This window comes from Clostridium sp. (genome assembly GCF_050717515.1).
Lineage (GTDB): Bacteria > Bacillota > Clostridia > Clostridiales > Clostridiaceae > Clostridium_AD.
The window spans coordinates 1-57,671 of record NZ_JBOITL010000042.1 but is presented as its reverse complement, the minus strand read 5'-3'; the positions used below and the strand labels follow the sequence as shown (position 1 = coordinate 57,671).

Sequence of the window (57,671 nt, the reverse complement as noted above, 5' to 3'; positions counted from 1 at the left end):
TAAGTTTAATAGCATATAAACCTGAAGCTACCTAATCTTCTCCATCCATTAATTGTTTAAAATTTATACTTTTTAATTCTGAACTTAAACCCTTTTGTACTTTTGTCATGGCTCTATGTATAATACACACACTACTTCTATTTAACTTGCAAAAACTTGGTTCAATTACACACCTATTAACAGCAATGGGTCCATCTATTGCTTCTATAACATCTTTTAAATTTATGTGTTCCGGTAATTTATTTACAGTATATCCTCCATTAACTCCTCTATAAGATTTTACAATTTCTGCTTGTACAAGCTTTCTTAAAAGTTTTAAAAGAAATCTTAAGGGTATACCCTCTTTTTCTGAAATTATCTTTGCTTCTACTTTTTTACCATATCCTAATATACATAAGTGGAGCACTACTCTAAGCCCATAATCTGCTTCTCGTGTTATTTTCATGTTATATCCCTCCTCAAAGTATACCATTTTAGTGTACTTTGAGTTTAAGCATTTTATTCTATCTTGTCAATAGATAAATTATCTTTCTATCATAATAAAAAGCGCTCAGCCCATTCTGCGCAAACTCAATAGATCCATTCTTACCTAAATGCACAGCCTTGAATTTATAATAAAACATCACCATAATTTTACTTGTTTCCCTATTTTTCTACATGAATCTTCTGTTACGCTTATTTTTCATGGCTTTATTTAATATAAAGCCAGTTTTAATGTAAAGTTTTTCGATTTTATGTCGAATAACTAACTGAACAACACAAAATAAATTATATATAGGAGTTGATTGTATGGGAATACTACTTGAATTTGGTGACGTTTATTTTAAAAATATAAGTGATGAACAGTCAAACAAATTCTTAAAAAAAGGTGCACAGTTTCTTCTAGAGTGCAAATTAGATCAAAATTTTTTATTTTTTCAAGCTGATTGTTATCTAATAGGCGCATTTTATTCATCTCATGTTGAAACAGGTATGGTGGAACTTGATTGGATAGATGACGTTTTAAATAATAGCATACATACATATCCATTTAAGACTTCACTAAATTATCGTCTATTTGATCCTGTAGAATTAGAGCAGTTTGCATTATATTTTAGTAGTAATTTATGGGACTCAGCTTATAAACGAGGCCATTTAGCTAGTTTAAGTTACAAAGACATATTATCAACAAAATTTCAACATTTTCGTTCATTATCTGATTTATATAATGGTATTTATTAATATTATTAAAAATCTTTAATACACTTATTAATAGAATTTATGGTATAAAGCACATCTTCTTTACTATTACTATGATTAAAACTAAACCTCACTGTACCACCTGGAAATGTTCCCAAAGTTTTGTGAGCAGAAGGTTGCACAGTGAAGTCCACTTCTTGTCATAATTCCATAATCTTTGTTTAGACAGTGCGAAATTATTCCATTGTCTAAATCTTTTGGGGTGAAATCAAGTGAAACTACAGGCATTATATTGTAGCTTCAAACAAGATTAATTGATGAACCATTAATGATTATTCCTAATAATATAACAATACTACTAGATACTATAAAGTACGTTTATTTGACATTTTTTTTATATTGTTATATATTATACAAGTTGCTATAATTTATACCATATATTATTAGTATTATTATTATTATACAATAAATAGTGTTCAAGTTAGCAAATAAACGCACAAATCTCAGGGGGGTTCTAAAATGTATAAAAAAATAACTGCTTGTCTTCTAACATTATTACTAGCATTTTCATTTGCTGGATGCAGTAAAACATCTACTAAAGAGGTAGCTAAAGATGTACCTAAATCGGTAACTAAGGAAGTAGCTAAAGAAGTAGCTAACGATAAAATACTCACTTTAGGTAAAAATGAAGGTAGTGTTTATACGAACGATTTTTTTAAGATGAGCATTAACATGCCTGCTAAATGGTTAATAGCAACTGATGAAGAAAAAATTGCTGTACTTAAACTAGGTAAAGAAGTAATTTCTAAAGATGATAAAAATAAAGCTAAACAACTAGATTTGAGCGAATTAAGAACAGTATATCTTTTAATGACTTCGGAAAAAGGTATGAAAGCTCAATCTACTTCCAATCCAAATTTAATGGTTGTTGCCGAAAAGCTTTCTTTTTTCCAAGGTGTAAGTAATGGCGCTGATTACTTAGCTGAAGTAAAAAAACAGTTAAAAACTCTTGCCAGCACTATGCCTTATAAATTTGATAAAGAAATTTATACTCAAGAAGTGGGTGGAAAAAACTTCAGTGTGTTAGAATCAACTATTGAAACTGGCACTATAAAGATGACTCAAAAGTATTATGCTTGTGTCTTAAATGGATATGCTTTAAGCTTCATTAGCACATACACTGACGATTTAGGTGCAAAGAGTTTAGATGGGGTAATTAAGTCAGTTACTTTCAAATAACTCTTATTAATAAATACTTAAAAAAACTCGGTTTATACGAGTTTTTTTTCATATCTTCTTCTAATAGTACAGTTACTTAGCTATTGCAGAACTCCTCTATTTCCTTTTTCACAATATTCATAGAACCTCTCCAGAAGTCCTTATCATGTATGTCTATATCAACTGACTTTGCAACATCATATATAGTAGCTTTACCTGTAATACACAATAATTCATTATACTTTTTCACAAATGAAGAACCTTCATCTAGATACATATTGTAAAGTCCTTTTGAAAATAACAATCCAAAAGCGTACGGAAAATTATAAAAGTTTGCATCTGGATAGTAGTAATGATTTTTATGAATCCACGCAAATGGGTCTAGTGTCTCCTCAGAAATAGCATCTCCATAAGCTTGTTTTTGGGCCCATATCATTAAATCTTTTACTTCTTCTAATGATAATTCCCCTTCACTTCTTTTTTCAAATACAGCTTTTTCAAAAATATATCTTGCATAAATATCTACAATTACAGAACTGCAATTTACAAGATCTGTACCTAAAATTGATAGAGCTTCATCCTTGTCCGCTGTTTTTAGTGCTGCATTTCTTACTAAGGTTTCACTAAAAATTGATGCAGTTTCTGCAAGTGGCATTGGATATGATGAATTTAAAACGCTTTCCTTTTGAAGCATCATACCATGATAAGCATGTCCAAGTTCATGTGCTAAGGTACATACATTTTTAAAGTTATTATTATAGCTACATAAAATTCTACTTTCCTTTATACAATGTAAATTGCTGCAGAAAGCTCCCCCTCTTTTCCCCTCGCGTACTCCCCAATCTATCCATCTATTATCAAATGCATTTACTGCCAGTTCCCCCATTTCATCTGAAAAAGAACTAAAATGCTTAACTATAAATTCTCTTGCATTTTCAAATGTAAATTCCATATTTTTATTGCCTACTGGGGCCATAATATCATAATATGGCAATTTGCCTTTGTGTCCTAGTAACTCCGCTTTCTTTAAAAAATATCTTTGGAATTCTTGTAAATTTTCCTCCATAACCTCAATCATAGCATTTAAAGTTTCTTCATCCATTCTAGAATCTTCCAAGGTTCTGTGAAGAGGTGATTTATACTTTTTAATTTCACTTAAAGTAATTACTTCGCCTTTTATAGCATTTAACGCTGCAAGTACTCCCTCAGCAATTTTATCATTGCTCTTTCTTTCCGCAAAATATGCTTTCTTTCTAAGTTCTCCATCCTTCGAAAACTGCATATTTTTAACTTCATTTATACCTATACTTTGAATTTCACCATCTAACTCCATTTCTACCTTATGGCTGGCAGTTAAGTGATTTCTATACTTTGACCAAGTACTTGAACCTGTTAAACACATTTTCGCTATTAGCATTTCTTCCTGCTGACTTAACATATGAGCGCTTTTAGTCTTAATTTCCTTAAAATAAAACTCATACTCTTTTAGCTTATCAGAAGAATTTATAACGCTGTCTAAATCTTCCATATTACTTACCCATTTTGTAATGCTAACTTCAACTTCTGTAAGACTCGTTTCCATTTTATCTACCATGCTTAAATATTTTTTTGCACTAGAGTCACTTGCGTTTGCTGAAATACTTAAACTGCAAAAGGCACTTATTCTGCTATTTATCCTACAAAACTCCTCCATTTTATCTACATAGCACTCTAACTTATAAACAATATCCTCATAGTCATTTAAGTTGTTTTTGTTCCAATTTATTAAGTTGTTAATAAGTTCTTCAAATAATTTAATATCCTTTTTAAAATCTTCTCCCTCAAAAGAAGAATAAAGCTCTTTTAAACTCCATTTACCCATCTCATTAATCATTTTAATTACTCCTTTTCTACAAATATAGTTTATTATAAATTATTCTTTGCAAATCTCAATTGACTTAATTAATACATTATACCATAAATTTTCCATAAAATAAAAATAACATAATGTATAAGTACCACTCACTTATACATCATGTTGTTTTTCCAAATAATTTTTGAATTTCCACTTCTGTAAGGAATCGATGCTGACCTTTTTCCAATGATTCATCTAGCATTAATCCTCCAATGGAAATCCTCTTTAAATATACCACATAACATCCTACTGCCTTTAACATACGCTTAACTTGATGCTTACGTCCCTCTGAAATAGTAAGGTATCCCGAGACAACTGATTGGTTATAATGATTTGAATCTATATTGCATAATTTATCAATAGGCATTTCATGTTTAAATTCCTTATACATTCCACATTTTTGCACTTCTATTTTTGCAGGCTTTGTTATCATCTCATCTTTCCCCATGTATATTCCTTGCCCTAATTGCTCCCTGTCTTGCTCATCTAAAGAACCCAACGCCCAAAAAAAATAAGTTTTTTCCACATGCTTTTGTGGGTACATTAATTGATGTTCAAATTCACCATCATTGGTAAGGAGCAATAACCCTTCTGTATCTTTGTCTAACCTTCCAACATGAAATACTCCATTCATGTTAACATCATCAAAAAAATCAAATACCGTTTTATTAACTGTATCAACTCTTGCAGTAATGTAGCCCCTAGGTTTATTAAACATATAATATACTTTTCCAGTATAGGCAACTGCTTCACCAAGATACTCAACAACATCAAAACTTTCGTTAATTTCTATGGCAGGTTCTGTTATCACGTCTCCATTTACCTTCACCATACCTTCTTTGATATAAGTCCTAATCTTTTTTCTCCTTCCAATGTCTGACTGCGCTAAAAATTTATCTAATCTCATACCTCACCACTTCTCTTCCTTTGAAAAATCATTTTATGCCCATCTTACTAAGTAAAATATGAAATTCAATTTATGATTTCAAGAGCTATCTCTTAACATTATATCAGTCATCTTAACTCTTAGTCTAATTGAATATTGAATAACAGACATTCCAGTAGACTTGGTAAATTTATTTTGATGACCATCACGTCCCCATTACAGAAATTGGTGACGTAGTGAACAAGTCTCTCTAAAGGCCCTATGCTTCAAATATTTTTAGCTTATTCGGAAAAAATATCATCATTGTAGTTCCAGAATCTGCTGAAAATTGGACTGTTATATTAAGTCCTAATTTTTCGCAGAGTATTTTACATAGATAAAGCCCCATTCCTGTGGATTTCATATATGCTCTGCCATGTTGTCCTGTAAAACCCCTATCAAAGACGCGAGATATATCCTCCTGAGGGATTCCTATACCGTTATCATGAACATAGAGACTGGTGCCTGATACTAATTGCTTAGTATCAAATGAAATTCTTAGATTATCACTTCGATACTTGATTGCATTATCAATGAGTTGTTTTAAAATAAATATAATCCATTTAGGATCAGTTGTTACGTCTAATTCCAAATCTTTCATTTGAATTGTGCCATGGAAACCTATAATACTCATTGAGCAGCTTTTTATTGCGCTATTTACTATAGATGAAAGACTAATCGTCTCTATTCGGTAATCTTTATAAAGTGTATTACTTCTGGCATAGTAAAGTGTTTGCTCAACATAACCTTCAATTCGATTAATTTCAGATTGTATTTGATGCGATATAGGTGATTTATTATTTGCCATAATCAAATTGATTGCCGTGATAGGTGTCTTGATTTCATGTACCCACAATTCAATATAATCATGATAGTTTCGTTGTGCTATTTTAAAGTTTGCGATATTATCATTCATAACTTTTGTTGCATCTTTCAAAACCTTATAAAAAACTTGACCACTAAAAAAATGCGGTTCTTTAACAACATCAGTAATATAGGTCTTTTCATCAAGTTCTTTAAAAATCAAAAGCAGTTCACTGTAAAAATGATTCATTCGATAATAGTCAAAGCATAATCCAGAAATGTAACAAAAAAGAAGTATGCCCCAAATAAGAACAATAATAGCATTTTTAACATTAAACAGGTGTAGTATCCCAGTACTAATAACATAGGATAAAAGTATAAGAATAATTTGAATCGATTTTTCTTTAAGATAATTTATGATACTCATATCTGATACCCTTGACCACGCTTTGTAATTAAATATTCCGTTAAGCCGAAAGACTTAAGTTTTCGTCTAAGCCTTGCAATATTGACATTCAAGGTGTTTTCATCAATATAATCCCCATTTTGCCATAGCTCATTCATAATATCATCCCTTGGAATGATATTGCCCTTATTGAGCATGAGCAATCGAATGATGCCTAACTCATTTTTTGATAAGTCTACCTCTGTGCTCTCATAGCTCATTTTGCTTTTTAGAACATCAACAGTTAAGTGCTTATGGCAAAGCAAGATGCTCTCAGGATTATCCGTGGTTCTTTTTAACACAGACTGAATATGAGCTAGTAATATTTGAAGATTATAAGGTTTCGTAATAAAATCATCAGCCCCAATGTTTAAGCTTAGCAATTCATCCATTGGTGTGTTTCTGCTGGTAACAACGATAATAGGAACAGGCGATTGTTTGCGTATTTCACGGCATACTTGGAATCCGTCCTGATAAGGTAAATTTAAATCTAAAAGTATTAAATTGGATTTTGATTGCAATACAATTTCAATAATATTTTCAAAATCCTTACTATCAAAACATTCATAACCATATTTAGAGAGGAAACTCTTAAGTTCCTTAGAAATTGTTGGATCATCTTCAATAATAAATATCTTCATTTGCATTCGCCTCTTTCGATATTATAGCAAACAATACCGCAAATATTATATTGCAGTATTTTGCACCTACTATAATTAGAATAAATCATATGGTATATTGTACATAAAATTCGTTATAATGGCAAGGACTAGCTATTAGGAGAAGTACAGAATATGATAGGCGCCAATGCAATTATTCATTTTCTAAAACGGAATAATTATTATGATGTTACAAAAATGTAAGCTGAAAGAGCAAATTGTAAGCCAAAGCAATGGTGGTATATTTTGCTCTTTTGTATACTAGGAGTGTAAAACATATTCAAAATAATTAATATTAATGACATTTTGAAAAATTTTATGGAGCAAAATTTGAAGCTATAGTAAACAAAGGGAGTTGTTATTATGAAAACAAAAAAAGTATTTGTACTTTTATTCACGGTTTTGTTTTGTACACTGGTAATAGGGTATTTTTCAAAAGATATAATAACTAAAAAAGTAATGACTTATCCAATTAAAGATAAAATTGTTTGCAAGGTCAATACTAAAAATGCTACTCAAATCAGTTATAAAGAAGTAACCTATCAAATTTCAAACATTTCATTGGATAGGTCTAAAATCGGGGGATGGAATGGAATTATTAACCAAGTGGCAACTATTGATAAAAAAGATTGTATAATTGAACAAAAAGAAATTGATTCATCTGCCCAATTAGCTGTAAATGATATGAGAGCTAATCTTCCTAAAGATGCAAGAATTGTTGTATCTTTTCAAAATGTTTGTTCAATAAAAGGTATGGATACTAAAAAAGCCATCGCCGTTCAAATTAATAACTATTTTTACAAAGCGATTCCGGTAGAAAGTGCGCCTACAGATAAAACAGCCAATAAATCATCTTCTGCGAAGCTGCAATATCAACAGCTTCTTGAGAGAGATTTATAGTCCCACTAAATTTTTCAATTTAATGATATATAAAAATGCTTGCTACTATATTTAGTAGCAAGCATTTTTATATATGCAATCTATTCCCTTTTATCACCACAGGTGTTGTAAACCTTACAAAATGGTAATGCTACGGTAAGGTAAATCGATAGTTTGAAAAATAGAAGGATGGTAAAGTAGTGTAAGAGATAAGCAAGGAGTGATAACAATGAATACGATATTAAAAGTTAAAGATATTGAAAAAGTATATGGAAATAAAGGAAAAGTTACACATGCATTAAATGGTATTTCTTTTGAAGTTAATAAAGGCGAATTTTTGGGAATCATGGGTTCTAGTGGAAGTGGAAAAAGTACATTACTTAACTGTATCTCTACCATTGATACTGTTACATCAGGACATGTATATGTAGATGAAGAAGATATCACTCTTTTAAGTGGAAGTAAGCTTTCAAAGTTTCGACGCGAAAAATTAGGGTTTATGTTTCAAGATTATAATTTATTGGACACATTAACAGCATATGAGAATATATCATTAGCATTATCCATTAATCATTGCCCAGTAAGTAAAATGAAGCAAGAAATAGATAATGTAGCTTTGGCGTTAAATATAGAAGAAGTACTTCATAAGTATCCTTATGAAATGTCTGGAGGACAGCAACAAAGAGTATCTGCGGCTCGTGCTATTGTATCTCATCCATCTTTGCTTTTAGCAGATGAACCAACAGGAGCACTTGATAGCAAATCAGCAAAAATGCTACTAAAAAGCTTAGAAGATTTAAATAGTAATCAAGAGGCAACAATTTTGATGGTAACTCATGATGCGTATAATGCAAGCTTTTGTAAAAGAATTATTTTTATTAAGGATGGGGAAATATTCAATGAGTTATACAAAGGCAGTCACGACCGAAAAACATTCTTTAACAGCATCATGGAAGTTGTTTCTGTTTTAGGAGGTGAGGCTGATAATGTTTTTTAAACTTATTTTTAAAAATGTACGTAGGAGTATTAAAGACTATGTGGTCTACTTTTTGACATTGGCACTGGCTGTTAGTTTGTTTTATGCATTTAATTCAATATCTTCTCAGCCGGGATTAAGCAAATTATCTTCTACAATGAAAATGATGACTGTTACTATGACTCAATATATAGGAATTCTATCGAAGTTTATTGCTGTGATTCTTGCTTTTGTTGTAGTATACGCAAATCAGTTTATTATGAAAAGAAGAAAGAAAGAAATGGGAATGTATATGACTCTCGGTATGGCCAAGTGGCGCATTTCATCTATTTTTGTAGGAGAAATTGTTTTGGTTGGTATTTTTTCCTTAATAGTTGGATTAGGTATAGGTTTGCTTTTATCTCAAGGGCTTTCGCTAATAGCATTAAGTTTGTTTGCAACAGATGTATCTTCATTCCAGTTGGTTATATCTATTAATGCTATAAAAGAAACAATTGTTAATTTTGCTATTATTTTTATGGTTGTTATGATAGTTAACACACGTTCAATCTTCAAGTTAAAGTTAATTGATTTATTAACAGCAGACAGAAAGAATCAAGAATTAAGAGCTCATAATAAATGGATTTCATTTTTATTATTTGCTACATCAGCACTTTGCATGATTTTAGGTATATACATACTTTTTAGTACTGGACTTAGCAAAACGACGCTACCAAAAGTTATGGTAATTATGGGGGTTAGTATTTTATTGTTTTATTATACCGCGTCTAGTGTAATGATCTTATTTGTTCAAAAAAATAAACGTATGTATTTTCATGGATTAAATACATTCTTATTTAGACAAATTGGTAGCAAGCTTCAGACAAATTATCTTGTTATAACAATTATTAGCGGATTGCTTTTATGCTCGCTTGTAGTACTTAGTACAGGATTTAGTATTAGTGGTCAAATCAACACTTTGATGAAGAAATCTATTCCATATGATATATCCCTTATATTACCCATGAGTAAGAGTAAAGTAACTCCACTAGAAAAATCCAAAATGGATGGTGTTTCTTTGCAAGAGAATTTGAAGGATTATTCTGAGAGTATTCTATATGCTGCGGATTATACCTATGGAGATATATTTGCAGGGCAAGTCGTGAAATTAGCTACTATTGATAAGGCTTTGCCAAAATCTAAAGTTTCCTTTATGTCAGAGACGGACTTTAATAAACAAATGGTTCTTCAAAAGGAGAAGCCAATTAGCTTATCTAAAAATCAATATCTTATAAATGCAAATTATAAGAACACATTGACTTATGTAAAGCACTTTTTAAAAAACAATGGGAAGATTACAGTTTCTGGTCAAGCATTAATACCACAAAGGGCAGAACCCCTTAACAAGACAATTATAGCATTTACTCCTATAGGCGCAAATGATAAAGGAACAATTATTGTACCTGATGAAATTGTTTCAAAGTTAATACCAGATGCATATTTATTAAACGGTCTTTATAAAGCAAATACGAATAGAAATTTATTGTACGGACAAATGAATAAAGCATGGATTGAGGAATCTATTCATGAAGGCATCGCCTATTTAACAAAAGATGCGCTGCAGGATTTCTATTTTGGAACATTTGGGGTTGTTGCATTTATATGTAGTTATTTTGGACTTGTGCTTATTATAATTTGTTTGGCAGTACTGGCACTTCAACAATTAACTGAGACTCAAGATAACAAAGAACGATATCACACCTTAGCTAATATGGGTGCTGATGGAAAAATGATTCGCAGAACATTGTTTTTACAGATTGGATTTTACTTTATTTTGCCACTCATTATGGCAATGGCCTTATCTATGGTTGTTACTAGATCCGTACTAGATGAAGTGGAGTCATTCTTTCAAATGTCTATTGGGCTAAATATGGGGGTAAGTTTTGCAATTATTATCGCCTTGTATATAGTGTACTTCGTTGCAACTTATGAAAGTGCAAAACAAATTATTGTTGAACAAAATATAAAATAAAGGAGAAAACAATATGGAAAAATTTTTATCGAATTTAGGAGTATCTGAAGGAATTATTCAAACTATTAAATGGTGGTCCCCACTCCTTGGTGGAATTGCACTGATCGTTGCTATAATTATTGTTGTAATGATTATTAAGCATAGGAAAAACAAATATTTTTATCAATTGATATATCACAAATTAAATCCTCTCCTACGGAGATGATTTAATTTAGCAATTATTCAAATAACCATTCCCCTATAAATTATTATATTGTTTTACAAGAACACTTACTATTGCTGAACTAGCTATAAATAATAACCCAGTCTGCGGTGCAATCATTGTAAAATCAACCAAACCATGCCCAATTATTACGGCTTGAATTCCAGCTAATAATGGAGCCAACCTACATTTTTTTGCATGAAGTATCTTTAAATTTCCGAATAAATTAATCTTCATATATGCATATATGATAAGCCCAACAGCTCCAAGTGAGGTCATAATAGTAATGTAGATATTATGTCCATGGAATAAGGTTGCATAATAGTAACCCTTCATAAAATATGCTCCATGGTCTGTAATTCCCATAAGCCCCCAACCTGCAATAGGTTTAAGCTTTATCATTTTTAAACATCCCTTCCATATTTCAAAACGACTAGTAAATGAACTAGCAAAATTATGGCCAATTACATTTTCTAAAATCTGTGAGGGCATAAATGTAACTACAGCTGTAAGTATAAATATTGTTATAAACAGCCATCTATCTTTTTTATTACCTTTAAGAAAGCAGAAAATAAACAGCCCAAATAACAGTCCCATAAAAGCACCACGTGACCCTGTTAAATATAATGCAATAATAAAAAAAAGTGTTGATATTCTATAGAATAATTTTGTGGTTTTAGCTGTAGTGTTGCAGAAATAAATCCCTAAAAGAATCATTATGGCAAACCAGTTACCCGCTACATTGGGGTTTCCAAAAGTACTATATATTCTGTCATTAATTACTGGCTGAGAGGTAATTTCAAGAAATCTTGCCCAAATATTATAATTAAAACACACATATATAATTTTCTCAATAATTCCGAAAATCGCCGATAGCAATGAAAAACACACCAAATACCTACCTATCTTTTCTATCTTATTTTCATTTTGACAATAATCTTGTAAAAAAACACTAATACATAGATACATAAGGAGAACAAAAGATGCAACAATTGATGTAAAACTATAATTTATAACACCTACTATAAAAGACCAGGTAAATAGTAAACAAAGTCCTATATTCCAGTGATTTTTATATATGCTTACTTTTCTAAACAAAACCATATATGTCATATATATGGCCGGTATTATGCTTATATAAGGGGAAATGACTATTAGTAAAACTAAAATGCCTATAATAAAACCCACTTTCTTTTATAGTAATATACACTTTTTGTGATTTGCACAATAAATGTTCTCTTGTATTCTATCCTTAATATTATTCCACTGAATATATCTATAAACATTCCCCTATTTTATATTATATAATCCTAATATTGAAAACAGATTAAAAAAGCCTTAGATTTAGCTTAAAAATTATTCGCCAAAAATAACATGATGTATAAGTCTCTCCACTTATACATCATGTTATTTTTCCCCACTATTTTAAATTAAATTTAGCAAAAGCCTCTGCCATAGCAGAATTACCAGAATTGACAGGTTCATCTTTCTTATTCTGCTGATTAAGGAATCTACTAACATCCTTTTTATCTAAAGCACCTTTTTCTTTATCCCGACGCTTAGTAAAGGCTGAAAGTTTTTCTCTATAGCCACAACCACAAGCGAAAATCTTATTGTCTCCATCGCCTCTAATCTCCATTTTCTTGTGACAAGTAGGGCAACGTGCATTTGAAACCTGTGATACTCCCTTACGGTATCCGCAATCTCTATCTGGACATACTAGCATTTTCCCTCTCTTGCCATTAACCTCAAGAAGATACTTGCTACATTCAGGACATTTCATTCTTGTAGCATTATCATGTTTGTATACTTCGCCAGAAGCTGAAACGTTCTTCACAAGTTTTGAAGCATAATCTCTCATTTCTTTTACAAAATTCATAGAATTTGCTTTTCCTTTACTTACAAGTTGGAGCTGTTTTTCCCACTTAGCAGTAAGCTCTGGGGATTTCAATTCTTCTGGGACTAAGCCTATTAGCTGTATTCCCTTTGAGGTTGGGAAAATATCTTTACCGCGTCTCTCCATATAAAAGATGTTAAATAGTTTTTCAATTATATCTGCGCGTGTAGCGGGAGTTCCCAGGCCTGAGGTGTTATCCAAGGCTTCCCTTAGGCTCTCATCTTGTATATCTTTTCCGGGATGCTCCATAGCCGTAAGCAGCGTTGCTTCATTATACCTAGCTGGTGGCTTTGTCTTTTCATTTACAGAGCGAGCTAAGGTAAGTTTCACTGCTTCCCCTTTATTTATAGGTGGAAGAGACTGATCTTTATCTTCCCCATCATTTGAGCTGCTTATTTCTCTCCAGCCCTTTGATTTAACTATTTTTCCTTTTGCAGAAAAACTTTCACCCTTTACATCTATCTTTACAGTAGTTTGCTCATACTCGAAAGCTGGGCTTAGAACTTCTAAAAATCTTTTTACAACTAAGTCATAAATACTTCTTTCTTCTTTGTTTAGGCTTGATAAATCCACATGTTGCTCTGTAGGAATTATAGCATGATGATCTGATACCTTGCTATTATCCACAAGCCTATTTGTAGTATGTATTCTACCTTTTATTATATTTCTAGCAGCCTTCTCATATGGTCCTATTGCTATACTTTTTAATCTATCAAGTAGTGTAGCTACTATATCTGTAGTAAGATGCCTTGAATCTGTTCTTGGATAAGATAATAGCTTATGATTTTCATATAATCTCTGCATCAAATTAAGCGTTTGCTTTGCAGAATAACCAAATTTTCTATTTGCATCCCTTTGAAGCTCTGTTAAATCATATGCCAGTGGAGGAAGCTCTTTTTTAGAGGCTTTATTTACTTCTACCACGGTGCCCATTTGATTATTTACCTTAGCAACTACATCTTCTGCCTTTTGCTTGTCAAAGGTACGTGATTCTCCATTTTTACTCGACCAATTCACTGTAAAATTATTTACCTTACCATTTACAGTCCAGTAGTCCTTTCCAATGAATTTCTTTATTTCATTTTCTCTATCAACAATAAGTGCTAAGGTCGGTGTTTGAACTCTTCCTGCTGATAATTGAGCATTATATTTACAAGTTAGGGCCCTAGTTACGTTGAGGCCTATAAGCCAATCCGCTTCTGCTCTTGATTGTGCTGCCCAAAATAGGTTTTCATAATCTCTTCCAGGTTTGAGATTGGCAAATCCATCTTTTATAGCTTTTTCAGTTTGGGAGGAAATCCATAACCTCTTTATAGGCTTTTTAAATCCTGCTTTTTGAATGATCCAACGGGCAACCAGTTCTCCTTCACGCCCTGCATCTGTTGCTATAACAAGCTCATCTACATCTGCTCTTTTAAGAAGCTCGTTCACAACCTTATATTGCTTTGAAGTTTCTTTAATAACTACCAATTTTAAATCCTTTGGTAGCATAGGTAGATCTTCCATTTTCCAACTTTTATATTTTTGATCATAATCCTCTGGACCAGCTAGTGTAACAAGATGTCCTAGTGCCCAAGTTACAATATACTTTTGTCCCATTAAATACCCATTTCCACCTTGACTGCAATTTAAGACTTTTGCAAGTTCTTTTCCAACAGAGGGTTTTTCTGCTAAAACTAATATTTTTCCCATATATAAAACTTCCTCTCATGTATATCTCGTGCATACTATTGTACACGGGTTTATTTTACTGATTTTGCGCATAAACTACATATTTTCTATGTGGCCTATAATTTAATATTATTTGTATTAATAACTATTTTTTCTTATTGGAATATGAAGTAGTTTTCTTTTCTGCCATGAAAACATAATAGCCATCTATTTCGCTTATTTTCACACCACCAAAAATTGAAACCAACTTATTCTTATACCAATCTTTTCTTTTAGTAACCATATACATTTTTCCACCAATGGCTAATCTATTAAATCCTTTTTCAATAAATTCCTTTGGAACAGAAAAATCCACATGATATGGAGGATTAGAAAGAATTAAAGTAAAGTCCTTCTCATTAATATTTTTAAACCCATCACTTTGATATAAGCTAACTCCTTGAACATCATTTAAGGCAATGTTTTCACTTGCAAGCTTTACTGCTGCAACATCTATATCAGTCATAACTACATTTACTGCTCCTACTATTTTTGCAGATAGTATTCCAACTATACCGTAACCACAACCTAGGTCTAACACTTTATCATCATCTTTAAACACAATTGCTGATAACATTGCTAACGTACCTTTATCAACATTTTGAGGTGAAAAGACCTCATTTGATGTATTAAATTTCATATTAATATCTTTTATATTTACATCTAACATAACTATACCTCCAAAGTTCTTCTGAACTGTCGTTAAATTAAAAGTTATTACAACATGTCGCCCATATATATTTAAATACTTCTTATACTTATAACCACTATCTAATTAGCTACAATATATATATTATAAACTACTTTATACAGATTGTTCAATTTTTTGTTAAATCATCACCTGAGGTGCTGAAATATCGCTAAACTATAAGAACAGTGTAAGTGTTTTTTATGCACATAAATGATATACTATATACTGGATGTTAAAAAAATAAACAAGGTTAGAGGTAATTTAATGAATTATATAGTGTTTGATTTAGAATTTAATCAAGGTTTTAATTTTGCAAAAGAAACTAAAAGCATAACAAACCCTAAATGCCCTTTTGAAATAATTCAGATAGGTGCAGTAAAACTAAATGAAAATTTTGAAACAATTGGGGCTCTAGATGTATTAGTAAAACCCGAAATATATACTACCCTTAATCCTTTTGTAAAAGAACTTACTGGGCTAACAATGGAGATACTGGATAGTGGCAAATCCTTCAAAGAAATGTATAGTGAATTCACGGAATTTATCAAAACCGATTCCAGTGTATTATGTGTATGGGGAGTAGCAGATATAAAAGAGCTATTTCGTAATATAGAGTATCATGAATTAGATGCAACCATAGTACCCACCGATTACATAAACATCCAATCTTACGCTTCTAGAAAACTTAATTGCAAAAAAGGAATTAATATTGGACTAGGTAATGCAGCGCAGCTACTCGGCGTGCCTATTGAAAGTGAGTTCCATGCTGCTTATAATGATGCATTTTATACAGCCGAAGTTTTCAAGAAAATTTATAGCAGTGAAATTAAAACTAGGATATATAATCCTCATAAAAATACAAGGGTAACTAGACCTGATACTGAAAATTACAAACTTGATACTTGTAATTTATTTAAACAATTCGAAAAAATGTTTAAAAGAGAACTGACTCAGGAGGAAAAATCTATAATTAATCTAGCTTATATTATGGGCAAAACAAATCAATTTCAAATCAAAATTCCTCAGAGCCCGAATAAATAAAAGCAGTATAGAACTATCTTCTACACTGCTTTTATAATGCTTATTAGTTTTCTGTTTCAGCTTCTGTTTCTTCGCCTGGTTTAACAAATTCTAAATCTGCTCTTTTATTTTCTAAATTAGCTTTTCTATTGTCTAATGTATTAAGATTTATAGGATGAGTAACCATATCTTCAGCTGTACCCATTATATATCTATTCAAGAATATTTTGCCTTCAGGAGTATTTGCTATAGCATAAGGCTCTGTATCTTTCTTAAATAAAACCCATGTATATCCATTATTTACTACTCTATTTAGATCTTCTTTATCAATGAAAGTCCTTGATCTTTCTTTACCATATCTATCTCTTAATATTACTGCAACAGTTTCTTCATCTAATGCTTCATAATCATTAATTGTATTTTGATTATATACTTCTAAATTAGATTTTCTGTTATCTAAAGAATCTCCATTAATATGTCTAACAGGTGCTTTTGGATGAACATCTAATATAAAAGATTGAAGACTTTGCTTTCTTCTATATTTTTTTTCTTCAATATAATAAGTACCTAAATTTTGTGCTAAGTAATTATTAAGATCTTTATTCCATTCAGCAAACCAAAGACCTTTTTCTAATACCTTTTTTAAATCCTGCGTATCTATTTTACCATCAATAGTTGTTCCATCTTTTTTAACTAATTTTAAAATTGTAACTTCTTCCAGGGTTTGATGTTTGTTAGATTTAATCTCAACTTTAGTTTCTTCTTTTTTATTTTCCTTATTTATAATAGGACACCTCTTTCTTCTATTTAAGAATCTTCAAAAAAACAACTAGTCAGTTACATTTTTGACATGTTATTTCTTTTAGATTTCTATAAGGGCTTTAAAGTTGCGTATAACTTTAATATTTCCCTAATTTTTGTTTAATATTTAAGTTTTTCTCTATAATACGCATGTTTACTTTTACTGCATTATTTTAATTATACCACATTGGTTAGTTTAAAAACACTTAATTTAAAATGAATTTAAATTATATTTATTTATTTTATTATCCAAGCACTAGGAAGAGGCCTTTCTCCATACTTACTACTTGGACTATTTATAAGTTTACCTTGGTGGTACATAACTGAAGATGAACCACCATCTAAATTAGCAGCATTAACGCAATTTTCTGCTATCATTATATCTTGCACCTCTTTTATTGTTGCACCTATAGAGTTTAATTGCCTTCCATCTATTACAACAAAAACAATGGTGCCATCTTGCTTTTGACCAATTGCAGTTCTAGGATTAATGCCCCAGCCTCCATCCCCATATATTGATGCCGGTTTATTATTTACTATGAGAAATGGACCAAAGGCTACTCCATCTTGTATATTTAAATCTTTCATTTGTTTTATAGTATAATTACCTAAAGTTAATATTCCATTTTTATCAAATCCTATAAGACTATAGGTTTTAAAACCCTTCTCATAATATAATACTTCTCCATCTTTTATAATTATACCTGTAGGGACTCCACCATTGCCCTTTCCAGCAACATCTACAAATCCTGAAGCATTAACTCCTGCTATACCATTTTCCTGCTTAACTAAATCATTTAAGTTTGTTCTGCATTCCCCTAGACTTTTTGAAACAGCTAGTTTTATTTTTTTAGGATTACTGACAGTAAGTATATACCCCTTAAACTTATTACTATTTATATTAGCTATACTTACATCTTGTTTTTCCTTCTCTTTAACTAAATGCGGTAACTCCTCTGGCTCCTCATCAATTATTGTTATATTGTCTTTATCAGTAACTTCACTAATGGTTGCCACTGTATTCTCATCCATTATTTTATTAACAGTAGCATCACTAGCCACAATATTTGCTATATATTGATGTCTCATAGTAACCATGGCAGTTGTAACTAAATAACTCTGTAATCTTGGAAATAATCCAAACCTAATTGAGCTTATACCTATTGTTGCGTTTATAATTATAATTAATGCAAGGCTTAAGAAAAAAATCAAACTCTTCTTTATGAACTTCATAAAACAACCACCTTTTACAAAATCACACCCCCGGTGCGAAATCCGTATAAATTACTAATTATTTAATATGTTTTATCAAATCGCCACTACTAATCCCATAATATGTTTTTCTATATACTATAGTACGTATTGCAAATATATAAAGTTGCTAACTTATTTTAAAATTATGAAAAAAATTAATCTTATACAGTAAAAAAGTAGCATAGGAGTGTTTTCCCATGCTACTTTTTCACTATAAACTAAATATATCCTTTAGAACCTCGTACCGCACGTGGGTAAGAAGCGCATCTTTATCTGTATTTTTTAGTTTTATCACATAAGTCCATCTACCATAAGGATAAATCTTATAAATCATAGAAAGATTTATAATATATGATTTGTGACTTCGAAAAAATTGATTTTTATCTAGTCTTTCTTCTAATTCACTTAATGCTTCAGAGGTAATATAACTATTATCTACAGTGTAAATAACCGTATTTCTATCTTCTCTCTGAATAATAACTATATCTTTTGTATCTACAAAACTTATACCTTCTTTATTTTTAATTAATATTTTATTTAGACCATTTTCATGGCGAATTATTTTGTGCATTACCGCCTTATTTTCCTCACCATTTAATGTTTTAATACGGTTTAAAGTTTGATAAACCCTATCTAATTTAAAAGGTTTTACAAGATAATCAAAAGCATAAAGTTGAAAAGCATCTGTCATATAGGTAGCATGTGCAGTAGCAAAAACTATTATGGTTTTAGGATTTACATCTATTATTCGTTTTGCGCATTCTATTCCATTAAGTTTGGGCATTTCCACATCTAGAAATACAACTTGCGGCCTTGCTTCTTCGACAAATGTGAGGACAGCCTCACCATCAGCTGCCTCTCCTATTAATTTAAATCCTTCTACTTTTTCGATGGCTTTTCTAAGAATCATTCTCATGCCCTGTTCGTCGTCTCCTATTAACACTTTAAATTCCAACAGTAATCACCGTTTCCTTCTCTTTGACTTTGGTTTACCAAATATTTCGGAATACACCATTGCTTGCATAATGTTTTCTTCTTTGAAGTCTAAATCTAAATATGATAATTCTTCTTCTTTCTCAACTTCCATTTGCTGAGGTTCAGGACTTCCATTCTTAATTGTAGTTAAGTCAATATAACCCTCGCATTCCATTGATTCTTTATTTTCAGACTCTTCTATGTCCATTTCTATTAGCTCTCCATTGATTATAGATTTAAACATAACTTCTACCCCTCAATATTCTTAGCTGCAGTATTCATATTTTCTTTCTTTTTACTCTTTCCGCCCTTAGAAATGGCTTCTCTCATATTCGTATCTGATATTACATTTTGCATATCATAATAATCCAAAACTCCCAGCTTGCCTTCTCTTAATGCTGCTGCTAGTGCTCTTGGGATTTCTGCTTCTGCTTCCACTACTGCTGCTCTCATTTCCTGCTCTTTTGCCACTGCCATGGCTCTTCTTTCTTCTGCTTTTGCCTGGGCAATATTTTTATCTGCTTCAGCTTGAAGTGTTTGAAGTTGGGCACCAATATTTCTTCCAACATCTATGTCTGCAATATCAATGGATAATATTTCATAAGCAGTACCTGCATCTAGTCCTTTTGCAAGAACTGTTTTAGATATAGCATCGGGATTTTCTAAAACCTCTTTATGCGAATTCGCAGTACCTACTGTAGCTACTATGCCTTCCGCAACCCTAGCAAGCACTGTTGCCTCTCCCGCTCCCCCTATTAATCTATTTAAATTGGCTCTTACTGTTACTCTTGCCTTTGCTAAAAGTTCAATTCCGTCCTTTGCAACTCCAGAAACATTTGGTGTTTCAATAACTCTTGGTGTTACACTCATTTTTACTGCTTCAAGTACATCTCTACCAGCAAGATCGATAGCTGCTGCCCTTTCAAAAGACAAATTCATACTTGATCTTTGAGATGCAATTAACGCATTTACTACTGCTTGAACATTCCCTCCAGCTAAATAGTGGGCTTCTAATTGATTTACGCTTACTTCTACTCCACCCTTTGTTGCTTTTATTAGTGGTAGCACAATCTTCTTAGGTGAAACCCTTCTGAGTCTCATACCTATCATAGTTGAAAAACTAACCTTTACATTTGCAGCTACAGCTGAAATCCATAATCCCACTGGTATAAAACTGAAAAACAAAGCTATAAAACACGCTATAACTCCTATAATAATAACTATAGCAATATTACTTTCCATAATGTTACCCCCTTATATCTCTTTATAATAATATTAATCAATATATACTTTATTACTCTCAATGATTACTTTTAGTTTCAGTAAGTACTCTTACAACAATCCTTGGTCCTTCTACTTTAATGATTTTAACCTTGGTATTCTCAGTAATAAATGCCCCTTCTGACACTACATCCATCTTTATTCCATTTATCTCTGCAATACCTGATGGTCTTAAAATTGTTATTGTAACACCTTCTTGCCCTACAAAGTATTCCAAATCCTCTGTGCCAATGTATCCATCTTCCTTTTTTTGAGTTTCATGCAAAATAAGAATTTTTGAAAGACGTCCTTTTGTTACAGATTTCAAAACAAAATTAAGCATTACTCCGAGTATTGCAATTATAATGCCTAGAAGTACCAATACCTCCATAACGCTATTAGAAGCAAGTACTACCCCTACAACAAGAAGTATTGCACCTATAATTCCTGGTATACCAAACCCCGGGTGAAACATCTCTATAATCACAAATATGAACCCAAATGCAAAGCACATAATAGCAATCCCACTTATATTGGACAAAAAACTTATTAATTCCATACCACCACCCCCTTAAAAATCTATATGTTTCCCTTATGACAATACAATACACCCTATCTATTTTTTAAAAAATAGATAATTGCTAAAGAATACATATGCTTGTTTAAAATGTCATATTTACAGTATTGTATTTTTTATCGTGGTACCCACCCTTCAAAAATAGTAGCCTCATTATCACTAAATATTTCAATATCCCCCTCATATTTTTGAAGGATTTCTTTTACAATAGATAATCCCATTCCTTCGCCTTTATCTCCCTTTGTAGTAGCTCCAGTGTCAAAGACTCTATTAATCCATTCTTCGCAAATCTTAGGACCATTGTTTTTAATCCTAAATCTATAGGTCTTTAAATCCTCAAATAGCTCAATTTTAATAATCTTATTTTCATCCCTCTCTTGAAGTGCGTAAATAGCATTATCAATAATATTACCAAGCACTCTGCAAAACTCCCAGGCTGGCACTCTTAAATCTTCTAGTGCAGAGGTTACTACAATCTCTGTTTTAATTCCTCTTTTTTCTCCATAGAGTATTTTTGCTTGAAGCAATGCATTTACTGCAGGATTTGAGGTTTTTAATACCTTGTTTATCCTTTGAATATCTGTAAACACCTTTTCAATATATCCTGTGGCTTCAGTGTATTCTTCCATTTCCATTAAACTATATACCACCTGTAAATGATTCATAAAATCATGCCTTTGACCTCTAAGGGTTTTATTTAAGTCTTCTAACTGTCCCAAAGTATCCTTTAACATACTGTACTCAATTTTATGTTCATTTAAAGACCTAATATCTTTAACAACGAAAAAACTGTTAATAACGCCAAGAATTATCAATACATATATAATCAATTCTCCATTATTAAATTTTTCTTGAAAATTCATAAGATTTTCATTGAAATAATTGTATAACACCACTCCTAAAATGGTTATAATTTGAATTATATTTAAAATAATTACTGTTATTATAGTCTTATTAATGTTTAATTTCTTCTGCATATATTTCTAGTGCCTCCTGTATTTTACACTTTATAGTTTACCAAATAATATATCATAAGGGAATGTTTATTATTTAGGAACTTTATACTTCACTGAAGTTTTCTCTTTATTGTAAATATTTTATTTTATTTATGGTTAAACTTCTTAATAGATATATTAATAAATCTAAAAAAATAGACTATCATACTAGTTAGTCTATTTTTGAAGGTGCCTAAGGAGGGATACTATGTCAAAAATCAACTGTAGTGTTTCAAATTGCTCACATAATAATGAAAATACCTGTTTTGCTAACATAATAAATGTTGGTGGTAAAAGTGCTAAAAAAGATTGTGACACTTGTTGTGCTTCTTTTTTAGACTCCAAAATCTATAGCGATCTTACAAATAATATTAATGAAAGTGGTAACCAGTGTAGCGCAATTACCTGTAATGTAGGTACCTGCACCTATAACTCTAACCATCTCTGCAATGCTAAGTCTATAGATGTCAGCGGCGATAATGTTAATCTGTATTTAGAAACTAACTGCTTAACTTTTAAAACGGAATAAGAAAATAATTTTTATAAAAGATAAAGGATTCCTTAGTATGGCTACAATTCGTAGCACTAAGGAATCCTTTATCTTTATTTATCGAAATATCTTTCTAAAAGCCCTTTAAAAGCTCTTCCATGCCTTGCTTCATCTTTACACATTTCATGTACTGTATCATGAATAGCATCCAGATTTTTTTCTTTTGCAAAAGCTGCAAGCTTTTTCTTTCCAGCACAGGCTCCATATTCAGCCTCAACTCGCGCCTTTAAATTTTCTTTAGTATTCGCCTTTACAACTTCCCCTAACATCTCTGCAAACTTAGATGCATGCTCTGCTTCTTCAAAAGCAATTCTCTTATACGCCTCACCAATTTCTGGAAATCCTTCTCTGTCTGCCTGCCTTGACATGGCAAGATACATACCTACTTCTGTGCATTCAGCTATAAAGTTGGCTCTTAGATCACTTATAATTTCACTATCAACATCTGCTGCCACACCAATTCTATGTTCATCTGCCCAGGTTAAGTCATCTTTTACCTCATTAAATTTACTGGAATCAGCCTTACAAATTGGACATATGGCTGGCGGTTCATTTCCTTCATGGATATATCCACATACAGTGCAAACAAATCTTTTCATTTATACTCCTCCTAAACTATATAATTATTCAATATAGTATTTTTCTTTTTTATATATTTTAGTCAAGTATTATAAAGATTGCATTTAACAAATGCATAATAACTTATTACTTTTATCCATTTTTTAATTCTATTACCTCTTTGTCTGTTAGGTAACGCCAATTGCCATTGTCTATTCCCTCAATTTTTATATGCATAATTCGAATTCTCTCTAGTTTCACAACTTTGTATCCGAAAGCACTGCTCATTTTGCGGATTTGCTTATTTAGTCCCTGGGTTAAAATAATACGAAAAGTATCAGCGCTTACTCTATCAACTTTGCAAGCCCTTGTTATAACACTACAAATTTCCACGCCTTCAGACATTCCTTTAATAAAAAGGTCATCAAACGGCTTATTAACAGTTACTATATATTCTTTCTCATGTTCATTTTCCGATTCTAAAATTTTATTTGCAAGGTCTCCATCATTTGTCATTAATATTAACCCTTGAGATGCTTTATCCAGTCTACCCACAGGGAAAATATATTCTGGATAATTCATAAAATCGATTATATTGCTTTCCACACTCTTTTCAGCAGTACAGGTAATTCCCACTGGTTTATTTAGTGCAATATAAATTTTATCTTTCACCGGGATAGGCTCATTATCAATAAGAATAATATCCTCTTCTTCCACCCACTGACCAGGCGTTGCAAGCTTCCCATTTACTATTATTCTATTTTCCGCGATAAGTCTATTGGCCTCTGTTCTGGAACAAATACCATGATTGCTAAGAAGTTTATTTATTCTCATTTCTATATCTTTATCCTTTCGATATAATAGCTTATTTAAAATTACATCTTGTCAGGTGTTTCAATTCCTAGTAAATCAAGACCTGTTTCAATAATTCCCTTTGTTAGGTTAATTAAATTTAACCACGACATACGCTTCTCTAAATTTTCTTCTTTTAATATCCTGTTTTCATGATAAAATCTATTGAATATATTTGAGGTTTCAAAGAGATATTCACAGATTTTATGTGGAGCTCTTTCTATAAAGCTGCTTTCAATCATTTCATTAAATTTAGAAAGTTTAAGCATAAGATCTCTTTCAACATCACTAGCTGGTCCTAAAATTACATTTGATAACTCCACATTTTCAATTTTTGCACTATTTAAAATAGATTTAATTCTTACAGCAGTGTACTGAATATATGGACCTGTATTTCCTTCAAAAGAGGTAAATCTATCTAAATCAAATACGTAATTCTTTGCAGCTTGATTTGATAAATCACCATATTTAAGTGCAGATACCCCAACTTTTTTAGCAATCTCATCCATATTTTCAACGGATATATCAGCATTATTTCCTTGTGACTTTTCTTTTACCTTATCCTGAATTGTTTGGATTAAGTCCTCTAGCCTCATTACTCCGCCATCTCTTGTTTGGAAAGGCTTTCCGTCTTTGCCATTCATGGTTCCAAATCCGATAAATTCAAGGCTTATATCTTCCTTAACTATTTTTGATTTTCTTGCACATCTAAATATCTGTTCAAAATGAAGTCCTTGCCTTTTATCAACTACATATATTATAACATCCGGGTCATAATCATCTACTCTTTCCCAAATAGTTGCAAGGTCTGTTGTGCTGTATAAGCTTGCTCCATCAGACTTAAGAACCATAAATGGTGGCACAGTGCATGTGTCATCTTCTTTTGCAACATCAACCACAAGAGCACCTTCACTTACATAAGCATAGTTGTTTTCTTTTAAATAATTAACTAGCTTTGGAATATACTTTTGGCAGTCACTTTCGCCCTTCCATAAATCAAACTCAACATTTAAGTTTCCATAGTTTTTCTTTAAATCTGCAACAGATATATTAATTATATGTCTCCATAATGCCATGTAACCTTCTCTTCCATTTTGAAGTTCGAATGTAGCATTTCTTGCTTCTTCCATAGCTTTTTCATCTTCTTTAGCACGTTTACTTCCTGCAGGATAAATATCTTCTAATTCATTAATAGTAAATGGAGCCTCAGATGGATATTCTCCTTTAAAATTCTCATCAAAATAAGGTAATTTGCTCTGACGTCTTTTAAGTTCTGTAATTACCTTACCTATTGGCAACCCCCAATCTCCTAAATGAACATCTCCTATTACATTATGTCCGAGGAATCTTGATATACGTTTTATACTTTCACCAATTATTGCAGGGCGTAGATGTCCTACATGGAGTGGTTTTGCAACATTTGCTCCACCGTAATCCACTATAATAGTCATAGGTTTTTCAGCCTTTTCGCAGCCATATTTTTCACCCTTGTAAATGTCATTAATATAGCTTGTTAGGAAACTATCTTTAACACTAATATTAATAAATCCAGGCCCTGCTATAAATACTTTTTCAAAAGCAGCTTCATTTTGTAATTCTTCCATTACCTCCCTTGCAATCATTATAGGAGCTTTCTTATATTTTTTTGCTGCAGCTAGTGCTCCGTTACATTGGAATTGGCTTAAATCAGCACGATTAGACACCGCAACTGCACCATACTTTTTATCGTAGCCAAGCTTTTCAAATTTTTCTTTTACAATATTATTTAGAATGTGTATAAGTTTTTGCATATTATACCTCCCTTTTTTAGTGCCACCCACGTGGCAAGTGGCAAAAGTGACAAGCTCTAGTGTATAGATGTTATCCATGATCATTTGCGCAAGCGGTTTCTTATATAAGAACAAAAAAACCGCCTCTTAAATATAAGAGACGGATTATATCCGTGGTACCACTCAAATTGACTATATATCACAAGCCTTAAATTGTTACTAATAATACTTGATAAATATAATAGTCCGCTTAAAACTTTAACGCAGTTAACGACTTACCTTACTTGATTTTCAGGCAGCTTCTCCGAGGCTCTCTTCTTTTTTTATATTCTATGGGCCTTACACCATCACCCACTCGCTTTAGACATCTAAAAAAGTACTCTTCTCTTCATAGAATCTATATTGATTTATACAATAGTATAATATTGTAAAATTGTTTTGTCAATATAAATCATTAGCTCCGTCTGCCACTGCTTTTAGCGGTTTAATTTCCAATTTTAAATTCTGCTTTAACTTTTCGTTAGAAAAATCTAGCGAAAATCCGAAATTTTAATACTACATTTAGTAGCATATAAGTTATAATAACTACAAATTAACTATAAGCAATTATATCAAAATTTCAACATTAATTTCATATAATTACATATTATCAAAATAAGCATTACCATTACTAGTGAGTAACCACTTTAAAATTATATTGATGTTATAAAAAATTACCAAATATTTTGGGAGATTTTCTATTAACTTTCGTATATATGAATGTAAAACAAATAAAACATAAGGAGGCATGGGAATACATGATTAATGAAAAAAATTTTATTAATGAACTTAAAGCTAAAAATCAACTTGCATTGGAATATATGATTAACAATTATTCATCTTATGCATTTAGTATATGTAGTGCAATCATAGGTAATCATGGAACACTTGAGGATATAGAAGAATGTGTTAGCGACATTTTTGCTTTAGTTTGGGAAAACTCTTACAAATACTATGAAGAAAAAGCAAGTTTTAAAACTTGGCTCACTACCGTTACTAAATATAAAGCAATAGATTTCAATCGAAGATTAGTTAAAAATCTAAATTATGTTGCTACTGATAATATTGACAACATATATTGTGAAAGTGTTGAAAATGAACTGATTTCAAAAGAAGCTTCTAAAGAACTTCTATTATGTATTAAAAATCTAAAAGGAATTGATAAAGAAATATTTATCAAAAGGTATTTTTTTAATGAATCTATTGAAGATATGGCTAAAAGCTATAATATTTCTAGACAAGCAATAGACAATAGATTGTATAGAGCAAGAAAGATTTTAAAGAATATGTTGATTTCTAAAAATGAGGAGGTTTTAATATGAACTCTAAACAAGATGACTTTTTAGATATTATAAGCGAATTAGATGATACTGAGTTAAACTCCTTAATGGATAATATGAAAACAAATAAAACACTAAATGAAGCATCAAAAGCAAGTCTAGATAAAATAAAAACAATAACCTACAATAAAATAAACAAAGATACTAATAAGAAGATTTTACAAATAAATAGTAAAAAGAAAAGATTTTTTTCACCAAAAAAAATCGTGGCAACAGCTGCGGTGCTGATATTGCTTATACTGCCTTTTTCAAGTAATGTAATTGCTGATATAAAAGGTCTCTTTAAATATATACCTGGCAATAACCAAGTTACTGAGATTAAAAGTAATGGAGAGGTTTTTATATTAAAGAAGCCAGTAAAAGTAACCACTAAAAATGGGTATCTTGAAGTAACCTCTTTAGTTATAGATAATGACAAAAATCTTGTTAGCATAGCAGCACGTGGAGAAGAAAATGAATTTAAAACCTATCTCCCTAAAATTAAAGCAAATATTAAACTAAAAAACCAACAAATAATTGAATTAAATTATGGTTCATATGGTGGTGGAAGTGATCCTGATAAGTGGCATTGGGATATGGATTTTTCCTCTATTGATAAATTAAAAGAGCCTTTGGATTATGAAGAAGGAGATCTTGTAGAGATAGTTCTTGAATTTGAAGATAAATCAAATATAACAGTTCCAATAAAACTTGAAAAAGCTAAAAGCTATGAAGCTTATAAGGAAATTGGACCTACCTGTGTTAAAAATGATTTAAGCATAACCGCTGTTCCATTGTGGTATGATGATAAGCTTAATATAAATCTGTTGCCTTCATGTACAAATCAAAATATTTTTGCAAATTATAACCCAGAGTATAGCTACTTTGGTAGTATAAATGAACCTATTACATTAATAGATAAAGACAATAATAAGCATCAAAAAATTGCTAATGATCATACCGAACCCTTTGAATTAAATTTTAATGTTAAAGAAAAAGAAAATAATTCATATAAATTAAATATACCATATGTAAAAACTACTTATAATCATAAAGCAACTCACAAAATTGTACTTCCTAAAGTAGGTGAAAAAATCAATTTTAATAATGAAGCAATAAATTTAGGCGAATTTAAGTTAAAGTTTTTATCAGCAGAAAGAAAAGTTGAGAATGAAGTTATAATAGATATTGATACAGGGTATGATGATAATAAAATAGAGTCTTTATGGAGCGTTGACCTCTTTAGCCATAATGGTTCTATATTTAGGAAAAATGATTATGATGGATACCAAACCTATTATTTTGATAATTCTAATAAAAGGCCTCTTCCCCCTTTAAAGCAGTGGGTTATAAAGTTAAATCATCCTAATTCATCTGACTTAACTCTTACTATAGGATCATTTAGTACTATAAAAAAAGGGCCCTGGATAATTGATATACCAGGAGAAGCTATCAAAAGGTAGGATTATGTTTAATCTATCATTTTATAAATCCTTTTAACCAAAAATCTAAAAGAAATAACTCATAGGCAATGTGCCCATGAGTTATTTTTTTGTAAACATTAAATCATCACCTTGCTGCTTTAATATTAATTATTTAATTTTTCCATTTTATCAATAACAGCTTCCGCAAACTCCTGTGTTCCAGTGTTCCCACCTAAATCACAAGTTAAATATTTTCCCTCTTTTAAAACAGCTTCCACAGCTTTCTCTATTTTATTCGCGGCTTTTACTTCCCCTATATATCTTAGCATCATAACACCAGATAAAATGCAGGCAGTAGGATTAGCTATGTTTAAACCCGCTATATCTGGTGCAGATCCGTGAGCTGGCTCAAAAACCGCACCCTCTTCTCCAATATTCGCACCTGGAACTAGTCCAAGCCCTCCAATTAGGCCTGCTGCCATATCTGATAGAATATCTCCGTATAAATTAGGCATTACAAGCACATCGTATTTTTCTGGATTCATTACAAGCTTCATGCTCATAGCATCAACTATAACATCTCCAAAGGCTATATCTTTGTGATTTTCTGCTATATTTCTTGCGCATTTCAAGAATAATCCATCAGATAGCTTCATAATATTTGCTTTGTGAACAGCTATTACTCCTTTTCTATTCTGCTCTTTTGCCAATTTAAAAGCATATTCTACTATTCTATCACTAGCTTTCTTGCTTATTATCTTTATGCTCTCTGCAATATCTTCTGTAATCATATGCTCTATTCCTGCATATAAATCTTCACTATTTTCTCTTACTATTATTAAATCTACATCTTCAAATCTTGATGGAACCCCTGCAAATGTTTTTATAGGTCTTATATTAGCATAAAGATTTAATTCCTGTCTTAATGTAACATTAACACTTTTAAATCCCTTACCAATTGGTGTAGTTACAGGACCTTTAAGCGCAATTTTATTTTTTTTAATACTTTCTAAAACGTAGGCAGGTATAGGAGTATTAAACTCCTCTATAACCGAGGCGCCCATACGTACTATTTCCCAATTAATTTGGACTCCACTATTTTCTATTACTTTAACTGCAGCCGAGGTTACTTCTGGTCCAATTCCATCTCCAGGTATAAGTGTAATATTATGTTCCATGCTTCTACTCGCCATCCTTTTTCTTGTTTTTCATAAGATTTATTAAGCCACCGTATATCAGCATCTCTTTTTCTCTTTGTGTTACTTCAGGTAGAGTTTTATACTTAACTCCTTTTGTTATATTACGTACAATAACAATATCTCTTTTAATCTGCTCCGCGGCATCTTCAATAATTAATTCATCCATAATATCTATATCTTCATAATCATGAGTATTCTCAAATACTAAGGGGATTATAGCATTATTAATTAAATTAGCCTTATGAATTCTTGCGAAAGATTTTGCTATAACAGCCTTAATACCTAAATAAAGAGGTGCAAGGGCTGCATGTTCGCGGCTGGAGCCTTGACCATAATTTGTACCTGCAATTATAATTCCACCGCCGTTTTCTTTAGCCACAGCTGGGAAATTCTCATCGCAGGGCGTTAAACAAAATTCTGCCAGGTACGGAATATTAGACCTAAAGGGCAGTAGTTTAGCATTTGATGGCATTATATCATCCGTTGTAATGTTATCCTGTAATTTAGTTAAAACTTTCCCACCCACATTTTCTTTTAATTTTTCTGCCTTAGGAAATGGTTTTATATTAGGCCCTCTTTTTATTTCTATATCGGTGCCATCTTCTGCTGGACTTATTATTAAATTATCATTAATTGTGAATTTTTCTGGCATATCCACTTTAATGGATGTTCCAAGCTCCCTTGGATCCGTTATATACCCTGTAAGTGCCGATGCAACAGCCACTTCTGGGCTCACAATATAAACCTTAGCTGACACAGTTCCAGATCTACCTTTAAAGTTTCTATTAAAGGTTCTTAGTGATACTGCATCTGTTGAAGGTGCTTGACCCATTCCTATACATGGACCACAGGCACTTTCTAAAATTCTTGCACCAGCATCTATCATATCAGAAAGTCCACCATTTTTAGAAAGCATACTTAAAACCTGTTTTGAACCTGGTGCAATAGAAAGTGATACTTCTTCAGGTATATTTTTTCCCTTAAGTATTTTTGACACTTTCATCATATCAACATAGGATGAATTAGTGCAACTTCCTATTAACACTTGCTCTACCTTTATGTGTTTTAGTGATGATACAGGAACTACCTTATCAGGACTATGAGGACAAGCAGCAAGAGGTTCAATCAAGGACAAATCTATTTGGATTGTCTCATCATATACTGCACCCTCATCTGCCTTAAGCTCTACATAATCACTTTCTCTATTTTGTGCACTTAAAAATTCATAGGTTATCTCATCACTAGGGAAGATTGAAGTAGTGGCTCCAAGTTCTGCTCCCATGTTTGTAATAGTTGCTCTTTCTGGTACGCTTAGAGTTTTAATACCTTCTCCAGCATATTCAAATATTCTATTAACCCCACCCTTAACTGTTAATCGTCTTAATAATTCTAATATAATATCTTTAGCTGAAACCCAAGGACTAAGTTTTCCTAGTAACTCTACCTTTACAATTTTAGGCATTGTTATATAGTATTCTCCACCGCCCATAGCAACGGCTACGTCCAGTCCTCCTGCCCCTATAGCAATCATACCTATGCCTCCACCTGTAGGAGTATGACTATCAGAACCAAGCAGTGTTCCACCCGGAACTCCGAATCTTTCTAAGTGAACTTGATGACAAATACCATTTCCCGGTTTAGAAAAATATATGCCATGTTTTTTAGCGACAGTTTGTATATACAAATGATCATCTGCATTTTCTGGGCCAGTTTGTAAAATATTATGGTCTATATAGGCAACAGATTTTTTAGTTTGGACTTTATGGATTCCCATAGCTTCAAATTGAAGATAGGCCATTGTACCTGTAGAATCCTGAGTTAACGTTTGATCTATTTTGATTGCAATCTCAAGACCCGTTATCATCTCACCTTTAACTAAATGAGCCTTAATTATCTTTTGTGCAACAGTATATGCCATGATATCCCTCCATTTATTCTTATATATTTCAAGTTTAAAATATCTAACAAGCCTTAGTATTTTGTTTTTTTATATTTAACTCTGGAATGATATCTTTTACAATTGATTCTAGCTCCTCATTTTTCATTACAGTGTTTCTACCAGTCTCATATTGTTTATCTACCCATTCTTTTATAATATTAATTCTTTCATCTTTTTTACCTATCTTGCCTTTTCCCTTTAATCTAAAATAAGTATTAACCCAAGCCGCTATACCTGCATGTCCTGAATGTTCATTAATAGCAACTACAATTGGTCTACCTAATATTTTATCAGTATCAAAAATATTATATATTTCTTCATCCTTTAATATTCCATCCGCATGTATACCAGCTCTGGTAACATTGAATTCACTACCTACAAATGGTGTTCTAGGTGGAATACTATATTTAAACTCACCTTCAAAATACTTACCAATTTCAGTTATAAGCTTTAAATTCATATTTTTTACATTTCCTTTTATTTGACCATATTCTATAATCATAGCTTCCAGTGGGCAGTTACCAGTTCTTTCACCAATACCAAAAAGCGAAGTATTTATAGCTGAGCATCCATGAAGCCATGCTGTAGTAGCATTTGATACTACATTATGAAAATCATTATGTCCATGCCACTCCAGATACTCAGCCGGAACACCCGCATAAACTCTTAATCCATGTATAATATGTTGAACACTTCTTGGTAGCTGCGTTCCTGAATAAGGTAATCCAAGTCCTAATGTATCACAGGCCCTAATTTTTATCTTAATACCAGATTTCTTAGAAAGCTCCATAAGTTTTTGTGCAAAGGGCACTACAAATCCAAAGAAATCAGCTCTAGTTATATCTTCAAGATGACATCTTGGAACTATTCCATTTGATAAGGCTTCTTCCACAAGTGAAAGATACAAATCCATTGCTTGTGGTCTTGTCATATTTAATTTTTTGAATATGTGATAATCAGAACAAGACATAAGCATTCCCGTTTCCTTAAGTCCCATATCTTTTACTAACTTAAAGTCTTCCTTATTAGCTCTTATCCAGGAGGTTACCTCTGGAAATTTATATCCTCGCTCCAAACATTTCCTAGCAGCATTCCTATCCTTTTCAGTATATAAGAAAAATTCTGTTTGTCTAATTATTCCAGAATTATTATCAAGTTTGTGTAAATAGTCAAATATTGTAATAATTTGTTCCTCAGTGTAGGTGTCCATAGCCTGCTGTCCATCTCTAAATGTAGTATCTGTAATCCAAATATCTTCAGGTATAAACATTGGAATCTGCTCACTTCCAAAAACTACCTTTGGAATTTCTGAGTATGGGAATATATCTTTGAATAACATAGGCTGCTGTTCATGCTTTGCCTGTAAATTGATCATTCCCATCCTACGCGTATCATTATAATTTGTTATTTTCAGCTTATTCATTTGTTATCCTCCTTGATCCTTTTTCTTTTTTAACTATTATATATAATTATTTTTATGAATTGTATGAGTATTAAAATTTCAATTTAATGATTATTATATAGTCAAAAGACAGTTTTGTAAAGGTATTATGCAATATCATATGATTAATCCGTCATTTTTTCAAATAATAACTCTCTTAAAAACTAAATCTACAAGTAATTTTCCATCCATAACAATATATTCCTTTACTCTAAAATTATAATTATGTGTATTTAAAAACAATAATTATGATAATCTAAACCAAGCATTCAATATAAAATACCAATAAAATAAATAGAGTCTTGCATTATAAAGATAATTATCTTTATAATGCAGGACTCTATTTATAACTTAATATTATATTTCTATAAATTCTTTGTATATGTCTAACACATCTCCTGGTTTATTTCGCCTATACCATCCATAGGCAGCAATTAAAATCGAAATTCCCACAATAAAAGCTGCACCACGTATTAATATAGCATACTTACCTACTATTAGTTGGAAGCCTCCTGAAATTGTGATTCCCACAGAATTATTTATAAAGTGTGCAAATATACATAAATAAATGGACTCTGTATTTAAGTATATAGCGCCAATTATCAAGCCTAGCAAAAAGGCATTTATCCCCTGTGGAATATTCAAATGGACCAACGCGAAAAATAAGGCCGATACTATAAGTGCTAATTTGGGGTTTATTTTACTCGACATGCCCTTTAGCAAGATTCCTCTAAAAACAATCTCCTCATATATAGGTGCTATAACAGCAATACTAAGTACCAAAACAACAGGTGAAATAGCCAAATCCTCAAAGCTTTTATTTATAAAATCGGGCATAGGTATCTTGTTTACCAAGTAAATTAAGCTATTATCATATGCTAAACGAAAGCCTATAATAATCAAAGCAACATAAATAAATTTCTTTATATTTAAATTCCTTTTACGCAGTTTTTCACATGAATCTTTACTATACCAATTTAATAAAATAATAATAACAAAATATTTAACTAGTACCCCTGCAACAAAGTTTATATATGGTGCTATATTTGAAGATTGTCTAAAAAATAAATTCATTATTACTATAGGTATTTGTCCTAAGAGTTCCAATAAAACCGATAGAAGCATTACAAGAAAAGCTTTAATTATAGTCATTTGTTTAATACTTATAGCTTGATTTTCTATATTTCTTAAAAATTTCATAATACCACACTCTCTAACTTATTGTATTTTTTAATCAACTTGAAATTTAAGCTATTTTAAGTATACTATATATTTGTTAAAATGTCGTTAATTTACTCCACAGCAACTGCTGAAAGTCGCGCATTATATTTGCAAATTAAAAGATTAGAAAAATGAAATTTTACTAGCAGCTTATACAATAAAAAGGGTATACTAGATTTATTCCTAGTATACCCCTTCTTATATGTGGTTAATTTATCATCTTCCATGCCGAAATGTGGTTAAACTATTTACACTTTTCACCTTGCATATGTCTATCTAATCCATCTTGCTTGTCAGCACCAGGACCTACTTTATCAGCTTGAGCCTGAGTTATAATTCCACTATCTACAAGAGCTTTTAATGGATTAATATGATTATCCTTGTTTGCATCCATATATGCTTTGCATTCTTCCTTTGTCATAGCTTTAGTCTTTTCAAAATCTGCTTTCTTTGCAGCTTGTTCTTTAACCATAGCAGCTTTAATTTTATCTGATTGATCTTGAGTTATAGTCTTATCCGTTACAAGCTTTGCTAAATTTGTTTCTAAATCTGACTGTCTTTTAGCATCCCTTTGAATTTGCTCACTAGATTTTAGAGCATTCGCCTTTTCCTGTGTCAATATCTTGCTAGTAACCAATTCTTTATAAAAATCTGGTTTTTCCGTTTTATTCACTTCTTTGTTATCCTTAGTTTTAATTTTGCCACTTTGATATGCTAAAATTTTATCGCTTTCTGCCTGTGTAATTATGTTTGAGCTAACCGCCACTTTAAGTGTAGCTTCTAGTTGGACTTTAGGTTGTCTAAATTCCTTTCCAAAAGCTGCCTTCCCCTTTGATTTTCCAGGACCACCAAAGCCTATTTTTTCAGCTTGAGCCCGAGTTATAATTCCACTATCTACAAGAGCTTTTAGTGGATTAACATGATTTTCTTTGTTTTCATCCATATATGCCATGCGTTCTTCGGGGGTCATTGCTTTAGTCTTTTCAAAATCTACTTTTATCGCAGCTTGTTCTTTAATCATAGCAGCTTTAATTTTATCTGATTGATCTTGTGTTATAGTCTTATCAGTTACAAGCTTTGCCAAATTTGTTTCTAAGTCTAATTTCATTTTAGCCTCTCTTTGAATTTGCTCACTTGATTTTAGAGCATCCGCCTTTGCCTGTGTCAATACTCCATTACTCACTAGTTCTTTATAAAAATCAGGTTTTTCGCCTTTATTCACTTTTTTATTATCTTTCGTTTTAATTTTGCTACTTTCGTATGCTAAAATTTTATCGCTTTCTGCCTGTGTAATTATATTTGAACTAACACCTAATTTAAGTGTAGCTTCCAGTTTACCTTTTTGTTGTTTAAACTCATTTTTAAAAGGCGCCTTTCCATTAGTACTTACTGGTTTAGTAGTTGTTGCAAAAGCTAAACTAACAGAGGATAAAAGCATGCCTCCTGTTATTAATCCTGTTACTATTTTTGTTTTTAAAGATATACTTTTCATATTAATCTCTCCTCATTTATAATTTATTTTGTTTCTATACTTTATATCATATCCACTTATCATGTCAGCGCCGTGTCAACATTATGTGTATTCCGTGTATTTTGTGTAAATTGTTAAAATGAGGAGATTATTCTTTATTTTATTATGTAATATATAATTATTTACAATGTTTTCTGTGAAATTAAACCATCATATATTTCTTATAAATCAATAATTTAAAAAATATATGATATACTATTTTCAAGGTAGCAATAGCTTAACAATCAGAATTTGAAATAAGCATGAAAATGGGGGAGTACTAATTGCTAAAACTTATAAATCTTTCAACCTACAAATGTGATATGGATAGGTTTCATGACAATAGCTCAGAGATAACAAATTTATTAGAAAAACATAATATAGATGGGATAGAGCTTTTGAATTCTTTAATGTGGAATGAAAATATTATTCCGAGTAGTATAATTCGCGGTGTGCATCTAAAATACTTTCCTACATGGCTTGATTTTTGGAACAATAACGAAAGTGAATTATTAAGGCAGTTTGGTAGCTATGAAGAAATAAAAAATTATTATGGTGGAATAACTAGACAAAGCATAATAGATCATTATAGAAAAGAAATACAACATGCTGATAAAATCAGTGCTGAGTATGTGGTTTTTCATGTGGCTCATGTACAAGTTGAACATACATATACTTACGATTTTACATATACTGATGAGGAAATTATAGATGCAACAGCCGAATTAATAAATGAAGTTTTTAAAGGTTTAAATACAAATATAAAACTATTATTTGAAAATCTATGGCTACCTGGTTTAACATTTCTGAGCAAAGATATGTTATTAAGATTATTAGAAGCGGTTAATTACTCTAATAAAGGATTTATGCTAGACACTGCTCACTTAATGAATACTAATTTTGCCCTTACCAATGAAAAAGATGGAATACAATACATTTTAGATACAGTAAATAATCTTGGTGAATTAAAGAAATTTATAAAAGGTGTACATCTTAACTGCTCCTTATCAGGTGAATATGTAAAAGAGCAAATACAAGCAAATCACAAATATAAATTACCCTTTAATGAAATGCAAGAAAATGTACTTTTTCATATAATGAAAATAGACATGCATAAGCCATTTAGTGATACAGATGTAAAAAAAATCATTGATTTCATTAAGCCACAATATGTTATATATGAATTTATAACAAGGTCTTTGGAAGAGTTGGAGGAGTATATTACAATTCAGAATAAAGCGTTACAAATATAATAACGAAAAAAAGAGTTGTCATAAGACAACTCTTTTTTGGTCGGGGTGACAGGGATTGAACCTGCGACCTCATGGTCCCAAACCACGCGCGCTCCCAGCTGCGCTACACCCCGCTAACAGTTTTAATTATACTAAAGAAATTCATAAATGTCAATAATATTAACAAATATTGCTGTAATAGACACTTTAATTAGTTTTAAGACATCATTTCATTTTATTATTTAATGTATCCTTCATTCCTTAATAAGGTCTACTACTAATTATCTATTTATGTCTATATATGTTTTTTTATCCACAATTATTGCAAGATTATTGGTAATTATAAAGCATTTAGATTTGCAGGTGCAGTTGGTGCTTGTGTATCTGGTTCTATCGTTGAAACCTATACATCATCTACATTTGTTGTTACTGTCAAACCACCTCTTGCCTCTGACACATTATCAGTTGCATCTTTTGCCTTTATAATATCTTCTTTTAATGGTATAGCATTTTCTGTTGTTGCTATACTATTTTTCGGCGTTTCTATTTTAGCTATATTTTCATTATTTAAGATTATATCTTTTCTTTTAAAACTTAAATCTATATTTAAAAAGTTAATATTATTTTTTTTATTCTATATTTGCTTTCTTCTTGGCCAAAAAAAGAGGGGGACAGTAAGCATTAGCTTAGCGTCGCCAGGTAGTGTATTTACATTTTTAGAATCATACCAATAGAAATAATTATTATATATACCGCTAAGAAAATAGCCACACCTCTTAATATAAGATTACCATAATATTTCCTCCAAAATTCATGTTCTGTATCAGGCTTATAACTATCTTCACACTTATTAACTATAGGCTCAACTGAATTTACAGCTTCCTTAAGCCCTATGTCTTCATGCATATCATCATAAAGCATTTTACAATTAGGACAATTTTTAAGATGTTCTTCTACTAAATTAATGGTTTCTATCCTGCATAGTTTTTCTTCATAAAGAGGTAGCAAGTCTCTAATTACACTGCACTTCACAGTAAATCACCTTCTTTTTCAAAGATTGTCTTAAACTGAATTCTCGCCCTGTAAATAGTAATCTTAACCTTAGATAAACTCCAATTTAAAGTGCTTGCTATCTCCACATAGGATAATTCATTAAGTTCACAGAGAATTAATACCGTTCTATATTCATCTTTTAGTTTATATAATATTCTTATTACTCCTTCAGACTTTTCTTTGTTTTCTATAATAGCCTCAGGGTTACCGTCTATTGCCACTAAAGAGCTAATTATATTTTGCTCCATGGGAACACTCTCAATTTTTATCTCTTTTCTATACCAAGATACATATACATTATGCGCTATACTATAGAGCCAAGTTTTTATAGATGACCTCCCCTCATAAGAATTAAGTGATTTAAATGCTTTTAAAAACACTTCCTGGCAAAGTTCTTCGCTGACATGATAATTAGTTGTTTGATAATATAAATATTTATAAATATCTACCCTGTGTTTTTTATAAATATCCTCCAGTGTCTTTAATTTCTCCTTCATAGCATTGCACTCCTATACTTCACACAAATATCCATATTGATGTCCATATGGCGAGCATTATTACTGCTACCAACCCAATTGTTATAACTATTCTAGCCTTTTTTATTGCTTTTTTATCTTGTTCAAATGTTGAAGTATCCACCTGGATGCTACAACTGGATTCATTAGGTTCAATATCTGCCTTATGACTTTTTATCCACTCAAAGCAATCAGCACACTCTACAATATGCCTTTCCATCCAAATCTTTGTTTCTTCCTCCACCATTCCATCTATATAGGAAGGATATAAGTCTTTAAACAAAGAACACAAACTTTTCTCTCTATTCATTTCTTAACCCTCCCTTATAGTTTTGAAGAGCATTAGTCTCTCCAGTATTTACATCAACAAAATATATATGATGCTCTCTGCTCATATAAGGCATAACAATCACCATCCACTTTAGCTTAACACCACCACTTGGCTGCAATTCCTCAATAAGTTTAGCTCTTTTGGCGTATACATTGAAGGCTTTATATTTATTAGTTACTAGCTTAATTGCTTTATTTTTCGAAACCTTAAACTCTTTTTCATTATACACCGTACTATTTTTATCATTAAATTCTCTATAAGCGCTAAGTTTACCTTCATTATCCAGATTGATATGCATGCCGCTAGTTATTCCTTTATCTTCATTAATAAATGAATAGCCGTAATATTTATTACTAAGATTATATTTACTTTTCTCATTATTGGGAATTATTTTTCCATACAATTCTAGGGCTTTGTCCTTATACTTTTCATATAGGGCTTCATCGAATTCCGCTCTATTTTGTTTGTTACGCTGAAAACCTCGCACAGTACCGTCTTTAATATCTAACTCTAGAGAATTACCATTATCACAGATTAAACTTAATGTATTATATTTATTTTCATAATTAAAATCATATCCATCAAATGCATAAGCTGGAACTTTTTCTCCAAGCTTTTGATACCAGGTGCTTATACTTTTTTTTATTGCTTTTTCATCAATCTTAATTTCCTTATAATCTTTTAAAGCTAGTGAGCTACCGACCCCAACCACCTCACTAAGCTTTCCATTTTTAAACCAGCTAACTTGTATATTATTTGAATGCTCTAATTTATTTGATTTACCATTGGAAAATTTATCTTTAATTAACACTTCATATCTATCATCTTTCTCTTCAATATTCATTTCTGTTTTTTTAGCTTGATAGCTATAGCCACATTGTTTTAAAAAGAGAATTGTTTTATCCTTAACTTCATCAAGTTTTAATGTGCCAGGCTGCTTCGCTTTCTTTAAATTATTATTGTGAATTTGAACTACTTTTCCTGTCTCCTCACTAACATCCACATTATAATCTCCTAGAATAATATAGAAATAATTGTAAAAGTCCATTGAGGTTCCTGCATTTAATACAAATTTACTTTTATCATCTCCTAATGCAGTTCTAGCTGTATTTTCAGCCTCTTGCACCGTAGCTAACTTGATACTTTTGTTGAATAACATGTAACCCTCAATGTTCTCATTGCTTCTCATAGGATTGATTCCACAAAAGGTCAACCCCAATATAGTGATTGCTAAAATAAAGATTGCTGAACTTAGTTTTAACCTTTTCCACAAAATCTTTGTACTTTTAACTTTTATGTACTCAACTATATGCCTTGAACCTTCGTACAATCCTAGCAATAATAGAAATACTGGAAGTGCATAAGGCTCCTCGTCCATTAAACAAAGTAAGATAACCACTTCTGGAATTGCTACTATAAAAAATATACTATACCATTTGATGTTTTGCTTCCAGTATACTTGAAAAAATAGATAGATCATTAAAATCATAATAAACAATATCCCTAAATATAAAAGACTCATTAAGTTAAATCTTTCTTTTGGCAAATAAATTGCTGCTGAAGTAAAGGTATATATAATAGGTAAACTTACCATTGCTATATCAAAGCTGTGAAAAAAGCCTCTGAATTTATTTATCCCTATAGTAAGAACATCATAAACACCAACTACAATAACATAGGCAAAAAATATATAATTAGAAAGTTGAACCACAACATACTCTGGTCCTCCATAATAACTTAGCAGCGGACTTATTTTAGTGTGATGAGCAAATTCCATTGTAAAACCTATAAACATTAAACCCCTTATAGCTACGCCTATCCAAATCATATATTTCTCGTAGCGCTGTGACTTGAAAAACAGATGATAAATGGAAAATATAGCTGTAAAAACAATACATATCCCTATTAACTTAATTGAAAAATCACTTAATATAACTAAGTTCTGAAAGTGATCGACTACCCTTTGTAAAAATGTCATATATGTATAATCTCCTTTTAATTTATCGCTATAGCAAAGTTTTTTTTGAAGCTTCTTCTATATAGACGCAGAAAACAAAAAAAAGTTACACTACAAAAAAATAATCCCACACATTATATGTAATGGAATTATTTTTTATTACTTGATTATATATATTTTTCCGTTCCTTCATACTCCTTAAGCTCGTTAACCAGATGCTTGATCTCTTGATCCTTATTTTTATCCATTACCAATATAACATCTCCTGCATCTACAATTATAAGATCCTTTATACCAAACCCAATTATCAATCTATCTTTACCAAATACTGAGCAATTTTGGCTCTCTTCCATAAATGTATTACCCAAAACATTATTACCCCGTAAATTGCTTAAAAATCTTGAAAGTGCTGCAAATGTACCTATGTCATCCCATACAAACTCACATTTTATAACGAAAGCCTTTCTAGTTTTCTGCATTATGCCAAAATCTACGGATATTCCATCTATTTCATTATATTGCTCTTTTATTACTTCACTTTCTTCATCCGTGTCAAATGCTTGATATACCGTCATTAATCGCTTATACATTTTAGGTAAGTACTTCTCCATCTCTCGCAAAAACACATCTGCTCTCCATACAAACATACCACTATTCCAAAGGAAGTTTCCTTTTAAGAGCAAATCTTTTGCTACTTCCGTGTTAGGCTTTTCTAAAAAACGTTCTACCCTGAACGTAGGTATATCACCGGGTGCCCTATCTCCCATTTCTATATAACCATAACCAGTCTCTGGCCTTGTTGGCTGAACCCCTATGGTGACTAACCCTCTTTTTTTGTTTGCAATTTCGACTGCCTGAAGCACTGTTTCTTTAAATTCCTTTTCATTCTCTATATAATGATCAGATGGTAGCACTATCATAGTCGCTTCCTTGTCTTGTTTTAATAGCTTAGCAGCAGATAGACCTATACAGGTAGCAGTCTCCTTATTACTAGGCTCAACAATTATATTTGATTTGCAAATTTCAGGAAGTTCATTGCAAATTTTATCAAAATACTCTTCATTGGTAACTACGTAAATATTTGCATTGCTAACTAAACATTTTATTCTATCCACAGTGCTTCTTAAAAAGCTCTTATTATTAATAATATTCAAAAACTGCTTTGGATTTTGTGCACGAGATAGAGGATACAATCTTGTTCCTTTTCCACCTGCTAAAATTAGTACATATAGCAAAAAATACCACCCCAATATATTACTCATTCCATTTTATGAAGCCTTAGTCCATGTTGTGAGAACAATTTAGAATAAATAATGTTGTGCAATTTTTTTTCGCATAATTTAATAGGCTTTTATCTACTATATATAGTGAAAAGCAGTTTTGTTTTATTGCACCCTTTTTAAAAATATAAAGTGTGTAAAATGAAAACATAAGTTTTCATCCTACACACTTTATATTTAATTATATTTACTTTTCTTCTAAACCAATGCTCTCTTCATCAAAAGGGGAAACAAATTCAAAGTTATCTGTTGAAATTTTACCTCCGCTTTTTTTTAGTAATTCAAAGGCATCATATTTTTTAAGATCATATCGCTTTAAAACAGAGCTTACATCCCTTTTCCCATGCCCGGGGATGCGATTTAAAAACGAACTAAATAATTCTTCTCTGAAATACTCTACATCTATTCTAGGTAAATTGGGCAATGGAGAGAATCCATATTCCTTAGCTTTTTCCACACCTGAGATATCATATTTAAAATAGTACTTTTCTTCTCGTCTAGATAATTCGCCTACTTTAAAGGATTCTCCTTGCGTATTTCTCCATATCATCCATATTACATTGTTTACTTTGCTAGTCATCCCTCTCACCCTCTTATTAAAAAGATTTATACTTTAGTATATTTATACTTTGATATATTGCTATTATGATAGCTATATAATTGAATTGTTTAATTTTTGTCTCAATCTCTCCATAACTACCCTAGGATTTCTATAGAATTCACTAGCACGTATTTTATAAAATTCCCAACCCATCCGTTCTAGACACATCTGCATTTCATAGTGCTTTTGCCAATTATAATCCTCATTAGCAGACATTCCAATACACTGCACTGCTATTTTTTTATAATTATCACCCTGCATTTCCCAGGATAAATCTGTTTCTACAACAAAATCTATAGTGTATTTTCCAACTTTAACTTTTGGTGTAAGCTTATATCCAATGTCTTTTATACTCCTTGCTATATACTCTTCAAAGTCATTTAATAATAAATATTCAGTGGATTTAATTTCTTCCTTAGGTTCATTCTGCTCAAGGCAATATTTTAATAAGGTATACCTAACACATTTATTATTAAGGTTCTCTAAATCTACTGAGTGAAATAACCACATTTGATTTCTTGCGCGACTGGCAGCTACGTTAAATCTTCTTATATCTGACCCTTTAGTTAGCGCTGCAAATTTAGCATTATTTGCAATAACCATAGATAGGAACATTACATCTCTTTCATCCCCTTGAAAAGAATAAGCATCTCCACATATAAGTCTTCTTTGCAACATTTCTTCCATTCCAAGCCTCTCTACTAACATGCCTAATATTAATTCAGCTTGTGCGTCACCTAGAAGCGATATAACTCCCATAGTCATTCCAATATACTTCACATCACTACAACACTCTAATATCTTGTCTACAATGTTCTCTGCCTCTAATATATTTAGTGCCTTAGTTTCATCCCTTAAGCCCCCTATAACTTTAGAGGTTACTATAAATGGACCAACTTTTTGCGTGGCATCTATTCTCCTTAATGGTATTATTTCATTAGAATAGCACAATTCATTACTAAAACCAATTATCTCTGGCACGCATCTAAAGTGTTCCTTTAATAATAACCTATTTGGAAATACTCTTAGGGCAGTATTGTATAAGCTAGTTTTTAAATCAAACCATTCCGCATGTGGAATATCTTCTAAATATGTATTAATTAAGGTTTCCACAACAGTATGGTCCTTTCCAATGGCTTCAGGACTTATTTGTTTTTCATCTCCTACAATAATCGCCTTCTTAGCCCTCATTAATACCGTTATAGCTGATATATCACTTTGACTGCTCTCATCCACAATTACCACATCGAATAAATTATCTGTAAGCTTTAAATTTTCCATAACCCTATTTATTGGCATAATCCACACAGGAATTACGTCTTTACAATTGTCCATTTCCTTTTGCGCGATTTTCCTATACTTTACCGCCTGGGTACCTGTCCCTTTTCCTATTCTTTTTATAGCTTCCATCCAAGTAAATAAGCTTCTTTTTTGAGCTTCTGTAGTACGCTCTATTTGATTAAACCAACTTCTTTTAGAGACAAGTTCTCCTATAATATATTTTTCTTTAATTTTTTCGCGAGCTATATTTTTCTCTAATGCTTCTACAGAGTCTCCGTCTAATTCACACAAGAAATCATTCCATTTTCTCCACTTCCACGCCTTTTCCCAATCTTTGCACTGTGATTTCTTTATAATTTCATTTTCATCATTTGTTATGTTTTTAAGTAGTATTGGACAACATACTTGTAATTTATTGCTTAGTTCTTTTAATTCTAACACCTGATGAGCTACTTTCATTAGACTATCTATTTCTACATAAACAGCTTTTATGTCCTCAATACTCCTTTTGTTTATAGCATTTTGCAATTTTTCTAAGCACCCTATACTATTAAAGGTCTTCTTTATTTCTTCCATTTCACAGCACAATTTATTATATTTATTTATGTGTTTTAAGCTTTCGAATCCCTTTTTAAGATAAATATATGTTTCTTTTTCATACCAAGATAGATTACTCGGCAAATTTTTGCCGGGCAAATCTTTGCCAGTCAAATCTTTGCCGGGCAAATTTTTATCGGTTATATTATTACTTGGTAAAAAATTAATTATATTATTTCTAAAGTCCTTGTCAAAGTCTATAATTGTTTGAATACTTTGAATGTTAGCAGACAATGCAATTATATAGTTTGTGTTTGTGTCTGTTTCATCTATAATTACTTTACCATAGTCTTTTACAGTATTGTTCCAAAGATTTTTAAGCTCTCTTTCTAATAGCTGAAGTTTTATATATAAATCAACCACCACTATTTGGCCGCTGTTATTTATAAACTCATAATCCACCTTAACGCCTTCAAATAAATATTTAAGCTTCCCATGAAGCATCTTAAATATGATTCCAATTCTGCCTTTTTCTCTAATTGCTTTTGCTACAACATCAAAGTCCTTTTTGAATTTGTTTATCTCAACATCCTTTGGTAGCTCTAATTTGTGGTTGTTTAATTCTTGTCTTATTTTATTTATGTTCTTTATATACTCATTACATTTTTCTACTAACTGCTGCCAAAATGCCTGCGATTCATTATTAGAATAATAATGAATCATCACATTATTTAGCCAGTTGTTTTCAAAACCTTCCAGTCTTTCTATGGCATCATCTACAAGTTTTAGAAGTCTTCTATTTCCATAGTCTATGGAATCTACATTATTCCACTCTTTAATATTATCCTCATCAATTTGCTTCTGCTGTTCTAATGCAGTTAATTCTGCAGTTTTATCACATAAATCACTTTCTTTAGGCAGTACTCCTATGTAGTTTTTCATGTTATTAACTTCATAAATTTGCTCTTTTTTAACTGTACTTGATAAGTTAACTAGCTTTTTAAATTCTTCAGTGCACAGTGGCTCTTTCTTATTAAAGGCAATCTTATCCACTAGCCAAGAATGATCATCCTCATTATCTTTAACCCACCTCGCCATATGCATCAATGTATATTTTTGACCCTCATATTCTATTTCCTCATTTTCTCTATCTTCAATACATTTTAAATCTCCATATAAACTTTTCTGCGACTCACGGCAATTAATAAGTTTATACTTTAGTAGCTTTATTTCTTTACGTAATTCTTTAGTGTCCATGGATAAATTTTCTGTTATTTTTCTGACAGACTCGTCCAATTCTTCTAGCGATTTCGTATCATTTCCTAATATGCTAATGCATAACGCTCTAACTTCTTCTGGTATTTTATTAGATAAAACCCTTAATGCTCTATCTGTTTGACTTGTAACTAGTACCCTTTTACCGTGAGCCAATAAATGACATATTAAATTAGCTATAGAATGGCTTTTACCAGTACCTGGTGGTCCTTGTACAACAATGCCATAATTTTCAGCCAGTCTTTTAGTTATTTCCATTTGCTCTTGGTTAGCCGGCAGTGGAAATAACACATCCTCTCCTACTTCCTTCCACTCGCCCCGCATTTCAACATCTTGTACTATTTCTTCCTCTGATACCAGTGCCTCTATAGTTTTAGGAATAGGAAATCCCGCTCTTATTTGCGCTAGTACATCATTTAGTTCCATATTCCAAAGTCTTGTGTCCACCTTGCGTAGTATTATACAAGGTGCATTGTAAAATTGTATATTAGCTTGAACTCGTATATCGGATTCAGAACTTAGGTCCTCAATATAAAAACCTTCCTCGCGAGCTTTTAAAAGTATAGCTATCTCTTCAAAAATTTTCGAAGCCGTCTGGATATTTCTCACATCTAGAGCCATGTCTTTCGCTTTATTGCGAAGGGCTAGTAAACTATCTAAGTTTACTTCTAAGTATTCATTTAAAAACTCAAGTTCCACATTGGTTTGATTATTATATGGCTTTAGAGTAAATGTTTTTTTCACTATGTCAAATTTTATTTCCATCTTAGTTGTAAAAATAGGATGGACTATTTTTTTGCCTTCCTTTTCCCAAGTTAAAATTCCATTTGACCAAATAATTTCTAAATCTTCACTATTTTTTTCTAATTGTAAATATGTTTTTTGAAACTCACTATATAACACTTCTGCTCTCGAATCTATAGTTAACCAATAATCCTTATTTTCGTCGCTATTAAATGTAATTCCGCTAGTATTTTGAAGTTCTTTTTGCCAATATACTTTTTCATATTCATTAATATTTCTTATAGTTTTCTCATTCATATTTTTAATACTTAATAAATACGAAAATACTTTTTCTACTTTATTATTAATATCCAAAGTTTTGCTACCTCCAACTTCCTAATTAAATCCTTTGTATAAGTCACATTTAAATAATGTAAAAAGTCTTATTAAAACACAATCCGTTTTAACAAGACTTATAATTATTTACAGGAGTCTCTCTCCACTATTCTATAAGGTAATACAAAATGTTTTTCATCAACCACTAAATTATTTATGGATTTTATAAGCATTCTCATACTTACAGAGCCCATATCATACATGGGTTGAGATACGGTAGTAAGTTTAGGATAGAATATTGAAGCTGAATAGATATCATCAAAACCCATAACATCTACGTCGCCAGGAACTTTAATATCTCTATCTCTTAATGCATTTATTACTCCCATAGCAATTTCATCACTAGCACAGAATACTGAATCTATCTCCATTCCTTTATCTAATATGGCATTAATTCCCGCATACCCATCTCTAGCCTTAACTCCACCAAAATAAACTAAATCTTTATCCAGGTTTATTTCCATTTCCTCAAGGCCTTTTTTATAACCTGTGTACCTTTTAGATAAGGCATTGACTTTTTCTGTAGTAGTACCTACATATGCAATTTTTTTGTTACCCTTATTTATTAAATATTTCACTGCATCTGCTGCTGCCATTACGTTGTCAATAGAGACGCTAGGAAATATTCCATCCTCATCTGTAGTTTCTACTAGAACTGTTGGCATTTCAAGTTCTTTTATTAAACTTATAATATTTTGACCTATGGAATTACTCATGTATATAACTCCATCTATCATTTTTTCCTTAAGTATTCTTAGCGCTTCCATTTCTTTATCTACATCTAAATCCGCATTGCAAAGCATAATATTATAATTATAAATATTAGCTACATCCTCACAACCTCTAACTATTTCTGGATAAAATTGATTGGATATATCCGGTATAATTATTCCTATGGTGCTAGATTTTTGTGTTTTTAAGCTTCTAGCAACTATATTAGGTCTATACGACAATTTTTTTATGGCATCCTTTACCTTTTTCTTAGTATCTTCATTTACTACATCTATATCATTTAGAACTCTAGATACTGTAGCAATAGAAACTCCCGCTTCTCTTGCAACATCTTTTATTGAAGCAGCCATATTCTCAACTCCTATTTTTTTATCCGATTATTTTTATTATCCTAAAAATGTACTTATCATATCATTATACTTATAAAAGCTTCTTATTTCAAGTTATAATAGGAACTTTTAACTATTCGTATAGTTATAGTGTTGCCCATATAAATAATTTTTACAATAATATCCGTAGTTTATGATTAAAAAGAAAGTATACGACTAATATCGCATACTTTCCAAAATTACCAGTTATACTTTTTCTACAGCCAGGTCTAAATCTTCTCCATTTATCTTAACTGCGTTGTATTCTCTTTTGATATTGTACATAACTTCTACAGATAATGTATCTCGTTTGATTTGCTCTTCAAATTTTAAAATTACATTTTGAAGCATTTCATTTCCACAAACATATAGTCTAATCTTATCAGCAACTTCAAAACCGCTTTCTTTTCTCATATTCTGAATCTTACTTAAGACTTCACGTAGGTGTCCTTCTTCTCTTAGTTCCTCGGTGATGTTCGTATCTAATACTACTCCCATTTCGCCTTCTCCAGCAAATGCATAGCCCTCCAGCCCTTGCATTGTAACAAGTAATCTTTGGCTATCTAATTCTATTTCTGTTCCATTTACATCTATAGTAACTACTCCACCATTATTTATTGTTTGAGCAAGCTCCATCTGGTTCATAGCGGCTATTGCTTTTTTGATGCCAGGTATAAATTTACCATATGGTTTTCCTAGCACAGGGAGGTTTGGTTTTATTTCAAATTGAACATATTTTGAAATATCAGCTCCTAGCTCTACTTCTTTAATGTTAAGTTCTTCTTTTACTATATCTCCATAGTATTCTGGAAGAGATTTAGCACTAACTAGCATTTTAGCAAGTGGCTGTCTATTCTTTATATTAGCAGCGTTTCTAGCACTTCTTCCTAGTTTAACAGTCTTATAAGCCATATCCATTTCTTCTTCTAAAGCTTCATCCACAAGGTCTTCTCTATATTCAGGCCATGCACATAAATGTACACTTTCTGGTGCATTCTTATCAAAGGTAACTACTAGATTTTGATATAATTCCTCTATTACAAATGGTATAAAAGGAGCTGCTATTTTAGCAAAAGTTGTGATAACTCTATATAATGTCATATAAGCGCCTATTTTATCATCTGTAAGTGACTCTACCCAGTATCTTGATCTATTACGTCTTACATACCAGTTAGAAAGTTCATCCACAAAAGCTTCAAGTTCAAGAGCTCCTTGAGTTATTCTATAATTTGTTAAATGATCATCTGTATTCTTAACTAATGAGTTTAATTTTGACATCATCCATTTGTCCATAATATTTGAGGACACGAAATCCTCATATTTAGTTGGGTCAAAGTTATCTAAATCAGCATATAAAATGTAGAATGAATATACATTCCAAAGTGTTCCTATAAACTTTCTTTGTGCATCAATAACTGCATCTTCATAAAATCTTGAAGGAAGCCATGGAGCACTAGCGGTATAAAAATACCATCTTAGAGCATCTGCTCCTTGATTCTCAAGCACTGTAAATGGACTGAGCACATTTCCTTTATGCTTAGACATCTTAATACCGTTTTTATCTAAGACATGGCCAAGTACTATACAGTTTTCAAATGGGTTTGTATCAAACACAGTAGTAGATATTGCAAGTAGTGTATAGAACCAACCCCTTGTTTGATCTACTGCTTCTGAAATAAATTGAGCTGGGAAATTAGCTTCAAACATTTCTTTGTTTTCAAATGGATAGTGATGTTGTGCAAATGGCATTGATCCTGAGTCAAACCAGCAGTCTATAACTTCTTCTACCCTAGTCATTGACTTATTACATTTTGGACATTTTAAATGTACCTTATCTATAAATGGTTTATGAAGTTCTATTCCACCCGGCACATCTATTCCCTTTTCATTAAGTTCTGCTATACTTCCTATCATTTCGCGGTGACCGCAGCTGCATTCCCAAATCGGAAGTGGAGTTCCCCAATACCTTGTTCTACTTATACTCCAATCAATAACACCTTCAAGGAAATTACCCATTCTTCCTGTTCTTACGTTATCTGGCATCCAATTGATCTTATTATTATTTTCTACAAGTTTGTCTCTTACTGAAGACATTCTTACAAACCAACTATCTCTTGGATAATATAAAAGTGGTGTATCACATCTCCAACAGTGTGGATATGAATGTGTGAATTTCTCTGTTTTATATAAGACATTATTCTCTTTTAGGTATTCTAATATTTTAGCATCAGCATCTTTAACAAAGACACCTTTCCATGGAGTAACACAATCTACGAACTTACCTTCTACATCAACTAAATTAATAAGTGGTAAATCATTTTGTTTTCCAAGCAAGTTATCGTCTTCACCATAAGCAGGAGCTATATGAACTATACCTGTACCATCTGTTAATGTTACAAAGTCTCCATGAACTATATAGAAGGCTTTTTCCTTAGGAGTATAGAAATTAAACATTTGCTCGTATTCTAGACCTAAAAGAGCTTCTCCTTTAAATTCACGTACTACTTCATACTCGCCTTCTAATTTACTAAGTAGTTTTTTTGAAAGTATTAAAGTCTCACCTTCCTGGACTACTTCAGTGTAATCATACTTTTTATTCACTGCAAGTGCTACATTACTTGGAAGGGTCCAAGGGGTTGTAGTCCAAACTAGTATAGATTTTTCTTCACCTTTCACCTTAAATTTTACATAAGCTGAAGTTTCTTTTACATCCTTATATCCTTGACCTACTTCATGAGAAGATAGTGAAGTCCCACATCTTGGGCAATATGGCATTACTTTATGACCTTTATATAATAGGTCCTTATCCCACATTTGCTTTAATGCCCACCAAACTGATTCAATATAATTGTTATGATAAGTTACATAAGGATTATCCATATCTATCCAGTAACCTACTCGCTCAGACATTTCTCTCCACATATTAACATAGCTAAAAACACTATCCTTACATTCTGTTACAAATTTCTCTACTCCATAAGCCTCTATTCCAGGTTTCCCCGAAATACCAAGTTTTTTTTCTATTTCAAGCTCTACTGGTAGACCATGAGTATCCCACCCCGCTTTTCTAGGAACTTTATACCCTTTCATTACCTTATATCTTGGAATTATGTCCTTCATAACTCTTGTTAAAACGTGACCTATATGTGGTTTACCATTGGCTGTTGGTGGACCATCATAAAAAGTGAAGGACTCTCCACCCTCATTTAAATCAAAATTCTTTTGAATAATGTCTTTTTCTTTCCAAAGCTTAAGAATATCTTTTTCTATATCCATAAAGCTTTTTGAAGCATCATTTTTCTTGTACATAATAAAACTCCTTTCCCTATTTCATTTAATAATAGACACTTAGATTGGGCTGAATTTATAGAATAATTAAATCATCATCTGCGTAGAAACTAATCATAACCTGCAGACTACAATATTTTTAAATATAAAAAAACTCCACCCTAAATAGGACGAAGTTAAATTCGCTATGCCACCTATACTATAAATACAAATTAAAGTACTATCATACTTTATTCTTTAACGCAGAAATACGGATAAGCTTACTAATTTTTCAGCTCTCAGCTCCTAGGTGATTTTCTTCAAACTTTCACTATGGGTTCACACCTTACCCCACTCTCTGGAAGTTACCTGCTTAAATACTTTTCCTAATCAAAGCTTTTTTAGTCATAATTAATATAAAAAATTTATAAATCAATATGAACTTCTTATAATTATATAATAATGAATTTTTATTGTCAATTCCTTTTTAATTTTTCTTGTATTTTCCATAAAAAAAAATTGATAATTAAGTATTAAATCATCATTTGACATGTTACAATGTTGTTTAAAGCTATTTTACCGAACATTTATGCCTATTTTATGAAAATAGTACGTGAATACTATGGTTTTATGTCTATAATTACAACTTTCATTGTGAAATATGCATATTTTCATGTATATATGTGATATAATATAAGATAAAAATGAAATTCATGATACTTTAAAGTATAAATAATTACAGAATACGTTTACACAAATGAATCCATGTTTTGCTAGACTTGCAAAACACCTTAATTATTTTGCAAATAATTGTAATTAATGATGTTTACCATTGACATGCTTTCATTATTATAATAGAATCATTTTATTTAGTTGTATCTTATTTATAGAATCTCTACACTTACATAAATAAGAGTATTATTTTAATTAGAATATAATTCTATTTCTAAAAATATTAACGGAGTCATTTTCGTGGCTTTTAAATAAAAAGATATATTTAAAGGAGGAAGATTATTTTGAAAAATTTAATTTATGTAATTCCAAAAGAAAATCATTCTGAAAAAAACATTAAAGAAATTCTACTTGCCCATACTGAGGTGAAATTCGTTTCTCTAGTAGGTATTGACCTATCTGGAAATGACACGGATGAAAGAATTCCAATGACTGTATTTTTAAATGACATTATTGGTTTCGCGAAGGGCGCTATACAAACAGACGGTTCGTCTGTAGTCTTCCCAGGAATTGCCACTCTAAATAATGCTAAAACAGACATGCTAGCAGATTTTGATTGTAATTGGTTCATCGACTACAATTATGAAAATATTGACCCCGAAACAAAATTACCTGTAGGAACCTTAAAAATCCCATGTATATTATTACATAATAACATTCCAGTGGATTCAAGGTCTATCTTAAAAAAATCTGTTAGCTGCTTTAAAACAACCCTTCACAATTTATTCAAAGAATATCCATCTGCACTCGCTTCTTTTGATTTTTCATATGAAGATATTGATGAAATCCTACTTACTTCTGCTACTGAGTTAGAATTTTGGGTAAAAACACCTAATGATGATAGCGCAGATATAGAGGAACTATCTACTTCTCAAGAACTAAAAGAGCAATATTGGAGTAGACTTAAGGGGAGTGTTAGAACTGCTTTAGAACAATCGCTTACTCTAATGGAAGAGTATGGTTTTGAACCAGAAATGGGACATAAAGAGGTTGGTGGTGTAAAAGCTCAACTAGGTGAAACTGGTTCTCTAACACATATTATGGAACAGCTTGAAATAGATTGGAAGTTTTCTGATGCTCTTCAATGTGCGGATAATGAACTATTTATCAGAAATTTAGTAAGAGAAACCTTTAGACGTAACAGGTTAGATGTTACATTTCTAGCAAAACCTGTGCAAGATGTAGCTGGAAGTGGTAAACATGTTCATGTTGGTGTAACTGTAAAATTAAAAAATGGCAAGAGAGTTAACTTATTTACTTCAACTAAAAAACATTTCCTAAGCACTATAGGTTATGCCTGCGCTATGGGCATACTCAAAAATTATGAAGTAATAAATCCATTTATTTCTCCAACAAATGATTCACTAAGAAGACTAAAACCTGGTTTTGAGGCTCCTGTTTGCATAGTGACTTCTCTTGGCCACAGTGTGGATGTTCCTTCAAGAAATAGATCTATACTCTTAGCACTAATAAGAGACCTTGATAATCCACTTGCTACAAGATTTGAGCTTAGAGCGCCAAATCCCCATACTAATACATACCTAGCTTTAGCCACCTTATATATGGGCATGCTAGATGGGCTTGTATACGCAATAAAAAATAATAAATGTGAAGATGAACTTTTGAGTGAATTATCTAAAGCACCCGGCGAGGACAGTGAGTATTTAGAAAAACATAGAGCATACAGAAGTGAAGAAAATGTATTTGAATTCTATACAGATGAAGATCGCGAAGAGTTTTTCGGAAAAGCACCTAAAACTATTTATGAAAATCTTCTTGGCCTGGATGAATACCCTGAAAAACTTGAAGTTCTTAAGGCTCACGATGTGTTTACTCCTAGTTTACTAAATAGTTTTAAAATGGCTATAACTACTAGATGGATCACTGAAATAAATAATAGAATATTAAATGCTTATGCAGAAGAAATTCGAAATTCTAAAATGATTCATACTCCTGAAAAGGCTTTGGATTTAGATTTGGCAAATTGGCAAAAAATTAATGATTTAAGACATTTTATTATGAAGGACACTTATTCTAAGACTAGCCTCTTTACTAAAATAAAAGAAGCTTCCAAAATTGAAAACTACAAGGAGCTTTCTGCCTTACAGTTAGAATTAGATGCACAAATGGAAGAACTTAGACTTTGCTATAGCAACTATAAAAAGAATTTGTTAGATATTTAAATTATATATTGTAATTCATGAAAAAATCACCTAAATAGTAAAAATACTATTTAGGTGATTTTTTATAATAATTTAAATTAATATACTATATTAGTTATTCCTAAAGTTTTAAGAATACCAGTAGCAATCGCTTTCGCTAATTTGTTTTGGTAGTCTTCAGTTTTTAACAACTTTTCTTCTGTTGGATTAGATAGAAAAGATGTTTCCACCAATATAGACGTAGCATTTGTATTTCTTATAACATATAATTCTGTAGTAACAGGTTTAATCTTCCTATCTACTCTTCCAGTTGCTTTAATTAATTCAGTTTGGACATTTTGAGCAAGCTTTTGTCCAGCTGCACTCCCTTTAGAATAGTAAGTCTCGATGCCGCTAACAGTAACAACATCCCAGGAATTGGCATGAATACTTACAAAATAATTTGGTTTAGCATTATTTGAGACATCACATATTGCTTGAAGACTTTCAGTTACATTAGTGGACGGAGCTATTTTATCACTAGTTCTTGTGTACACCGTTTCAACACCATTTTCAACTAATATATTTCCTACTTTCAAGGATATTTGTAAAACTACATCCTTTTCTTTAGTTCCCATTGGTCCTACTGCTCCTGAGTATCTTCCTCCGTGACCTGGGTCTATTACTATCTTATAGGTATTTTTAATAACATTAATTATGACTTTAACTTTCTTGTCGTAATCTTTTACGACCCCTTCATAAGTATAAGTGCCTAATTCATTTAGACAAACTGAATTTTCGTCCCATTCCACTGCAACATCTTTTTTTGAATTATTACTCATAGTAGCTTGCATCGTTTTAGGGAAGGTGTATGTACCACCTACTTGTAGGTTAACCATTATATCTTCCACTGAAGATATTTCAAAAACGCAATCATAATTAGTATCTTTATTTGCAAATCCAGCATAGGTCATTAGTCCATTCGCTATAGCCTTTGCAGCATTATTTTGATATTTGTCGCTACTTAATAATATCTCTTCATTTGGATTGCTTAGGAACCCTAATTCCATCATTACTGTAGGACAGCTTGTCTTTTTTAATATTTCAAAAGTTCCTTCTTGTATTTCCCGGTCTTTCGCCCCTGTTGCTTTTATAAGTTCATTTTGTATTGAACTAGCTAGCAACTTATTATTACTAGCATCAGATAAGTAATATGTTTCAATACCATTTGAAGTATTTAACTCATATGAATTAGTATTTATACTTAAAAACACATCTGCCTTTGCATTTTTTGCTATTGCTGCTTTTGCATCATCCTCATTAAGCGCGGTCCAAGGTACTGAATCAGTGTTTCTAGTATATACTACATTAAATCCTCTTGTTTTTAGTATATTACCTAGTTTTAGCGCTACATTTAAATTTATATCCTTAGCCTTAGCACCATTCATGCCAGTAATTACTTTATAAAACTGAGCTGGATCTATACATACAGTAAACTCACTTGGTTTTGTAGGTACACTTGGTTTTATAAGTGCACTTTCAGTATTAAAAGCCATTCTAACTTCTTTAGGAAGAGGTTTTCCATCAACAGACTTAACCTTTTGTGTAACTACCAAAGTATATGTCTTATTAACTTCATATTTTTTCACTGGACTTACTATTACCTTTTTATTGTCATTAGCTAAACTAACATTTACGTCTATGTAATTATTGTTTTCTCCAACCACCTTGATATTTGTAGTTGTTACAGTAGCAGGACTTAAAGGTTTATTAAAACTCACAGTCCAAGGTTTGCTAACTACCACATCTTTTTTAGGACCCATATCTATATAGGTACTAGCCTTAACTATTGTTTGCATAGGTATCAGCAAAACCAAAGTTAAAATCATAATTGTAAATGCTTTAAAGATATTTTTCATATAATCTCTCCTAACCCTTCATATTTAATTATTTAGATCAATGTCTATATCATTATCTATATCATTATTTAGATAATTTTAAGTTTGCTTGTAAATTATGGTATTAATCTTGAGATAATTATACTACAATTTTATTTCCATCTCTATAGTTTATAAATCTTTTTTAATATTTTTTAAATATTTATTGAAATTTAAAATATTTATTTTTAAAATAGTATATTACTTAAAAATTTGTGCCATAATTGAATGATAAATAACCATATAAAATATTGTCTCACTATACAATACGTACCATTTAACTATTTGTTTCAATTTAAGGTGAAATATTTAAAAATCATTTTACAAAAGGAGAATTTACATGGAAATAACTTGGCTAGGTCATTCATGCTTTCTTTTGCAAGATTCAAAAGGCAGGAAACTTTTAACAGATCCATTTGATAGTACTATAGGATATGAAATTTATAAAGGTAGTCCAGATATTGTAACCATAAGTCATAAGCATTTTGATCATAATTATACTAAAGAGTTAAATGGTAATTATAAGATCATAGATAAAATTGGTATGTTCTATATATGCGATATCCCTATAAAAGGCACACCTTCTTATCACGACAAGGATAAAGGTGCAAAACGTGGTGACAACATAATATTCACTTTTAAAATGGATGACTATACCTTATGCCATTTAGGAGATTTAGGTCATAGTCTTTCCAATGATGACATAGATGCCATTGGAAATGTAGATATATTGTTTATTCCTGTGGGTGGTAATTACACCCTGGATGGCAAAGAAGCTGCAGAAGTTACTAAGAAAATAAATCCCAAAATAGTTATACCCATGCACTATAAAACTTCACTAGTGTCCTTTCCCTTAGATGGGGTAGAAACATTTCTTATGTACATGAAAAATGCTGCAAAAATAGACAGTAATAAACTAATAATTAATGGTGAATTAAGAGAATCAATGTCTGTTAAAATATTAAATTATATTTAAAAAGAAGCCCTCCATTTTAAAGTGGACCCTGTGTCAAGGACATTTTAAAAAAAGAGCCTTAAGACTACCCTTAATGTCACAATTGTGATATAAGGGTATTTTTTTTATATTTTTATAGGGTACTCACCTGTTTTTAAATATGAG

At 31.4% G+C, this 57,671-nt stretch carries 46 protein-coding genes, 1 tRNA gene and 2 other annotated features; of the genes, 13 read left to right on the top strand and 34 right to left on the bottom strand.

The window, feature by feature from the left end; genetic code table 11:
• Positions 1-31 precede the first annotated feature (31 nt).
• The gene (locus ACREV6_RS24560) at positions 32-445 is read right to left on the bottom strand and encodes an RrF2 family transcriptional regulator (RefSeq protein ID WP_431580677.1); all 414 of its coding nucleotides are present in this window, start codon (positions 443-445) and stop codon (positions 32-34) included.
• 344 nt (positions 446-789) lie between these two features.
• On the opposite strand from ACREV6_RS24560, the gene ACREV6_RS24555 reads away from it, so the two are divergent.
• Both ACREV6_RS24555 and ACREV6_RS24550 read left to right on the top strand, forming a co-directional pair.
• Positions 790-1,221 (top strand): hypothetical protein, encoded by a 432-nt coding sequence (locus ACREV6_RS24555; protein ID WP_431580676.1) that lies wholly within the window; start codon positions 790-792, stop codon positions 1,219-1,221.
• 477 nt (positions 1,222-1,698) lie between these two features.
• Positions 1,699-2,418 (top strand): hypothetical protein, encoded by a 720-nt coding sequence (locus tag ACREV6_RS24550; RefSeq protein WP_431580675.1) that lies wholly within the window; start codon positions 1,699-1,701, stop codon positions 2,416-2,418.
• Between the two features lie 76 nt (positions 2,419-2,494).
• Here the strand turns inward: ACREV6_RS24550 and ACREV6_RS24545 are convergent, their stop codons facing one another.
• From ACREV6_RS24545 to ACREV6_RS24530, 4 genes are all read right to left on the bottom strand, one after another.
• A complete protein-coding gene (locus ACREV6_RS24545) occupies positions 2,495-4,270 on the bottom strand; it encodes a M3 family oligoendopeptidase (RefSeq protein WP_431580674.1) in 1,776 nt (591 codons plus the stop codon).
• 139 nt (positions 4,271-4,409) lie between these two features.
• Positions 4,410-5,198, bottom strand: a complete 789-nt coding sequence (locus ACREV6_RS24540; protein WP_431580673.1) for a pseudouridine synthase — start codon at positions 5,196-5,198, stop codon at positions 4,410-4,412.
• Between the two features lie 238 nt (positions 5,199-5,436).
• Positions 5,437-6,447 (bottom strand): sensor histidine kinase, encoded by a 1,011-nt coding sequence (locus tag ACREV6_RS24535; RefSeq protein WP_431580672.1) that lies wholly within the window; start codon positions 6,445-6,447, stop codon positions 5,437-5,439.
• Positions 6,444-7,106: a response regulator transcription factor gene (locus ACREV6_RS24530; RefSeq protein WP_431580671.1), complete on the bottom strand. Its 663-nt coding sequence runs from the start codon at positions 7,104-7,106 to the stop codon at positions 6,444-6,446. Before ACREV6_RS24530 ends, ACREV6_RS24535 begins: the two co-directional genes overlap by 4 nt.
• A 381-nt stretch (positions 7,107-7,487) precedes the next feature.
• On the opposite strand from ACREV6_RS24530, the gene ACREV6_RS24525 reads away from it, so the two are divergent.
• The 4 genes from ACREV6_RS24525 to ACREV6_RS24510 all read left to right on the top strand — a co-directional run bounded on the left by ACREV6_RS24525 (position 7,488) and on the right by ACREV6_RS24510 (position 11,195).
• Entirely contained in the window at positions 7,488-8,024 is a 537-nt protein-coding gene (locus tag ACREV6_RS24525) for a NisI/SpaI family lantibiotic immunity lipoprotein (RefSeq protein WP_431580670.1), read from the top strand.
• 208 nt (positions 8,025-8,232) lie between these two features.
• Positions 8,233-9,000 carry an ABC transporter ATP-binding protein gene (locus ACREV6_RS24520; protein ID WP_431580669.1) on the top strand — a complete coding sequence of 256 codons (768 nt, stop codon included), beginning with the start codon at positions 8,233-8,235 and terminating at the stop codon, positions 8,998-9,000.
• Positions 8,990-10,990: an FtsX-like permease family protein gene (locus ACREV6_RS24515; protein WP_431580668.1), complete on the top strand. Its 2,001-nt coding sequence runs from the start codon at positions 8,990-8,992 to the stop codon at positions 10,988-10,990. The genes ACREV6_RS24520 and ACREV6_RS24515 overlap by 11 nt, the downstream gene beginning before the upstream one ends.
• Positions 10,991-11,003: 13 nt before the next feature.
• Complete coding sequence (locus tag ACREV6_RS24510; protein WP_431580667.1) at positions 11,004-11,195, top strand: hypothetical protein; 192 nt, start codon at positions 11,004-11,006, stop codon at positions 11,193-11,195.
• A 33-nt stretch (positions 11,196-11,228) separates the two neighbouring features.
• Here ACREV6_RS24510 and ACREV6_RS24505 read toward each other — a convergent pair whose 3' ends face one another.
• From ACREV6_RS24505 to ACREV6_RS24495, 3 genes are all read right to left on the bottom strand, one after another.
• Positions 11,229-12,161, bottom strand: a complete 933-nt coding sequence (locus tag ACREV6_RS24505; protein ID WP_431580666.1) for an O-antigen ligase family protein — start codon at positions 12,159-12,161, stop codon at positions 11,229-11,231.
• Positions 12,162-12,612: 451 nt separating this feature from the next.
• Positions 12,613-14,781, bottom strand: a complete 2,169-nt coding sequence (locus ACREV6_RS24500; protein WP_431580665.1) for a DNA topoisomerase III — start codon at positions 14,779-14,781, stop codon at positions 12,613-12,615.
• Between the two features lie 124 nt (positions 14,782-14,905).
• A complete protein-coding gene (locus ACREV6_RS24495; RefSeq protein ID WP_431580664.1) occupies positions 14,906-15,469 on the bottom strand; it encodes a class I SAM-dependent methyltransferase in 564 nt (187 codons plus the stop codon).
• A 285-nt stretch (positions 15,470-15,754) separates the two neighbouring features.
• Here ACREV6_RS24495 and ACREV6_RS24490 point away from each other — a divergent pair, with 285 nt between their 5' ends.
• A complete protein-coding gene (locus tag ACREV6_RS24490) occupies positions 15,755-16,531 on the top strand; it encodes a 3'-5' exonuclease (protein WP_431580663.1) in 777 nt (258 codons plus the stop codon).
• Between the two features lie 43 nt (positions 16,532-16,574).
• On the opposite strand, the gene ACREV6_RS24485 is transcribed toward ACREV6_RS24490, so the two are convergent.
• From ACREV6_RS24485 to ACREV6_RS24455, 7 genes are all read right to left on the bottom strand, one after another.
• Positions 16,575-16,730 (bottom strand): hypothetical protein, encoded by a 156-nt coding sequence (locus ACREV6_RS24485; RefSeq protein WP_431580662.1) that lies wholly within the window; start codon positions 16,728-16,730, stop codon positions 16,575-16,577.
• An 818-nt stretch (positions 16,731-17,548) separates the two neighbouring features.
• The gene (locus ACREV6_RS24480) at positions 17,549-18,544 is read right to left on the bottom strand and encodes a phosphodiester glycosidase family protein (protein WP_431580661.1); all 996 of its coding nucleotides are present in this window, start codon (positions 18,542-18,544) and stop codon (positions 17,549-17,551) included.
• 232 nt (positions 18,545-18,776) lie between these two features.
• Positions 18,777-19,508 carry a LytR/AlgR family response regulator transcription factor gene (locus ACREV6_RS24475; RefSeq protein ID WP_503417276.1) on the bottom strand — a complete coding sequence of 244 codons (732 nt, stop codon included), beginning with the start codon at positions 19,506-19,508 and terminating at the stop codon, positions 18,777-18,779.
• 18 nt (positions 19,509-19,526) lie between these two features.
• Positions 19,527-19,748, bottom strand: coding sequence for a hypothetical protein (locus ACREV6_RS24470; RefSeq protein ID WP_431580659.1), 222 nt, complete (start codon positions 19,746-19,748; stop codon positions 19,527-19,529).
• A 41-nt stretch (positions 19,749-19,789) separates the two neighbouring features.
• A complete protein-coding gene (gene floA, locus ACREV6_RS24465; protein ID WP_431580658.1) occupies positions 19,790-20,782 on the bottom strand; it encodes a flotillin-like protein FloA in 993 nt (330 codons plus the stop codon).
• Between the two features lie 58 nt (positions 20,783-20,840).
• Complete coding sequence (locus ACREV6_RS24460) at positions 20,841-21,359, bottom strand: NfeD family protein (RefSeq protein ID WP_431580657.1); 519 nt, start codon at positions 21,357-21,359, stop codon at positions 20,841-20,843.
• Between the two features lie 134 nt (positions 21,360-21,493).
• Positions 21,494-22,354, bottom strand: coding sequence for a sensor histidine kinase (locus ACREV6_RS24455; protein WP_431580656.1), 861 nt, complete (start codon positions 22,352-22,354; stop codon positions 21,494-21,496).
• Between the two features lie 226 nt (positions 22,355-22,580).
• Between ACREV6_RS24455 and ACREV6_RS24450 the strand changes: the two genes are divergently transcribed.
• Positions 22,581-22,901, top strand: coding sequence for a DUF1540 domain-containing protein (locus ACREV6_RS24450; RefSeq protein WP_431580655.1), 321 nt, complete (start codon positions 22,581-22,583; stop codon positions 22,899-22,901).
• Between the two features lie 74 nt (positions 22,902-22,975).
• Here the strand turns inward: ACREV6_RS24450 and ACREV6_RS24445 are convergent, their stop codons facing one another.
• The 3 genes from ACREV6_RS24445 to argS all read right to left on the bottom strand — a co-directional run bounded on the left by ACREV6_RS24445 (position 22,976) and on the right by argS (position 26,122).
• On the bottom strand, positions 22,976-23,521 hold the full coding sequence (locus ACREV6_RS24445; protein ID WP_431580654.1) for an NADH peroxidase: 546 nt from the start codon (positions 23,519-23,521) through the stop codon (positions 22,976-22,978).
• Between the two features lie 112 nt (positions 23,522-23,633).
• On the bottom strand, positions 23,634-24,314 hold the full coding sequence (locus ACREV6_RS24440; RefSeq protein WP_431580653.1) for a pseudouridine synthase: 681 nt from the start codon (positions 24,312-24,314) through the stop codon (positions 23,634-23,636).
• A gap of 41 nt (positions 24,315-24,355) precedes the next feature.
• Positions 24,356-26,122 carry an arginine--tRNA ligase gene (gene argS, locus ACREV6_RS24435; protein WP_431580652.1) on the bottom strand — a complete coding sequence of 589 codons (1,767 nt, stop codon included), beginning with the start codon at positions 26,120-26,122 and terminating at the stop codon, positions 24,356-24,358.
• 132 nt (positions 26,123-26,254) lie between these two features.
• Positions 26,255-26,502, bottom strand: a binding site (T-box leader).
• Positions 26,503-26,898: 396 nt separating this feature from the next.
• Between argS and ACREV6_RS24430 the strand changes: the two genes are divergently transcribed.
• The gene (locus ACREV6_RS24430) at positions 26,899-27,462 is read left to right on the top strand and encodes a sigma-70 family RNA polymerase sigma factor (RefSeq protein ID WP_431580651.1); all 564 of its coding nucleotides are present in this window, start codon (positions 26,899-26,901) and stop codon (positions 27,460-27,462) included.
• Entirely contained in the window at positions 27,459-28,922 is a 1,464-nt protein-coding gene (locus ACREV6_RS24425; RefSeq protein ID WP_431580650.1) for a hypothetical protein, read from the top strand. Before ACREV6_RS24430 ends, ACREV6_RS24425 begins: the two co-directional genes overlap by 4 nt.
• A gap of 125 nt (positions 28,923-29,047) precedes the next feature.
• Here ACREV6_RS24425 and ACREV6_RS24420 read toward each other — a convergent pair whose 3' ends face one another.
• The 5 genes from ACREV6_RS24420 to ACREV6_RS24400 all read right to left on the bottom strand — a co-directional run bounded on the left by ACREV6_RS24420 (position 29,048) and on the right by ACREV6_RS24400 (position 36,175).
• Positions 29,048-30,061: an isocitrate/isopropylmalate dehydrogenase family protein gene (locus tag ACREV6_RS24420; protein WP_431580649.1), complete on the bottom strand. Its 1,014-nt coding sequence runs from the start codon at positions 30,059-30,061 to the stop codon at positions 29,048-29,050.
• A 4-nt stretch (positions 30,062-30,065) separates the two neighbouring features.
• Positions 30,066-32,000 carry an aconitate hydratase gene (locus ACREV6_RS24415; RefSeq protein WP_431580648.1) on the bottom strand — a complete coding sequence of 645 codons (1,935 nt, stop codon included), beginning with the start codon at positions 31,998-32,000 and terminating at the stop codon, positions 30,066-30,068.
• A gap of 43 nt (positions 32,001-32,043) precedes the next feature.
• The gene (locus tag ACREV6_RS24410) at positions 32,044-33,396 is read right to left on the bottom strand and encodes a hydroxymethylglutaryl-CoA lyase-like TIM-barrel protein (protein ID WP_431580885.1); all 1,353 of its coding nucleotides are present in this window, start codon (positions 33,394-33,396) and stop codon (positions 32,044-32,046) included.
• Between the two features lie 423 nt (positions 33,397-33,819).
• Positions 33,820-34,662: a CPBP family intramembrane glutamic endopeptidase gene (locus ACREV6_RS24405; RefSeq protein WP_431580647.1), complete on the bottom strand. Its 843-nt coding sequence runs from the start codon at positions 34,660-34,662 to the stop codon at positions 33,820-33,822.
• Positions 34,663-34,927: 265 nt separating this feature from the next.
• Positions 34,928-36,175 carry a hypothetical protein gene (locus tag ACREV6_RS24400; RefSeq protein WP_431580646.1) on the bottom strand — a complete coding sequence of 416 codons (1,248 nt, stop codon included), beginning with the start codon at positions 36,173-36,175 and terminating at the stop codon, positions 34,928-34,930.
• 302 nt (positions 36,176-36,477) lie between these two features.
• Here ACREV6_RS24400 and ACREV6_RS24395 point away from each other — a divergent pair, with 302 nt between their 5' ends.
• Positions 36,478-37,446 carry a TIM barrel protein gene (locus ACREV6_RS24395; RefSeq protein ID WP_431580645.1) on the top strand — a complete coding sequence of 323 codons (969 nt, stop codon included), beginning with the start codon at positions 36,478-36,480 and terminating at the stop codon, positions 37,444-37,446.
• Positions 37,447-37,483: 37 nt separating this feature from the next.
• On the opposite strand, the gene ACREV6_RS24390 is transcribed toward ACREV6_RS24395, so the two are convergent.
• From ACREV6_RS24390 to ileS, 10 genes are all read right to left on the bottom strand, one after another.
• Positions 37,484-37,559 (bottom strand) — tRNA-Pro (locus tag ACREV6_RS24390).
• Positions 37,560-38,133: 574 nt separating this feature from the next.
• A complete protein-coding gene (locus ACREV6_RS24385; RefSeq protein WP_431580644.1) occupies positions 38,134-38,457 on the bottom strand; it encodes a zf-HC2 domain-containing protein in 324 nt (107 codons plus the stop codon).
• The gene (locus ACREV6_RS24380; RefSeq protein ID WP_431580643.1) at positions 38,454-38,975 is read right to left on the bottom strand and encodes an RNA polymerase sigma factor; all 522 of its coding nucleotides are present in this window, start codon (positions 38,973-38,975) and stop codon (positions 38,454-38,456) included. Before ACREV6_RS24380 ends, ACREV6_RS24385 begins: the two co-directional genes overlap by 4 nt.
• A gap of 19 nt (positions 38,976-38,994) precedes the next feature.
• Positions 38,995-39,303: a zf-HC2 domain-containing protein gene (locus ACREV6_RS24375; RefSeq protein ID WP_431580642.1), complete on the bottom strand. Its 309-nt coding sequence runs from the start codon at positions 39,301-39,303 to the stop codon at positions 38,995-38,997.
• Positions 39,296-41,302 (bottom strand): hypothetical protein, encoded by a 2,007-nt coding sequence (locus ACREV6_RS24370; protein ID WP_431580641.1) that lies wholly within the window; start codon positions 41,300-41,302, stop codon positions 39,296-39,298. Before ACREV6_RS24370 ends, ACREV6_RS24375 begins: the two co-directional genes overlap by 8 nt.
• A 146-nt stretch (positions 41,303-41,448) precedes the next feature.
• Positions 41,449-42,516, bottom strand: a complete 1,068-nt coding sequence (locus ACREV6_RS24365) for a mannose-1-phosphate guanylyltransferase (protein ID WP_431580640.1) — start codon at positions 42,514-42,516, stop codon at positions 41,449-41,451.
• A gap of 232 nt (positions 42,517-42,748) precedes the next feature.
• A complete protein-coding gene (locus ACREV6_RS24360) occupies positions 42,749-43,141 on the bottom strand; it encodes a HipA N-terminal domain-containing protein (protein WP_431580639.1) in 393 nt (130 codons plus the stop codon).
• A gap of 72 nt (positions 43,142-43,213) precedes the next feature.
• Positions 43,214-47,353 carry a PDDEXK-like endonuclease domain-containing protein gene (locus ACREV6_RS24355; protein WP_431580638.1) on the bottom strand — a complete coding sequence of 1,380 codons (4,140 nt, stop codon included), beginning with the start codon at positions 47,351-47,353 and terminating at the stop codon, positions 43,214-43,216.
• A 104-nt stretch (positions 47,354-47,457) separates the two neighbouring features.
• A complete protein-coding gene (locus ACREV6_RS24350) occupies positions 47,458-48,456 on the bottom strand; it encodes a LacI family DNA-binding transcriptional regulator (RefSeq protein WP_431580637.1) in 999 nt (332 codons plus the stop codon).
• A 225-nt stretch (positions 48,457-48,681) separates the two neighbouring features.
• Positions 48,682-51,783, bottom strand: a complete 3,102-nt coding sequence (gene ileS, locus ACREV6_RS24345) for an isoleucine--tRNA ligase (protein WP_431580636.1) — start codon at positions 51,781-51,783, stop codon at positions 48,682-48,684.
• Between the two features lie 142 nt (positions 51,784-51,925).
• Positions 51,926-52,144, bottom strand: a binding site (T-box leader).
• A 610-nt stretch (positions 52,145-52,754) separates the two neighbouring features.
• Between ileS and ACREV6_RS24340 the strand changes: the two genes are divergently transcribed.
• Positions 52,755-54,656, top strand: a complete 1,902-nt coding sequence (locus ACREV6_RS24340; RefSeq protein ID WP_431580884.1) for a glutamine synthetase — start codon at positions 52,755-52,757, stop codon at positions 54,654-54,656.
• Between the two features lie 77 nt (positions 54,657-54,733).
• Here ACREV6_RS24340 and ACREV6_RS24335 read toward each other — a convergent pair whose 3' ends face one another.
• Positions 54,734-56,533: an N-acetylmuramoyl-L-alanine amidase gene (locus tag ACREV6_RS24335; RefSeq protein WP_431580635.1), complete on the bottom strand. Its 1,800-nt coding sequence runs from the start codon at positions 56,531-56,533 to the stop codon at positions 54,734-54,736.
• Positions 56,534-56,891: 358 nt separating this feature from the next.
• On the opposite strand from ACREV6_RS24335, the gene ACREV6_RS24330 reads away from it, so the two are divergent.
• Entirely contained in the window at positions 56,892-57,527 is a 636-nt protein-coding gene (locus tag ACREV6_RS24330) for an MBL fold metallo-hydrolase (protein WP_431580634.1), read from the top strand.
• Positions 57,528-57,671 lie beyond the last annotated feature (144 nt).

Coding starts and splice junctions, on each gene's coding strand:
- ACREV6_RS24560 (WP_431580677.1), bottom strand. CDS start 445: ATGAAAATAACACGAGAAGCAGATTATGGGCTTAGAGTAGTGCTCCAC.
- ACREV6_RS24555 (WP_431580676.1), top strand. CDS start 790: ATGGGAATACTACTTGAATTTGGTGACGTTTATTTTAAAAATATAAGT.
- ACREV6_RS24550 (WP_431580675.1), top strand. CDS start 1,699: ATGTATAAAAAAATAACTGCTTGTCTTCTAACATTATTACTAGCATTT.
- ACREV6_RS24545 (WP_431580674.1), bottom strand. CDS start 4,270: ATGATTAATGAGATGGGTAAATGGAGTTTAAAAGAGCTTTATTCTTCT.
- ACREV6_RS24540 (WP_431580673.1), bottom strand. CDS start 5,198: ATGAGATTAGATAAATTTTTAGCGCAGTCAGACATTGGAAGGAGAAAA.
- ACREV6_RS24535 (WP_431580672.1), bottom strand. CDS start 6,447: ATGAGTATCATAAATTATCTTAAAGAAAAATCGATTCAAATTATTCTT.
- ACREV6_RS24530 (WP_431580671.1), bottom strand. CDS start 7,106: ATGAAGATATTTATTATTGAAGATGATCCAACAATTTCTAAGGAACTT.
- ACREV6_RS24525 (WP_431580670.1), top strand. CDS start 7,488: ATGAAAACAAAAAAAGTATTTGTACTTTTATTCACGGTTTTGTTTTGT.
- ACREV6_RS24520 (WP_431580669.1), top strand. CDS start 8,233: ATGAATACGATATTAAAAGTTAAAGATATTGAAAAAGTATATGGAAAT.
- ACREV6_RS24515 (WP_431580668.1), top strand. CDS start 8,990: ATGTTTTTTAAACTTATTTTTAAAAATGTACGTAGGAGTATTAAAGAC.
- ACREV6_RS24510 (WP_431580667.1), top strand. CDS start 11,004: ATGGAAAAATTTTTATCGAATTTAGGAGTATCTGAAGGAATTATTCAA.
- ACREV6_RS24505 (WP_431580666.1), bottom strand. CDS start 12,161: ATGTATCTATGTATTAGTGTTTTTTTACAAGATTATTGTCAAAATGAA.
- ACREV6_RS24500 (WP_431580665.1), bottom strand. CDS start 14,781: ATGGGAAAAATATTAGTTTTAGCAGAAAAACCCTCTGTTGGAAAAGAA.
- ACREV6_RS24495 (WP_431580664.1), bottom strand. CDS start 15,469: ATGTTAGATGTAAATATAAAAGATATTAATATGAAATTTAATACATCA.
- ACREV6_RS24490 (WP_431580663.1), top strand. CDS start 15,755: ATGAATTATATAGTGTTTGATTTAGAATTTAATCAAGGTTTTAATTTT.
- ACREV6_RS24480 (WP_431580661.1), bottom strand. CDS start 18,544: ATGAAGTTCATAAAGAAGAGTTTGATTTTTTTCTTAAGCCTTGCATTA.
- ACREV6_RS24470 (WP_431580659.1), bottom strand. CDS start 19,748: ATGGACATAGAAGAGTCTGAAAATAAAGAATCAATGGAATGCGAGGGT.
- floA (WP_431580658.1), bottom strand. CDS start 20,782: ATGGAAAGTAATATTGCTATAGTTATTATTATAGGAGTTATAGCGTGT.
- ACREV6_RS24460 (WP_431580657.1), bottom strand. CDS start 21,359: ATGGAATTAATAAGTTTTTTGTCCAATATAAGTGGGATTGCTATTATG.
- ACREV6_RS24455 (WP_431580656.1), bottom strand. CDS start 22,354: ATGCAGAAGAAATTAAACATTAATAAGACTATAATAACAGTAATTATT.
- ACREV6_RS24450 (WP_431580655.1), top strand. CDS start 22,581: ATGTCAAAAATCAACTGTAGTGTTTCAAATTGCTCACATAATAATGAA.
- ACREV6_RS24445 (WP_431580654.1), bottom strand. CDS start 23,521: ATGAAAAGATTTGTTTGCACTGTATGTGGATATATCCATGAAGGAAAT.
- ACREV6_RS24440 (WP_431580653.1), bottom strand. CDS start 24,314: ATGAGAATAAATAAACTTCTTAGCAATCATGGTATTTGTTCCAGAACA.
- argS (WP_431580652.1), bottom strand. CDS start 26,122: ATGCAAAAACTTATACACATTCTAAATAATATTGTAAAAGAAAAATTT.
- ACREV6_RS24430 (WP_431580651.1), top strand. CDS start 26,899: ATGATTAATGAAAAAAATTTTATTAATGAACTTAAAGCTAAAAATCAA.
- ACREV6_RS24425 (WP_431580650.1), top strand. CDS start 27,459: ATGAACTCTAAACAAGATGACTTTTTAGATATTATAAGCGAATTAGAT.
- ACREV6_RS24420 (WP_431580649.1), bottom strand. CDS start 30,061: ATGGAACATAATATTACACTTATACCTGGAGATGGAATTGGACCAGAA.
- ACREV6_RS24415 (WP_431580648.1), bottom strand. CDS start 32,000: ATGGCATATACTGTTGCACAAAAGATAATTAAGGCTCATTTAGTTAAA.
- ACREV6_RS24410 (WP_431580885.1), bottom strand. CDS start 33,396: ATGATCAATTTACAGGCAAAGCATGAACAGCAGCCTATGTTATTCAAA.
- ACREV6_RS24405 (WP_431580647.1), bottom strand. CDS start 34,662: ATGAAATTTTTAAGAAATATAGAAAATCAAGCTATAAGTATTAAACAA.
- ACREV6_RS24400 (WP_431580646.1), bottom strand. CDS start 36,175: ATGAAAAGTATATCTTTAAAAACAAAAATAGTAACAGGATTAATAACA.
- ACREV6_RS24380 (WP_431580643.1), bottom strand. CDS start 38,975: ATGAAGGAGAAATTAAAGACACTGGAGGATATTTATAAAAAACACAGG.
- ACREV6_RS24375 (WP_431580642.1), bottom strand. CDS start 39,303: ATGAATAGAGAGAAAAGTTTGTGTTCTTTGTTTAAAGACTTATATCCT.
- ACREV6_RS24370 (WP_431580641.1), bottom strand. CDS start 41,302: ATGACATTTTTACAAAGGGTAGTCGATCACTTTCAGAACTTAGTTATA.
- ACREV6_RS24360 (WP_431580639.1), bottom strand. CDS start 43,141: ATGACTAGCAAAGTAAACAATGTAATATGGATGATATGGAGAAATACG.
- ACREV6_RS24350 (WP_431580637.1), bottom strand. CDS start 48,456: ATGGCTGCTTCAATAAAAGATGTTGCAAGAGAAGCGGGAGTTTCTATT.
- ileS (WP_431580636.1), bottom strand. CDS start 51,783: ATGTACAAGAAAAATGATGCTTCAAAAAGCTTTATGGATATAGAAAAA.
- ACREV6_RS24335 (WP_431580635.1), bottom strand. CDS start 56,533: ATGAAAAATATCTTTAAAGCATTTACAATTATGATTTTAACTTTGGTT.
- ACREV6_RS24330 (WP_431580634.1), top strand. CDS start 56,892: ATGGAAATAACTTGGCTAGGTCATTCATGCTTTCTTTTGCAAGATTCA.